At 37.0% G+C, this 57671-nt stretch carries 60 protein-coding genes and 3 pseudogenes (2 of these 63 cut by a window edge); 22 read left to right on the top strand and 41 right to left on the bottom strand.

The features are described from left to right. The 5 genes from ACP3T3_RS08185 to ACP3T3_RS08165 form a co-directional block, all read left to right on the top strand. Window positions 1-636, top strand: the 3' portion of a protein-coding gene (locus ACP3T3_RS08185; RefSeq protein WP_426479409.1) for an urease accessory protein UreD. The gene continues 150 nt to the left of window position 1, outside the view; only the last 636 of its 786 coding nucleotides appear in the window; the start codon falls outside the window, past its left edge; its stop codon occupies window positions 634-636. Window positions 637-784: 148 nt separating this feature from the next. Beyond that, entirely contained in the window at window positions 785-1486 is a 702-nt protein-coding gene (locus ACP3T3_RS08180; RefSeq protein WP_105703727.1) for a hypothetical protein, read from the top strand. Between the two features lie 183 nt (window positions 1487-1669). Beyond that, window positions 1670-2557, top strand: a complete 888-nt coding sequence (locus ACP3T3_RS08175) for an urea transporter (protein WP_426479408.1) — start codon at window positions 1670-1672, stop codon at window positions 2555-2557. 118 nt (window positions 2558-2675) lie between these two features. Continuing rightward, window positions 2676-4922 carry a TonB-dependent receptor gene (locus ACP3T3_RS08170; RefSeq protein ID WP_426479407.1) on the top strand — a complete coding sequence of 749 codons (2247 nt, stop codon included), beginning with the start codon at window positions 2676-2678 and terminating at the stop codon, window positions 4920-4922. A gap of 192 nt (window positions 4923-5114) precedes the next feature. Further along, a complete protein-coding gene (locus tag ACP3T3_RS08165; protein ID WP_426479406.1) occupies window positions 5115-6005 on the top strand; it encodes a helix-turn-helix domain-containing protein in 891 nt (296 codons plus the stop codon). A 124-nt stretch (window positions 6006-6129) separates the two neighbouring features. Here the strand turns inward: ACP3T3_RS08165 and ACP3T3_RS08160 are convergent, their stop codons facing one another. Together ACP3T3_RS08160 and ACP3T3_RS08155 are read right to left on the bottom strand one after the other, a co-directional pair. Beyond that, window positions 6130-7236, bottom strand: coding sequence for a DNA topoisomerase IB (locus tag ACP3T3_RS08160; RefSeq protein WP_426479405.1), 1107 nt, complete (start codon window positions 7234-7236; stop codon window positions 6130-6132). Window positions 7237-7432: 196 nt separating this feature from the next. Beyond that, window positions 7433-7870: a DUF6526 family protein gene (locus ACP3T3_RS08155; RefSeq protein ID WP_426479404.1), complete on the bottom strand. Its 438-nt coding sequence runs from the start codon at window positions 7868-7870 to the stop codon at window positions 7433-7435. Between the two features lie 352 nt (window positions 7871-8222). On the opposite strand from ACP3T3_RS08155, the gene ACP3T3_RS08150 reads away from it, so the two are divergent. From ACP3T3_RS08150 to ACP3T3_RS08135, 4 genes are all read left to right on the top strand, one after another. After that, the gene (locus tag ACP3T3_RS08150; protein ID WP_426479403.1) at window positions 8223-9992 is read left to right on the top strand and encodes an aminopeptidase P family protein; all 1770 of its coding nucleotides are present in this window, start codon (window positions 8223-8225) and stop codon (window positions 9990-9992) included. Between the two features lie 572 nt (window positions 9993-10564). Next, on the top strand, window positions 10565-11131 hold the full coding sequence (locus ACP3T3_RS08145; RefSeq protein ID WP_426479953.1) for a Crp/Fnr family transcriptional regulator: 567 nt from the start codon (window positions 10565-10567) through the stop codon (window positions 11129-11131). 53 nt (window positions 11132-11184) lie between these two features. After that, the gene (locus tag ACP3T3_RS08140) at window positions 11185-12207 is read left to right on the top strand and encodes a saccharopine dehydrogenase (RefSeq protein ID WP_426479402.1); all 1023 of its coding nucleotides are present in this window, start codon (window positions 11185-11187) and stop codon (window positions 12205-12207) included. Then, entirely contained in the window at window positions 12204-12782 is a 579-nt protein-coding gene (locus tag ACP3T3_RS08135; RefSeq protein WP_426479401.1) for an NAD(P)H-dependent oxidoreductase, read from the top strand. Before ACP3T3_RS08140 ends, ACP3T3_RS08135 begins: the two co-directional genes overlap by 4 nt. A 96-nt stretch (window positions 12783-12878) precedes the next feature. Here the strand turns inward: ACP3T3_RS08135 and ACP3T3_RS08130 are convergent, their stop codons facing one another. The 3 genes from ACP3T3_RS08130 to ACP3T3_RS08120 form a co-directional block, all read right to left on the bottom strand. Beyond that, window positions 12879-13601 (bottom strand): siderophore-interacting protein, encoded by a 723-nt coding sequence (locus ACP3T3_RS08130; RefSeq protein ID WP_426479400.1) that lies wholly within the window; start codon window positions 13599-13601, stop codon window positions 12879-12881. An 89-nt stretch (window positions 13602-13690) separates the two neighbouring features. Next, window positions 13691-14554, bottom strand: coding sequence for a helix-turn-helix domain-containing protein (locus ACP3T3_RS08125; protein ID WP_426479399.1), 864 nt, complete (start codon window positions 14552-14554; stop codon window positions 13691-13693). A 174-nt stretch (window positions 14555-14728) separates the two neighbouring features. Then, entirely contained in the window at window positions 14729-15364 is a 636-nt protein-coding gene (locus tag ACP3T3_RS08120) for a LysE family translocator (protein ID WP_426479398.1), read from the bottom strand. A gap of 205 nt (window positions 15365-15569) precedes the next feature. Here ACP3T3_RS08120 and ACP3T3_RS08115 point away from each other — a divergent pair, with 205 nt between their 5' ends. The 4 genes from ACP3T3_RS08115 to ACP3T3_RS08100 all read left to right on the top strand — a co-directional run bounded on the left by ACP3T3_RS08115 (window position 15570) and on the right by ACP3T3_RS08100 (window position 18322). Continuing rightward, entirely contained in the window at window positions 15570-16283 is a 714-nt protein-coding gene (locus tag ACP3T3_RS08115; protein ID WP_426479397.1) for a hypothetical protein, read from the top strand. Continuing rightward, window positions 16270-16914 (top strand): hypothetical protein, encoded by a 645-nt coding sequence (locus ACP3T3_RS08110; RefSeq protein WP_426479396.1) that lies wholly within the window; start codon window positions 16270-16272, stop codon window positions 16912-16914. Before ACP3T3_RS08115 ends, ACP3T3_RS08110 begins: the two co-directional genes overlap by 14 nt. 149 nt (window positions 16915-17063) lie before the next feature. Beyond that, a complete protein-coding gene (locus tag ACP3T3_RS08105) occupies window positions 17064-17633 on the top strand; it encodes a sensor histidine kinase (protein WP_426479395.1) in 570 nt (189 codons plus the stop codon). Between the two features lie 8 nt (window positions 17634-17641). Beyond that, window positions 17642-18322 (top strand): response regulator, encoded by a 681-nt coding sequence (locus ACP3T3_RS08100; RefSeq protein ID WP_426479394.1) that lies wholly within the window; start codon window positions 17642-17644, stop codon window positions 18320-18322. Window positions 18323-18390: 68 nt separating this feature from the next. Here ACP3T3_RS08100 and ACP3T3_RS08095 read toward each other — a convergent pair whose 3' ends face one another. The 11 genes from ACP3T3_RS08095 to ACP3T3_RS08045 all read right to left on the bottom strand — a co-directional run bounded on the left by ACP3T3_RS08095 (window position 18391) and on the right by ACP3T3_RS08045 (window position 22952). Then, entirely contained in the window at window positions 18391-18654 is a 264-nt protein-coding gene (locus ACP3T3_RS08095; protein WP_047378387.1) for a RebB family R body protein, read from the bottom strand. Between the two features lie 84 nt (window positions 18655-18738). Beyond that, window positions 18739-18996, bottom strand: a complete 258-nt coding sequence (locus ACP3T3_RS08090) for a RebB family R body protein (RefSeq protein WP_103232200.1) — start codon at window positions 18994-18996, stop codon at window positions 18739-18741. Window positions 18997-19082: 86 nt separating this feature from the next. Further along, window positions 19083-19340: a RebB family R body protein gene (locus ACP3T3_RS08085; protein WP_047378385.1), complete on the bottom strand. Its 258-nt coding sequence runs from the start codon at window positions 19338-19340 to the stop codon at window positions 19083-19085. Between the two features lie 81 nt (window positions 19341-19421). Next, entirely contained in the window at window positions 19422-19679 is a 258-nt protein-coding gene (locus ACP3T3_RS08080) for a RebB family R body protein (RefSeq protein ID WP_426479393.1), read from the bottom strand. A gap of 84 nt (window positions 19680-19763) precedes the next feature. Next, window positions 19764-20021, bottom strand: a complete 258-nt coding sequence (locus tag ACP3T3_RS08075; protein ID WP_047378383.1) for a RebB family R body protein — start codon at window positions 20019-20021, stop codon at window positions 19764-19766. A gap of 461 nt (window positions 20022-20482) precedes the next feature. Next, complete coding sequence (locus ACP3T3_RS08070; protein ID WP_426479392.1) at window positions 20483-20710, bottom strand: hypothetical protein; 228 nt, start codon at window positions 20708-20710, stop codon at window positions 20483-20485. Window positions 20711-20732: 22 nt separating this feature from the next. After that, entirely contained in the window at window positions 20733-21116 is a 384-nt protein-coding gene (locus ACP3T3_RS08065) for a hypothetical protein (protein ID WP_426479391.1), read from the bottom strand. A gap of 33 nt (window positions 21117-21149) precedes the next feature. Then, entirely contained in the window at window positions 21150-21980 is an 831-nt protein-coding gene (locus ACP3T3_RS08060) for a hypothetical protein (protein ID WP_426479390.1), read from the bottom strand. Then, window positions 21977-22165, bottom strand: coding sequence for a hypothetical protein (locus tag ACP3T3_RS08055; RefSeq protein WP_426479389.1), 189 nt, complete (start codon window positions 22163-22165; stop codon window positions 21977-21979). Before ACP3T3_RS08055 ends, ACP3T3_RS08060 begins: the two co-directional genes overlap by 4 nt. Window positions 22166-22203: 38 nt before the next feature. Then, a complete protein-coding gene (locus ACP3T3_RS08050; RefSeq protein ID WP_426479388.1) occupies window positions 22204-22719 on the bottom strand; it encodes a hypothetical protein in 516 nt (171 codons plus the stop codon). Window positions 22720-22736: 17 nt separating this feature from the next. After that, a complete protein-coding gene (locus tag ACP3T3_RS08045; protein ID WP_047433885.1) occupies window positions 22737-22952 on the bottom strand; it encodes a RebB family R body protein in 216 nt (71 codons plus the stop codon). A 449-nt stretch (window positions 22953-23401) separates the two neighbouring features. On the opposite strand from ACP3T3_RS08045, the gene ACP3T3_RS08040 reads away from it, so the two are divergent. Beyond that, the gene (locus tag ACP3T3_RS08040; RefSeq protein ID WP_426479387.1) at window positions 23402-24835 is read left to right on the top strand and encodes a hypothetical protein; all 1434 of its coding nucleotides are present in this window, start codon (window positions 23402-23404) and stop codon (window positions 24833-24835) included. Between the two features lie 83 nt (window positions 24836-24918). Here ACP3T3_RS08040 and ACP3T3_RS08035 read toward each other — a convergent pair whose 3' ends face one another. Continuing rightward, a complete protein-coding gene (locus tag ACP3T3_RS08035) occupies window positions 24919-25797 on the bottom strand; it encodes a CPBP family glutamic-type intramembrane protease (protein WP_426479386.1) in 879 nt (292 codons plus the stop codon). A 178-nt stretch (window positions 25798-25975) separates the two neighbouring features. On the opposite strand from ACP3T3_RS08035, the gene ACP3T3_RS08030 reads away from it, so the two are divergent. From ACP3T3_RS08030 to ACP3T3_RS08020, 3 genes are all read left to right on the top strand, one after another. Continuing rightward, window positions 25976-26548, top strand: a complete 573-nt coding sequence (locus ACP3T3_RS08030) for a helix-turn-helix domain-containing protein (RefSeq protein ID WP_426479385.1) — start codon at window positions 25976-25978, stop codon at window positions 26546-26548. A gap of 87 nt (window positions 26549-26635) precedes the next feature. Further along, window positions 26636-28123: a serine hydrolase gene (locus ACP3T3_RS08025; RefSeq protein ID WP_426479384.1), complete on the top strand. Its 1488-nt coding sequence runs from the start codon at window positions 26636-26638 to the stop codon at window positions 28121-28123. A gap of 111 nt (window positions 28124-28234) precedes the next feature. Then, a complete protein-coding gene (locus ACP3T3_RS08020; protein WP_426479383.1) occupies window positions 28235-28663 on the top strand; it encodes a DUF3592 domain-containing protein in 429 nt (142 codons plus the stop codon). A gap of 7 nt (window positions 28664-28670) precedes the next feature. Here ACP3T3_RS08020 and ACP3T3_RS08015 read toward each other — a convergent pair whose 3' ends face one another. The 21 genes and pseudogenes from ACP3T3_RS08015 to ACP3T3_RS07915 form a co-directional block, all read right to left on the bottom strand. Continuing rightward, the gene (locus tag ACP3T3_RS08015; RefSeq protein ID WP_426479382.1) at window positions 28671-29216 is read right to left on the bottom strand and encodes a hypothetical protein; all 546 of its coding nucleotides are present in this window, start codon (window positions 29214-29216) and stop codon (window positions 28671-28673) included. 138 nt (window positions 29217-29354) lie between these two features. Continuing rightward, entirely contained in the window at window positions 29355-30491 is a 1137-nt protein-coding gene (locus tag ACP3T3_RS08010) for a 1-acyl-sn-glycerol-3-phosphate acyltransferase (RefSeq protein ID WP_426479381.1), read from the bottom strand. Window positions 30492-30938: 447 nt separating this feature from the next. Then, a complete protein-coding gene (locus ACP3T3_RS08005) occupies window positions 30939-31133 on the bottom strand; it encodes a hypothetical protein (RefSeq protein ID WP_426479380.1) in 195 nt (64 codons plus the stop codon). Between the two features lie 452 nt (window positions 31134-31585). After that, window positions 31586-31936, bottom strand: coding sequence for a hypothetical protein (locus tag ACP3T3_RS08000; protein WP_426479379.1), 351 nt, complete (start codon window positions 31934-31936; stop codon window positions 31586-31588). Continuing rightward, window positions 31937-32458 (bottom strand): hypothetical protein, encoded by a 522-nt coding sequence (locus ACP3T3_RS07995; RefSeq protein ID WP_426479378.1) that lies wholly within the window; start codon window positions 32456-32458, stop codon window positions 31937-31939. Between the two features lie 35 nt (window positions 32459-32493). Then, the gene (locus ACP3T3_RS07990) at window positions 32494-32793 is read right to left on the bottom strand and encodes a hypothetical protein (RefSeq protein ID WP_426479377.1); all 300 of its coding nucleotides are present in this window, start codon (window positions 32791-32793) and stop codon (window positions 32494-32496) included. Window positions 32794-32840: 47 nt separating this feature from the next. Then, on the bottom strand, window positions 32841-33062 hold the full coding sequence (locus tag ACP3T3_RS07985; RefSeq protein ID WP_426479376.1) for a hypothetical protein: 222 nt from the start codon (window positions 33060-33062) through the stop codon (window positions 32841-32843). Between the two features lie 2 nt (window positions 33063-33064). After that, complete coding sequence (locus ACP3T3_RS07980; RefSeq protein ID WP_426479375.1) at window positions 33065-33430, bottom strand: hypothetical protein; 366 nt, start codon at window positions 33428-33430, stop codon at window positions 33065-33067. A gap of 316 nt (window positions 33431-33746) precedes the next feature. After that, entirely contained in the window at window positions 33747-34292 is a 546-nt protein-coding gene (locus tag ACP3T3_RS07975) for a hypothetical protein (RefSeq protein WP_426479374.1), read from the bottom strand. 3 nt (window positions 34293-34295) lie between these two features. Beyond that, window positions 34296-35075, bottom strand: coding sequence for a hypothetical protein (locus ACP3T3_RS07970; RefSeq protein ID WP_426479373.1), 780 nt, complete (start codon window positions 35073-35075; stop codon window positions 34296-34298). Window positions 35076-35191: 116 nt separating this feature from the next. After that, on the bottom strand, window positions 35192-35368 hold the full coding sequence (locus ACP3T3_RS07965; protein WP_426479372.1) for a hypothetical protein: 177 nt from the start codon (window positions 35366-35368) through the stop codon (window positions 35192-35194). A gap of 40 nt (window positions 35369-35408) precedes the next feature. Next, on the bottom strand, window positions 35409-35912 hold the full coding sequence (locus ACP3T3_RS07960; RefSeq protein WP_426479371.1) for a hypothetical protein: 504 nt from the start codon (window positions 35910-35912) through the stop codon (window positions 35409-35411). A gap of 45 nt (window positions 35913-35957) precedes the next feature. After that, on the bottom strand, window positions 35958-36383 hold the full coding sequence (locus ACP3T3_RS07955; protein WP_426479370.1) for a hypothetical protein: 426 nt from the start codon (window positions 36381-36383) through the stop codon (window positions 35958-35960). Window positions 36384-36390: 7 nt separating this feature from the next. Then, window positions 36391-37428, bottom strand: a pseudogene (locus ACP3T3_RS07950) (RHS repeat-associated core domain-containing protein); the annotation flags it as partial. A 190-nt stretch (window positions 37429-37618) separates the two neighbouring features. Next, entirely contained in the window at window positions 37619-37909 is a 291-nt protein-coding gene (locus tag ACP3T3_RS07945; RefSeq protein ID WP_426479369.1) for a hypothetical protein, read from the bottom strand. 858 nt (window positions 37910-38767) lie between these two features. Continuing rightward, window positions 38768-38973: pseudogene (locus ACP3T3_RS07940) on the bottom strand (RHS repeat-associated core domain-containing protein); the annotation flags it as partial. A 236-nt stretch (window positions 38974-39209) separates the two neighbouring features. Continuing rightward, complete coding sequence (locus tag ACP3T3_RS07935; RefSeq protein ID WP_426479368.1) at window positions 39210-39542, bottom strand: hypothetical protein; 333 nt, start codon at window positions 39540-39542, stop codon at window positions 39210-39212. Between the two features lie 6 nt (window positions 39543-39548). Continuing rightward, on the bottom strand, window positions 39549-43253 hold the full coding sequence (locus ACP3T3_RS07930) for a DUF6443 domain-containing protein (RefSeq protein ID WP_426479367.1): 3705 nt from the start codon (window positions 43251-43253) through the stop codon (window positions 39549-39551). A 3-nt stretch (window positions 43254-43256) separates the two neighbouring features. Further along, on the bottom strand, window positions 43257-46049 hold the full coding sequence (locus tag ACP3T3_RS07925; protein ID WP_426479366.1) for a hypothetical protein: 2793 nt from the start codon (window positions 46047-46049) through the stop codon (window positions 43257-43259). Window positions 46050-46053: 4 nt separating this feature from the next. Beyond that, window positions 46054-47673, bottom strand: a complete 1620-nt coding sequence (locus ACP3T3_RS07920; RefSeq protein WP_426479365.1) for a T9SS type A sorting domain-containing protein — start codon at window positions 47671-47673, stop codon at window positions 46054-46056. 1288 nt (window positions 47674-48961) lie between these two features. Continuing rightward, window positions 48962-49477 carry a hypothetical protein gene (locus ACP3T3_RS07915; protein ID WP_426479364.1) on the bottom strand — a complete coding sequence of 172 codons (516 nt, stop codon included), beginning with the start codon at window positions 49475-49477 and terminating at the stop codon, window positions 48962-48964. A gap of 135 nt (window positions 49478-49612) precedes the next feature. Between ACP3T3_RS07915 and ACP3T3_RS07910 the strand changes: the two are divergent. The 5 genes and pseudogenes from ACP3T3_RS07910 to ACP3T3_RS07890 all read left to right on the top strand — a co-directional run bounded on the left by ACP3T3_RS07910 (window position 49613) and on the right by ACP3T3_RS07890 (window position 55417). Continuing rightward, a pseudogene (locus ACP3T3_RS07910) lies at window positions 49613-49974 on the top strand (XRE family transcriptional regulator). Window positions 49975-50410: 436 nt separating this feature from the next. After that, window positions 50411-52384: a hypothetical protein gene (locus ACP3T3_RS07905; RefSeq protein ID WP_426479363.1), complete on the top strand. Its 1974-nt coding sequence runs from the start codon at window positions 50411-50413 to the stop codon at window positions 52382-52384. 2 nt (window positions 52385-52386) lie between these two features. After that, window positions 52387-53085, top strand: a complete 699-nt coding sequence (locus ACP3T3_RS07900) for a hypothetical protein (protein WP_426479362.1) — start codon at window positions 52387-52389, stop codon at window positions 53083-53085. Then, entirely contained in the window at window positions 53085-54122 is a 1038-nt protein-coding gene (locus ACP3T3_RS07895; RefSeq protein ID WP_426479361.1) for a hypothetical protein, read from the top strand. Before ACP3T3_RS07900 ends, ACP3T3_RS07895 begins: the two co-directional genes overlap by 1 nt. Continuing rightward, window positions 54119-55417 (top strand): DNA methyltransferase, encoded by a 1299-nt coding sequence (locus ACP3T3_RS07890; protein WP_426479360.1) that lies wholly within the window; start codon window positions 54119-54121, stop codon window positions 55415-55417. The genes ACP3T3_RS07895 and ACP3T3_RS07890 overlap by 4 nt, the downstream gene beginning before the upstream one ends. A 118-nt stretch (window positions 55418-55535) precedes the next feature. On the opposite strand, the gene ACP3T3_RS07885 is transcribed toward ACP3T3_RS07890, so the two are convergent. From ACP3T3_RS07885 to ACP3T3_RS07875, 3 genes are all read right to left on the bottom strand, one after another. After that, a complete protein-coding gene (locus tag ACP3T3_RS07885; RefSeq protein WP_426479952.1) occupies window positions 55536-56495 on the bottom strand; it encodes a Fic family protein in 960 nt (319 codons plus the stop codon). Between the two features lie 76 nt (window positions 56496-56571). Beyond that, window positions 56572-57123 carry a hypothetical protein gene (locus ACP3T3_RS07880; protein ID WP_426479359.1) on the bottom strand — a complete coding sequence of 184 codons (552 nt, stop codon included), beginning with the start codon at window positions 57121-57123 and terminating at the stop codon, window positions 56572-56574. Beyond that, a protein-coding gene (locus ACP3T3_RS07875) for a phthiocerol/phthiodiolone dimycocerosyl transferase family protein (RefSeq protein WP_426479358.1) crosses the window boundary here: on the bottom strand, window positions 57120-57671 show its end. Its footprint extends 702 nt past the window's final position; the window shows 552 of its 1254 coding nt (coding positions 703-1254); the start codon falls outside the window, past its right edge — the gene reads right to left on this strand; its stop codon occupies window positions 57120-57122. The genes ACP3T3_RS07880 and ACP3T3_RS07875 overlap by 4 nt, the downstream gene beginning before the upstream one ends.

Genomic DNA, 57671 nt, shown 5'->3' with positions numbered 1-57671 from the left:
GGAATTCTGGATGGAGACCATTACCATTTGGATGTTACCCTTGAAAAAGGATCTGCCCTTCAGCTGCAGTCACAATCCTACCAGAGGCTTTTCAATATGAAGGATAAGGCGCTTCAGGAGCTCAATGTCTCTATGGAAGATGAAACTTCCTTTGCCTATGTTCCTCACCCTATCGTTCCCCATGAAGATTCCAACTTTAAGAGTAAAGCCAATATTCATATCGGGGAAAACAGTCAGATCATCATCAGTGAGATCATTACCTGCGGAAGAAAACATTATGGAGAGGTTTTTAAATTAAAACGCTTTCAGAATGTGATGGAAATCTATCATAACAACAAACTGGTGGTGAAAGATAATGTCCTGATTCAGCCTGACATGATCCCAATCAGCAGCATCGGAAACCTGGAACAGTATACCCATCAGGGAACCCTGATTTTCTACAGTACAAAGGAAAATGTAGATAAAAAAGGATTGATAGAAGAGATCGTTGAGGCTGCAACGCAACATCATGAAGAAATGGAAGTAGGAGTTTCCGCCATGGAAGACAATGGTTTTGTAGTAAGAGCTTTAGGACACGGAGGTGAAACGATGTACAACTTCTTCCTGCATATTCAGGAAATTCTTTGGTCTTTTTAGAATAAAAATTAAAATGATTCTTTATTTAAATTTAAGTTACACAGAGAAAATATTCAATAGAGGCGGGCTTTAGCCCGCAATACTAAAAGATACGCTTCCATTGGCTTTAGCCAAAACTTAATAGAGAACAACAATAGATAAATAGAAAATGGATAGTACAGTTTGGGCGCTCCTTTTGAGTGCCGTTTCAATAAGTTTTATACATACAGCATCAGGACCGGATCATTATCTGCCTTTTATTGTGATCTCAAAATCCAAAAAATGGAGCGGAATGAAAACAGCTATATTAACGGTTGTCTGCGGATTTGGGCATGTGTTCAGTTCCTTGATCTTAGGTTTTATCGGGGTTTTTCTTGGATGGCAGCTGAATAAAATCTCCTGGTTTCAGGATATCAGAGGAAATTTTTCAGGATGGGCACTGCTGATCTTTGGGGGAGTTTACCTTGTATACGGCCTTATTCAGGCAATCAGAAACAAACCGCATAAGCATTTTGATGTAATGGGTGATGATGTGTATGTATACGAACATAATCACAGCGAAGTGGTAATGCCTCAAAAAAGAATAAAAGTAACGCCGCTTGTGCTTTTCATGATTTTTGTAATGGGACCGAGTGAACCTTTGATTCCTTTATTATTTTATTCAGGAGTGAAGCATTCCATGTCTGAAATTGCAGTACTGGTAACTTCATTCACTATAACTACAGTGCTGACAATGCTCGGAATGGTACTTCTGGGACGTTACGGATATTCAACATTATTCAATACCGAAAAACTGGAAAGATATATGGGCGTGGTAAGCGGAGCGGTAGTAACCGTTTGCGGTGTCGGAATGGTCTTTCTTGGATGGTAAACGGGTTCGGGGTGTGAGTGGTAGAGTTTGAGGATAAGAGAGTTTGAGAGTTGAATTGTTTAAGGTTTAAAGTTTCAAGCTCAAGGTTGTTATCCTTTCACTGATAATTGACTCTGCCTCCAATGTCTATCATCTATCCGTCTTTTATCTTAATATCCACAATCATTAATACATTAAAAAACTATGGACGAATTTTTCAAAAAACTACCTTTTATAGACAATGTTTTAAAAGGAATCGGGCAGATCATGCTTCAGGAAAACAGATGGACAGGACTTCTGTTCCTTGTAGGAATTTTTATGGGAAGCTGGCAGTGCGGAATTGCAGTCTTGCTTTCAACAGCCGCCGGAACTTTTACAGCAATGAAGCTTAAATATGACAAATCTGAAATCAATGCCGGACTTTACGGTTTCAGTGCTGCCCTTGTGGGTGTAGCATTGGCATTTCTTTTCGATACTACCGTATTGATCTGGATTTTAATATTATTGGGAGGAGCATTGGCCGCTGTTGTTCAGCATTTCTTTATCCGGAAGAAAATTCCGGTGTTTACTTTTCCTTTTATCATTATTACATGGATATTGGTATTTGCACTGCATCATTTTACCCATATTCCGCCCTCTGCGATGCTAAGCAGTGAAGTGGTTCCCACAGAATATGATGATTTTCTTACCTGTACCAATGGTTTTGGAGAGGTGATATTCCAGGGAGGAGTCCTTTCAGGAATTATTTTCTTCCTGGCTGTTTTCATCAGTTCTCCGGTAGCCGCTTTATACGGACTGGCTGCCTCTATTTTGGGTGCAGGACTTTCACAGCTGAATGGGGAGCCTATCAAAGAAATCCACATGGGATTATTTGGTTTTAATGCGGTACTTTCAGCCATCGTTTTTTCAGGTGTAAAAAAAACAGACGGTTTATGGGTACTGATCGCAGTTCTTATCACTATTGCTATTGATGATTTTTTAATAGACAATCACTGTCTGGATATGGTAGGCGGCGTATTTACTTTTCCATTTGTAGCCGGAACGTGGATGACGCTTTTAATTCAAAAAATATTTCTTAAAGCGAAAGCGTAGCTTTTGAGTTTGAGAGTTGAAGGGTTTGAGAGTTGTGGAACTTTAAGAGTGAGAATTTTTTCCAGTCTCTCATCTCTTCGTCTATTATCTCTTATCTAATTTATAATTTAACTAAAAAATGAAAATAACGAAAATAGCAGCTGTATTTCTGGTCATGGCTTTCAGTGGAAAAATGATGGCGCAGGAAGCAGAAAAACAGCTGCTGATAAAAGATGCAGATGACAAATTTCCTATTGCTGATGCTTTGGTAAAATACGACCACGGAAACAGCCATACCCATACAGGAACAGACGGCACATTTGCCATTCCTGTAAAATCCCTTCCTGATACTCTTATGATCAGCCGTTCGGGATACGATGAGGTAAAATGGGTGGTAACCAATGATGAAGATAAAAATAAAGTTATTTTTTTACAGCATAAGCCCTTTCAGATTTCTGAAGTAGCCATCAATCACAGCTCGTTTTTATCAGCCATTACAAAGGTTGATCTGAACAAATTTCCGGTCAGCTCAGCACAGGATCTGTTGAGAAAAGTTCCGGGGCTGTTTATTGCACAGCATGCCGGAGGAGGAAAAGCAGAACAGCTTTTTTTAAGAGGATTTGATGCCGACCATGGGACCGATGTAAGTGTGAATGTAGATGGAATGCCGGTGAATATCGTCTCTCATGCCCATGGCCAGGGATATTCAGACTTACATTTTGTGATTCCTGAAACCGTTAATAATATTGATTTCGGAAAAGGAGCCTATTATATGGATCGTGGGGACTTTAACACCGCAGGATATGTGGATTTTCAGACATACAATGGGCTAAAAAACAGTATGGTTAAGCTGGAAGGAGGTTCGTTCAATTCAAAAAGAGTCTTGGGAATGTTCAATATTCTGCATGATGATCTGGGACGAAAAAATGCGTATATAGCAGCAGAATACAACTATACAGACGGCCCTTTCGATGTAAAACAGAATTTTAACAGAGTCAATATTTTTGGAAAATACAATCAATGGCTTACTGATAACGACTATTTCAACATCCAGTTCTCAACCTTCAACTCTTCATGGAATGCTTCCGGACAGATTCCGGAACGTGCCGTAGACGAAGGAATCATTGGCAGATGGGGAAGTATAGACCCTACAGAAGGCGGAAAAACTTCCAGAACAAATCTGCAGATGAACTTCAGGCATATTATTTCTCCTTCCGAGCAGATTGATGCCATGGCTTTCTATTCAAGATACAATTTCAACCTGTATTCTGACTTCACCTTTAATTTAAAAGATAAAGATCATGGAGACGAAATTCAGCAGACCGACGGAAGAAATATGTATGGAGCCGAAGTAAAATATACAAAGACTTTTTCCTTTGCCAACAGCTCTTTAAACTGGACTTCAGGAATTGGATTAAGAAATGATGATATCAACACGTTACAGCTTAACCATGTCTATCACAGAGACATGCTGATTGACAGATTATCAGATGTGACGGGAACGGAAACGAATCTTCATGCCTATTCAGGTCTTATATGGAAAATAGGAAAATGGACCATTAATCCTGCTTTGAGGGTGGATCATTTTATTTTTAATATGCACAATCTGCTGGATGTGGAACAACTGCCATCCGGACAATCAAAAGAAGCAACAAGACTGAGTCCGAAATTGAATTTCTCCTACGCTCAGAATGACAATGTAATGTGGTTCCTGAAAACAGGGATGGGCTTTCACTCCAATGATCTGAGAGTAGTAGTCCCCAATAAAAATGAAAATACCCTTCCATACTCTATTGGCGCGGATTTCGGGGTACGATTACACCCGTTCAAATCCTTGATCATTACTCCGGCATTATGGTATATGGATCTTCAGCAGGAATTTGTGTATGTAGGAGATGATGCAGTGGTAGAGCCTTCCGGCAAATCAAGACGCTTTGGAGCAGATCTTGGAGTTCGCTTCCAGCCGTTGGAAAACTTTTATCTGAATGCAGATATCAATTATTCCCACGCAAGATTTACCGAAGAACAGAAAGGACAGGACTATGTTCCGCTGGCTCCGGTAGTCACCAGTACAGGATCTGTAAACTGGGATTTCCTGAATGGCTTTTCTTTAGGAATTCAATATAGATACCTTGGTGCGAGACCGGCTGTAGAGGATAACAGCATCAGAACCAAAACCTATTTTGTAAATGATCTTATGCTTTCCTATAATCGTCAGAAATGGGGAGCAAATGTTCAGCTGAATAACCTTTTCAACGTAAAATGGAATGAAGCCCAGTTTGCCACAGAAACGCAGTTAAAAGGAGAAGCAGAACCTGTTACAGATCTTACGTATACACCGGGAAGTCCTTTTGGAGTGAGAGTAGGTGTGTATTATAAGTTCTAAGTAGGAGAGTAAGAGAGTAAAAGGGTGAGAGAGTGGGAGAGTTTGAGAGTATAAGGGTTGGAGAGCGTAAATTATTTGTTTCGGATACGTGTTTCGGGGTTTTACTATTTACACTTTAGCTTTTTCACTCTTTCGCTTGCCTCCTTTGCTTTAAAATATTTTGTATAACTTTAAATAATCATTACACCGGATATGGAAGTGCTATCCAATTTTCAATATAAAAAACTTTTTCTTCCGAATATTACGGACAGGATATTAGCCAACAATGCTGATATACAGCTGTATCGGATAGAAAATTATCTTAAAGGCATTCTGATGCCGGTGATCCCGTACCGTACAACGTTTAATTTTATTATTTTCGTTACCAATGGTCATATCAGACAATATCTTGAAAATAAAGAATACCATGCTGAAAAAGGCGGGGTGATCTTTATCAAACAAGGAACAATCACTGCTACTGTTGAATTATCTGATGATATTGAAGGATTCTTCCTGGCTTATGAAAACAATATCCTATCCGAACAGGAACTGCCCAAGCATAAAAGCAGTATTTTCTTCATGACTCCCTTCCTGAATCTTGACAGCCTGACCTACGGAACGATTACCCAGCTTCTCCCGATCATGGAACAGGAATTATGGCTGAACAACCTTAATATCAATGATGTGGTGGTTACAATGCTTCATCTTATTCTGATCAAAATGCTGAGCACAGACTCTGATACCCATCACAAATCTGCAACGCGTCCGATGGAGCTGTCTCTTCAGTTCCGGGATCTTTTGTTTAAATATCATGTGGTGGAAAAAAGGGTAGCATTTTATGCCGATAAGCTGTCTGTAACGGAAAGCTATCTTAATAAATGTGTGAAGGGCGTGACCCAAAAATCTCCGAAACAATGGATCAATGAGATTGATATCAATTACAGTAAGGCATTGCTTCATTCCAGTAAAGATATTGCAGAAATAGCTTATGAGCTGAATTTTCACACTGCTTCCCATTTTACCCAGCTTTTTAAAAAAATTGCAGGCGTTACTCCAAAAGAATACAGAACGCAGTTTTTGAATAATAGCAGAATTTCTGTGTAATGATAGGCGGAGGTGAGATGCCGGAAGTATGGTAGTATCTTAATCAAAATAAGTTGAGAATTCAAAAAGTTGTTTTAGGAATTTCAGAACTTCCATCTCCCAGCTTCCATTCTTCCATCTTCTCCTACATTCTCTCGTTTTCCAGAATTTTCAGAACCAGTCTTTCTTCTTTCGTAAGGTCAGCTTTTCCGTCATTTTCTTCGATGACTTCCAGTTCGTCAAGGTATTTTTTGATGGTATTGTTTTCGTAGAGATTAATGACTAAAGGATGAACGTAATATTTCCTGCAGACAGCGGATGTATTCCCCAGGTTTTCTGCAACAATTTCCAGGGCTTCTTTTACTTTCTTTTTATACTGAGTGTCATTTTCTGCATACCCGATTTCTTTAAAAGCAATCAGGGCGCTTACTGTTCCGGACCATGTCCTGAAATCCTTAGCGGTAAAATCTTCGCCGCTGATCTCTTTTATGTACTCATTCACCATCCCGGAATCCACAGAATGGCGGTTTCCATCATCATCCAGATACTGAAAAAGCTCTTTACCCGGAATATCCTTACATTTCTGAACCAGCCTTGACAGCCTTTTACTTCTAAGATCAACGTGATGCATAACGCCTTTCTTTCCTTTAAAAGAAAAGGTAATCTTTTGCCCTTTTACTTGTACATGCTTCCCTTTTAAGGTGGTCAGACCAAAAGAGCCGTATAGTTTTTCGTAGATATTATTGCCGATACGGATGTTGGTTCTTTGCATAAGGCTTACAATTAAAGCCAGTATTTTCCGTTTTTCAAAATTTCTCAGCGCAAGATCCTGTTCTACCTGAAGCCTGATGTTCGGTAATGCATACCCGAACTGAAGCATCCTGTAAAATTTTGTATGATTTCTTAAAGCACTCCAAAGAGGATGATAGCGATATTGTTTTCTTTTCTTAACATCAAAGCCTGTTGCCTGAAGATGTCCGTTTTCCAGCGCACAGATCCATACATTTTCCCAGGCTGGAGGAATCACCAGTTTATTGATCCTTGTAATTTCTTCCTTATCCTTTATTTTTTCACCGTCTTTATAATAGGAATATTTCTTTCCTGTTTTTTTACGGGTAATTCCGGCGGATTCTGCATCGGTGGTATATACGAGATGTACCGCCTTTGCAGAAGCTTCCGGGTCCTTCATGATTTTAACAATTTTTGAAGGTTTCAGGTGAGAAATTATTTCCAAATCTGTATTCTTCTCCATAAAGCATGGTTAAGAGTTTTTACCCCTCGAAAAAATCAGTAAAAGAATTCCTACTATTACACAGACTAGGAGAATTCCCCACCACATTCCGGCCTTAAAAATTGTTTCTACCGCTTCACAACTTGTTAGTGTCAACAAACTTAATATCGTAATACTGTATAAGCTTAATTTTTTCATAGCTGTATATTTTTTGGTGTTAGATTCTTAAATTATCGGCTTTCCAGTTTTTTATAGACCTTTTAATTTCGTCTCCTGAGATATTTTCATGCAAAGCCCTGTATAAAAGCTCTTTGAATTCATCATCATAGGTGAATCTCAGTGCAGCAATCTGATCGAATGTCAATTTTTCAGCCGTTTCATCAGATCTTACATTGAAGATTTCAAAATAACGCTGCTTAAATTCAAGGACCACCATTCTGTTTTGAAGTCCCAGAGCATAATGCTGACGTGTCATAAATGCTAAATAAAAAAGCAGAAAAATCACAATAGAAAACAGGATCCAGATCAATTGATTTCCCGGGTCATCCCAGATTTTATACAATCCAAAAATCTCCAATAGGATGAGTGCAGGAAGATAAATAAAATGATGTGGCGGATAAAATTTCCTGTGGTTATTGTAGTTTTGCTGTTTCATAAGGTAGAATGAAGCAATAATCTTTCCAAAATTTATTATTTTGATAATAAAATTGACATTTGTGGTATGTAAGATGTGTTTATTTTTCCTTTTTTGTGTTTATATTTTCTACTGTAAATTTATATTTTTCCTATTTCAATATTTGGAATATTCTTAAAACAGAATGGAAACAGGCGGAGACTTTAAGAACCTTATAGAATCTTCTATAGATGTGAAATAATATAAAAATTCCGGTTATGGATCTTTTGCAAGAAGATTCCATTAAAATAAGGATTATTAAGCAAAATAGCCGGTAGATTTACTCTTCCGACTTTAAATTTTTCGTAACTTTCGGTGGTTAAAAAAGAAAAGAATGACTTCAAAGGAAAAAGTTGCTGCACTTCGTGAAGAAATGCAGAAAAATAATGTTGATGCATTTATCGTATATTCTGCAGACCCGCATATGAGCGAATACCTTCCCGAAGAATGGCAGGAGAGAGCTTGGCTGTCGGGTTTCTTAGGTTCTGCCGGTTTTGTGGTGATTACCAAAGACAAAGCCGGACTTTGGACAGACGGAAGATACTTTACTCAGGCCGCCATTGAGCTGGAAGGCTCCGGAATCGACCTTTTCAAAGATGGTATGGAAGGTACCCCTAATTATATCGACTGGATTATTTCAGAAATTCCCGCAGGTGGTAAAGTGGCAGTAAATGCTCTGGCAGCTTCTCATGCCAATTGGGAACTGCTTTCTCAGAAATTTAATTCAAAAAATATCAGCCTGGCAGATGTTCCGCTTTTAAAAGAAGTTTGGAAAGAGAGAGGAACGCCGTCTGCTAATCCTATTTTTGTACATCCGGTAGAAAGAGCCGGTAAATCTGTTTCCGATAAAATTGCTGCCATCCGTCAGAAAATGGAAGATCAGGAAGCTACGGTACACATCATATCCAGTCTGGATGATATGGCATGGACACTGAACCTCAGAGGAAGTGATGTAGACAGTAACCCTGTATTCCTTGGATATATTGTGATCACTAAAAATGATGCTGTCCTCTTCACAGGATTAGAGAAAATGGAAGTGGAAGCAAGAAAACAAATGGATGATTCCTTTGTGAAAATGATGCCTTACGAAGAATTCTACAATTACCTGAAGACCTTCAAAAATGAAAAAATACTGGTTTCTCCAAACAGCAACCAACAGATTTTTGAAACCTTAAAAACAGATAACGAATTCATTAAAGCTCCGGTCCCCGGTAACCTGATGAAAGCCCAGAAAAATGAAGCCGAGCTGGAAGGTTTCAGAAAAGTAATGGTAAGAGATGGAGTGGCTATGGTGAAATTCCTTTATTGGTTAACGCACAATGCAGGAAAAGAAGCCATGAATGAATATTCTATCGGTCAGAAACTGAGAGGATTCCGTGCAGAAGGTGAAAACTTTGTGGGAGAAAGCTTCGGATCCATCGTAGGATATAAAGATAATGGTGCTATCATGCACTATTCGGCTAAAAAAGAAGGAAGCAAAGAAGTAACCAACGAGGCTACAATCCTTGTAGATTCGGGAGGTCAGTACCTTGAAGGAACTACAGATATTACAAGAACCTTTGCATTAGGAACACCTTCAGAAGAGTTTAAAAGAAACTCAACATTGGTATTACAGGGACTGATCCGTCTGTCTATGGTAAAATTCCCGAAAGGAACAAAAGGTGTACACCTTGATGCCATTGCAAGACTTCCGTTATGGATGGAAGGTAAAGATTTCAACCACGGAACAGGACACGGCGTAGGAAGCTTTATGAATGTACATGAAGGGCCGCAAAACATCAGAAAAGACCTTAACCCTCAGGAGCTTCTTCCGGGAATGGTATGTTCAAACGAACCCGGATACTATCTTGAAGGACATTACGGTATCCGTCACGAAAACCTGATCGCTGTAAAAGAAGCAGAAAAAACAATTCACGGAACATTCTATGAATTTGAAACATTGACCTTCTGCCCGTTCTTCAAAGATACTGTGGTAAAAGAAATCCTTTCTGAAAGCGAGATCGCATGGCTGAATGATTATCATAAAACGTGTGAAGAAAAGCTGGCTCCTTATCTGGAAGGAGAAGTTAAAGAATGGTTCCTTCAATTGGTGAGCCCTCTTTAATAAAAATTCAAAGGTAAAAGTAAATGATAATCATAACTTTAAACCTTGAACTTTAAATATTAAACTGAATATTGTTAGATAAACCAAAGTCCTGTAAGGTATTTCCTGCAGGGCTTTTCTTTTTTATACAACCGTATTTTTACGGATATAATTACAGGGATTTTACTGATTGATAAAAACCGGCGCTGCTTTATATTTGTATCAACAAACATCATTCATATCTTCATAAATAACTCAAGTAAATTCAAAACGGTAATCATCTCGTCCTGAGATGATTTTTTTTGTTTTCAAGTGAAATCAGCCAGATCTATTTGAGTTAAAAATATTCAATTTGATTGATATAAAAACGCAAAGAATCTATTAGAGCATCTTATTCTTAAGGGGCTTCGACAAAGTCGCTGATGAAGCTATATGATATGTATGAGCTTAGAAAGAATCAATGAAATTGATTCCGTCTTTGCCCTCTTTACATTAAAACTCTGCAAAAATTAAAACTTTGCGTTGATAAACAACATAGCCTCCATCTTTTTATCTATTTTCGTAGTTCATTAGAATACCTTACTTTAAAAATGCTGATACAAGACTATTTTCGAAGCTTTAATCTGTTTTCCGAGAACGAAATTGAAGCGTTTCTGCCACTTTTCGAAATCCGGAAGCTGAATAAAAACGACTATTTTGTACAGGAGGGAGAACGATGCAGGGAAGTCGCATTTATCAACTCCGGAATTTTCCGCTCTTTCTATACTTCCGGTGACGGGAAAGATATGACGTATTGCTTCAGGTTTCCCAATCATATGATTGCGGCCTATTCATCATTTATTTCAGAATGTCCCAGTAAAGAAAGTATGCAGGCTATTACCAATGCAGAGCTTATTATTCTTCAAAAAGAAGCGGTGGATGGGCTGGTTCAGAATAGTCTTAACTGGACGAAGTTTTTAAGAATTATTGCAGAACAGGAATATCTTGAGCTCGAAACCCGTTTTTTTCAGCTTCAAAGAGACAGCGCAGCCCAGCGGTATGAAACATTATTAAAAAACCATCCTGATTATATTCAGAACATTCCCCTGCAGTATCTGGCTTCTTATCTGGGGATTACACAACGCCACCTGAGCCGCATCAGAAAAGAAATTTCTTTTTAGACATTTGTCCTGCATATTGAAACAGGAGCGCTCTACTTTTGTCAAAAAAAGTTATGGAGCAAAATATTTTAATTATTGGAGGAAACGGATTGGTAGGGAAGACAATTTCCCGTATCCTGAAATCAAGAAATCCTCATCTTACTGTTTTTATTGGAGGGCGAAAAGGAGGAAAAACGGACAAAGACCTGCGGATTGATGTTACAGATCCTTCCTCTTTTAAAGTTATTTCTGATAAAAAAATAAACCTCATCATTCTTTCTGTAAATGATAAAGAAGATCATGTACTTCGTTTTGCTATTGATCATCAAATAGATTATCTGGATATCACGAAACCTACTCCGGCTTTGGTAAAAGCATATGATATGGCAGCCCAATCTGATGTGAACAGCAGAGTTGTCTTCAGTTCAGGCTGGATGGGCGGAATTGTACCTGGGCTGGTTAATACGCTTTCCGGCTCAAATGATATTGAAGAAGTAAAAGTTTTTGTTTATTATTCTGTGAAAGATCTGGCAGGCGAGAGCTCGGCCCACTTTATGGCGGAAAATGTAGCGGTTCCTTTTAATCATTATCAAGATGATAAACCCGTTTCCGTAAGACACTTTTTAAATACAGAAACCTATAATTTCTATTTTGGAATAGGAGAGAGGAGCGCTTATAATTTTGATGTGCCTGATCTCTATATTCTTAATAAGGTGGAAAGAATTCCCGGTGTAAGTGTGAAAATGACATATAATTCAAAATTCATTACATGGCTTCTGGGTGCTTTTCAATATTTGAGAATCTATCATATTTTATCTTTAAAAGAAAGGAAAATGATTTTTGGATCCAGCGGTAATGGAGATCAGGCTGTGTTTGAAATTGTGGTAAAAGATAAAACAGGTCAAAAAAAGCTGAGTTTAAGAAGTATGAAAGGGCAGGCGGAACTGACTGCTTTATCGGCCGTTCTGCATACCGAAGAACTGCTGAGAAATCCCCACGAAAACAATGTGTATTTCAGTCATCAGCTGCATGAGCCTTTATCGTTAATGTCGCAGCTTCATGCCTATGATTCCATCAATATCAATATCACACAATGAAAAAAATAGCCATTATCAACGGCCATCCCAATAAAGATTCTTTTAATTTTGGAGTTGCAGAAGCTTACCGGTTAGGAGCCGCGGAAACGGGAGCAGAAGTCAGGGAAATTGTCATCAGAGATTTAAATTTCAATCCCAATTTACAGTTTGGATACCAGAAAAGAATGGAACTTGAACCGGATTTGTTGAAAGCCTGGGAAATAATCCAGTGGGCAGATCACCTCGTTTGGGTGCACCCGGTTTGGTGGGGAGGATTTCCAGCCTTAATGAAAGGGTTCATAGACCGTCTTTTTCTACCGGGAATGGCTTATAAATACCGTGAAAATTCTGTATGGTGGGATAAACTGTTAAAAGGAAAGACCGCCCGTATTCTTACGACATTAGACCAGCCGGGATGGTACTACCGTTTATTTTTTGGCAGACCCAGCGTTAATCAGCTTAGAAAATCCATCCTGGAATACTGTGGAGTAAAGCCTGTAAAGGTGACTTATATCGGGATCATCCGGAATTCTGAAGATGAGCAGCGGGTTCAATGGCTGAGAAAAGTGAAGCAAATGGGAAAGAAACAAAAGTAGTCCAACAACATATCATGATAACTTTATCCGGCAATAATTGATTTTTATTGTCAGATAAAGTATCATTATTAAAGTGAAAATACTTCTGTTTTAATTTCACAATCCCTTTTTCCCCTCAATCCAGTATGCCTGTGATTTTATACACTTGGGTGAAACTCCTCTTGCCTTAAGGAATTTTCTGATCAAAGACATTCTTCCTCCGTTTCCTGTGAGATAAAAAATGACTTCATCATCATAGATGGTTTCTTTTTCTTCTCTCAGGAAATCATTCAATGCTTCGATCATTCTCATGGTATTATTTTTAGGACTGTGATATCCAAATAAGTTAAGCTTTTCAAGAGCAGACACTTCTTCCAGCTCATGAAGGCAGATGAATAGGGAATTGCTTTCCTCTACCGCTTCTTTGATGGACAGTGAACTTCCCAATGAGGTTTCATCACCTACCGAAAAGTGAATTTTTGCAGTGGCGACATAGAACTGTTTTCCTCTTGGCATTAAAAGTTTGATAGAATCTCCCTGAGTCAGCCGGGCTGCAAAATTGCTTCCGGCAGCAGACGCGTCATGAAGATGAAATAAAATATCAAAAGTCCCGGCATTCCTGTTGAAGTTGAAAGGTGAATAATTCCGGAAATCCCTGTCATTGATCCTTATTCCTATGGCGTAGCCAGGTTCATAGGGAACATCCTGTAAATCTGTTGCAAAACGTATAAGGCGCAGGCTATCGGTGATTTTTTCTATATGGATAACGGTACAGTCTTTAAATTTAGAGGACCATACATTTTCTACAGTGTCGTTGATCCATTTTGGTAAGCTCGGCATAAGTCATTTTTTATTGCAAAGGACGTTGCAAAATCAGAAAATACCGATAGCGGTTTCGGGGAATTAATTGGACTATTCGTGGATGGTGTCTATTGGTGAAGATTCCGGAATTCTGATGGGGACAGGTTTTCCAGTTTGGAAAACAAACGGCTGAAGTAGGTGTGGTCGCTATATCCCAGTTCATAAGCAACTTCTTTTACACTCAGATTGGTAAAAACGAGTAACCTTTTGGCTTCAATTAAAATTTCCTGATGAATCCAGTGCTGTGCCGGTTTTCCTGTTGCTTCACGAACGGTTTCCGTTAAATATCCGCGTGTGATATTTAAAATTTCCGCATATTCGGATGGACTTTTCAAGGTTTTAAAATTTTTTCGAACCAGAGTCCTGAATGCTCTTGACAGTTGTAAAGCCCTGCTCTCGTTAGAAACAGGAGCTCTGTTTTTTTGTGAATAAATCAGGGTAAGCATTCCCAGGAATGCATTGAGCAAAGACTGAATAATCAGAAAGCCTTCCTTGGAGGAAAGCATTGCAGGAGTATAGCAGTCATGAAGCATACCTGCTGTCATATTGATCTTTTTGACCAGGCTTTTATCTATAGCCAGGGGCTGTATTTCGACCAGGGATTCATCAAAAAAAGAACGTACGGCATCAGGAACAAGTTCTGCTTTAACAGCGACAAACCATCCGCAGACTTCTTTCATTAAAAGTCCCTGATGTACCTGCCCCGGCAATACACAGAAAATAGTGGAGTCTTTGGCTTCAATTGTTTTAAAATCGACCATCATTCTTACATGACCGCTTTCCATACAGGTGAAAATATAATGGCTGTCCCGGTGTATTCCTTTGTCCAAAAGGATATCCTCTGCACCTTCAGTCCGCTTATCCATTCTTTTGATATGGAACTGATGATGGGTAATACCATTTAAATCATACGTGGGAATTGTCTGTTTCATCTTTAAGCTTGTTGTGATGAGGATAATACGCAACAGTAAAATTACGTATTTTCACGGTTTTACATCCGGAATATTAATCTCAAATTCGCGGTGCATAACCATGATGCTTTCTTCGAGTCAGATTTTATATGAATATACACCGCAATTCGGAACAGAAGAAACCTGTTCCGGATTTTATTTTGCTTTTGAAAATGCCATTTTTATCGCTAAATAGGTTAACACGCTGGTCATAAACCATTTCTGAACTTTTATCCATACCGGATTATTAGAAAAGAATAACGCAACTCTTGCAGCTGTTAATACAATGATAAAGTTGATGCTGAAGCTGATCAGAACCTGAATGATCCCAAGTTCAAGGCTTTGGGTGAATATGGAACCGTACTCAGGTTTGATGAACTGAGGAAAGAAAGACAAGTAGAATACAGCCACTTTCGGATTCAATACATTGGTTAAAAAACCAATGGTGAAAAGCTTTTTGGGACTGTCGTGAGCCGCATTTTTGTCAACGTCAAAAATATTTCTGCTTTTCGGTTTTATAGCCTGATACGCCAGATATAAAAGATAAACCGTTCCCAATGTTTTAAGAACGGTATAGGCGAGTGGAACAGCCAGTAAGACGGCTGTAAGACCAAAGGAAACCATGACGATATGGAATAAAAATCCGCATACGACTCCGGCTAATGAAATAAACCCGGACTTTTTCCCCTGTGTAATGGATTTTGAAATCAGATAAATCATATTGGGGCCAGGGCTGATGACTAAAATGAGTGCAGCCAGAATGAAAAATATAAGCTCGTTGAATGGAATCATGACAGTACTTATTTAAATGAGACGGTTTCCGGTGCAAAGATATGGGGTATTTCTGGTTTAATTTTATCAGAAACAGAAGAAAAATTCATTTTTATTCAATTAAATTTTATTTTCCACCTGAATGTGATTTAAAAAGAAATACCAGTCTGTTTTTTTTGTAAATTTCAACACATAAAATAATTATCATTCACAAATAAATATTATCATGACTACTGAAAACATCTTTGAAGCTATTAGAAAATGGAAAAATCTTATTGATTCTTACAAAAACGGAATTGATAGGAATGGAGCCGAAATTTTGAATTATTTGAATCAGGGAACTCACTTCAGCGTTTCAGGTGAAGACATTGAACAATGGAAAAGAAATCTGGAAACCGCAGACCCGAAAATGATTCATGCATATGTGGGCATTCATGAAGGGCAGCTGAAATTTTTCCTGATTGATTCTAAAAGTGATAAAGATGGCAACTTCAGTACCATTCTTATCAAAGATTTTTTACGTGATTTTAGTGAATCAAAAATAGAAAGCAGCAATGATATTGTGGTTGAGGTTCCTCCCATTACTGCAGAATCTGCCATTAACCGAAACTTCAGATGGAATATGTTTGGTACTTCATGGCTGCAGTCTCAGAAAACAGAAGATATCTTTCAGTTGATTTCCATACCGTTTTCAGATTATGAAAATATGGGAATTACAGAAACGCAGACATGTACCAGTTTCTTTGGACTTACAGATGATCTGGAAAAAAAAGATCCGGATTTCCCTTATCATATTGAAATTATTACCGTGAAAAGCCTTGCCATCAATCATATGAGTGAGACCGCAGAAAATTATTCTACTCCAAGACCTCCTTTCACCATTATTGATACTCTTAATGATTATCAACTTCTGAAGCAAAGCACCCGTGTTTTCGTATAACAGTTTATCCCTGTATCTGCAGATTATTATTAATCTCGTTTTATGTACAGGGCTGATTATATTAGTAAAAGAAGGGATAAAATCAAAAATTCCTGTGATTGTGCTTCTTTCAGGAGAATTCATGCTGGAGCTGTCTGATTTGACCGGACGGCTCATGAAATTAAATACATTCAATATCTACAATTATACATTGAGCCAGTTTTTTGGTTTGATAATTCTTACGGTGATCTATGGCAATTACTATATCCAGCTTTCCCGTGAGGTAAAAGGGATGATCTATTGTTACGCAATATTAACCCTGGTTACGAATGTGCTGTATGTACAAAATGATATGCAGGTTACCTTTTATTCCAATATTATCACCAGCATTATTATTTGTAGTTATGCGGCTTCCTATTTTATGAAAATCATCAGGGAAGGCAGGACAGATAGAGATATGTTTATTGTGAACATCATTGTTTTCCTGTTTTTTTCTATTGAATGTCTCATATCCACTACTTTTAATTTTTTAATCAGCAACCACCTGAATTGGGTAGCCCCTATCTGGCTTTTCAGAGGCATCCTGCTATTGTCTTTTTATATTTCTTTTATTAATCTGGGATGTGGCGTTGGGAAAATCAGGATCAGATAGTTATATGGATATGGATCGGTATTGGACTATTTTCTTTAACAACTTTATTCATTACATTATTGGTTACTAGTTATTTAAAAAACATCAGGAAAAACAAACAGAAAGTCTCCCGGCTGGTCCGGAATTCAAAAAATGAACATTGGGAGCATATGCTGCTTTTACAGGAACAGGATAGGGAACGCCTGGCAGAAGAACTTCATGATAATATCATTTCACAGCTGAATCTTATCCGTCTGAATCTTAATGATAAAAATCCTGAAGAGCTTAATCGTGATTTAAAAAAATCGATGCAGCTGATCCGGGAATTATCCCATAATCTTACCCCACCTGATCTTGATGAGGTTGAACTGGCAGATTTACTGACCGATTATCTTGAACAGGTTAATAAAAATGTAGAGGTAATTTTCCGGCATATCACCATACAAATGCCTATCAGCAGTCCTGTAAAGCTAAATCTTTTCAGGATCGTACAGGAACTGATCACCAATATTCTGAAACATGCTGAAGCTACGAGAGTGGACGTATCGTTAAGAATATCCCTGAACTATCTGATGCTGACCATAGAAGATAACGGGCGTGGTTTTATCATAGAAACTCATTCCGGAGGTATTGGGCTGAGGAATATTCAGTCAAGAGCACAAAAAATTAAAGCCATTTATAAACTTAAAACCCAGCCTGAAAAAGGCACCAAATTCATTGCCTGTATGGCAATACAATAAAAATAAACATGGAACACTCAAAAATTAAAATCGGAATTGTAGATGATGATCTGCTGTTTGTGCAGCTTTTGAAAAATTATATTGAAAATAGTGGCGACTATCAGGTTGTCCTTACTTCTACAGGCGGACATCAGTTTCTCACGGAGCAGGATTCTATTACTTTAGATATTCTGATTCTGGATCTGAGAATGACGAATGGTGACGGCCTTGAAGTAATGGCTGAACTCGGCAAAAAAGAAACAGAAACAAAAATTATTGTTCTTTCCAGCTTTTACCGCCGTTCATTCATGGGGCAGATGCTGAAAATGGGAGCCCATGCCTTTTTGTCCAAAGAAATTGAACTGGAGGAACTGTTGGCAGTTATTAAAACCGTTCACCATACCGGACATTATTTTTCCAATGATCAGATTGATGTCATGAGAACCCAGCTTTCCAATAAACTCCCGGAATTTCATGCTTTTTCCAGGAATGAACTTACCGAGAGAGAAATAGATGTTTTAAGACTGGTCTGCCAGCAGCTGAGCACCAAGGAAATTGCAGATTCTCTTTTCATTTCACCTAAAACGGTAGAAACACATAAGACCAATCTTATGATTAAAACCGGAGTGAAAAATATGGCGGGACTTGTTATTTACGCTGTACAAAACAAGGTGATAGACCCTAATGAAATTGTATTATTTGATAAATAGTTTCTACCCAAAAAAGAATCAGGGAGCACATGACTGTACTCCCTGATAACAAGAAATCTAAAAACACACTATAATTTAGGATTCAATACTTTAGCAATAGAAACTGCATCTGCTACAGTATCCAGGCTATAGATCTGCAGAATACCCTGAGTGGTAGCTGCCTGACCCAGAATGTTTTGCTGGTTTTGTGCATTCACTGCATTTTCAAACATGATTCCTGTAGAATGTGCAGCAGATTGATAGACGTTACTTAAAGCCATTGCAGGAGATTCTGCTACTACTTTTACGTTCGATTGCGTTACTGCGTCTGTGATTTGTTCGTTTACTGGCATAATGATTATTGTTTATTGGGTTAAAGGTTAACCGGATTTTCCGGTGGTTTGGATAATAGTTTTAAAGAGGTCCGCAAAAGTGGATTACGGATTAAGGATTTTCGCCATAGAAACAGCATCTGCAATGGTATCCAGACTGTAGATCTGTGCGATACCCTGTGTAGTAGCTGCCTGAGTGACAACATTCTGTTGGTTTTGTGCGCTCACTGCATTTTCAAACATAATTCCTGTGGAATGTGCTGCTGTCTGATATACATTGCTTAAAGCTACTGCAGGAGATTCTGCAACTACCTTTACGTTCGACTGTGTTACTGCGTCTGTGATTTGTTCGTTTACTGGCATAATGATTATTGTTTATTTGGGTTTAAAAAACAACCGGATTTTCCGGTTGTTCGGATTAAGGAATGTAAGCTGTTCGCAAAAATGGATTACGGATTAAGGATTTTCGCCATAGAAACAGCATCAGCAATGGTATCCAGACTGTAGATCTGAGTGATACCCTGTGTAGTAGCTGCTTGGGAGACAATATTCTGTTGGTTTTGTGTATTCACTGCATTTTCAAACATGATTCCTGTAGAATGTGCAGCAGATTGATACACGTTAGCTAAAGCCATTGCAGGAGATTCTGCTACTACTTTTACGTTGGATTGTGTTACTGCGTCTGTGATTTTTTCGTTTACTGGCATAATGATTATTGTTTATTTGGGTTAAAATAACCGGGTGTTCCGGCTTTAAAATGGGTTGTATTCTGCGGTATGCAAAATGGATTAAGGTTTAAGAATTTTAGCAATTGAGATGGCATCCGCTATGGTATCTTTGCTGTAGATTTGAGTGATACCCTGCGTAGTCGCTGCTTGTGTCACGATGTTGTGCTGATTTTGGTTGTTCATCGCATTTTCAAACATAATTCCTGTAGAATGTGCAGCTGTTTGATATACGTTAGCTAAAGCCATTGCAGGCGATTCTGCTACTACTTTTACGTTCGACTGCGTTACTGCATCTGTGATTTGTTCGTTAACTGGCATAATGATTATTGTTTATTAAGGTTAAAAAACGACCGGATTATCCGGCTGAGAGAATGACTTTTTTCTCAAAAAAGTTTTAAAAAATTACGGCTTAAGAATCTTAGCGATAGAAACCGCATCTGCTACCGTATCCAGGCTGTAGATCTGCAGAATACCCTGAGTGGTTGCTGCCTGACCTAAAATGTTCTGCTGGTTTTGTGCATTCACTGCATTTTCAAACATAATTCCTGTAGAATGTGCAGCAGATTGATACACGTTGGCAAGAGCCATTGCAGGAGATTCTCCTACTACTTTCACGTTAGATTGCGTTACTGCGTCTGTGATTTGTTCATTAACTGGCATAATTGTAATTGTTTTTTTGAGATCTGATCTCGGTTAATAATTATTTAAGGTAAACTAGTTTTATGTTGTATTTTTTAAACTCACCACAGATCCTCCAGATGAATAGATTTCAAAGGCATTGGTATTGACAGGTTATGAATAAATTAGACTTGAAGGGTGGCTCTGAATACAATGGTTGAAACCCTATCTGTAAAATCTGCGCGAGTTTAAAGCATATTTTTTTGGTAAAAGGATGCGGTTTCTATTTTTAATATCTGTCTTAAAAATAAATTCCTGCTGCAGGTATGCCGGCAATGTCGGATTCCTTTGGGCTATATGGATTCTGAATAATTGCTTTTGTACATGGACGGCATCTGAAAGAAAGTGCAAAATAAATGTTGACCTGATTGTATTATATTGAGGGCACCAGCTTTCATCTTTGCAGGGAAATAAACCGCATCCGTAGTTTTTAGAGACTTGGGTTAAAAACGTTCTTTTTTAAATGTCTCGAGTTGCCTGAGCTTTATATTTTTTGGACTCATCTTTTTTAAACCCATGACATAGTTGCTGATGCCGGTCATCGTATTCCGTTGTTGATTCAATGCAGAATTGATCTGCATTTGTCCGGTAGAATGGGCACTTACCTGTGTGGAAATAGCCTGAGGCACAGCGGTAGACATTCCTGTAATGATTACATCAATTTCGTTCATATTAATTTTTGCTTTTATGGTTCTATGGTCGGATATTGCCGAACCTGGCATTCAGCTTATTCATTCGGTCCATGATCTTGAGCTCTTTCTCCTTTACCTTTGCTGATGAGGCTTCCTGAAGCTTTTTCAGCTGTTCTTCATAGTTCATCACAGGAGTTTCAGGGGGATATGTTGCTGCAGGCTGTGTTTGTACAGATTCCTGCTGTTTTACAGCTTCTTCCAGCTTTTCCAGGAGAGGAGCAAGTGACTTCATCGTCTCTTTAACAGCTTTTTCTTTGATATAGTTCACGATTTCATCTTCATGTCTTAACACAAAAGGCATGATTTCTTTTTCTACCATTTCTGGTTCTGTTACAGGCACCGGAGGTTTTGGTGCGGGAGCTTTCTTACGGATTCTTCTGCGCATAAGTTATTTTTATGAGGTAAGAACATATATTTATTACAGCAGATAATTGATAAATGCAGCTGCAGATTTCCAGTCGCGGTTGAGATCTTTAACCACGTTATATCCCGTAATCTCCAAAGCAATACAAGCGGAAATAGCACTGGCAGACAGCATTTCCTTTAGCTGATGTGGAGGAAGAGTAAGGATATAATCATCCGGAATGATAAGCGATTTGCTGCCGGATGGAGGTGTTTCATTCACAACAATACTCAGGATTTCCTGAAAATAATGAGCAATCAGCTTGGAAGCCTGAAATTCCAGTTCCCTTTTCAATGCGACTATTTCATCCTGAGTGACCAGTTCAGAAATGGCACTTACATCCACATCATGTACAGAATATTGGGCTTCCCCGGTGTCTGACGGAGTAATCGTAATATCTGTCTTCAGCGTCCATTTCGATTTTTCAAGATTAATTGTAAGAAGTTTTGAGTCATAATCCGGGACGGCAATTTCGTTCAGAGAGGTAAGAGGCAGGATTCTTACATTACAGTAAAAAACTTTTGGATCATCCAGCTTGACCATGATCACGGCAATTCCCGTGGATTTATCTTTAGGTTCCACTACAAAAGACTGAAAGTGATTGTATCTTTTTCCTCCTCTGTTGAGGCAGTTCACCAGTCTTATCGAGGGCTGAATATTAATATCAGAGGTCTGAAGATTAAATACAAAACGTTCCGAATTGTGTTCCGTCTTTTTAGGTTCTGCACTTTTGGTGTCCAGATAATTGATTTCACTGTTTTTGATCAGATACAATCTTTCATTTAAATCATTTAAACTTTCCAGATTTAAAATTTTGGCGGGTTTGGTTACTGAGGAATAATTCATCTCTTATTTATTTTAATTTTTTCAATGAGTTGGACGATTATTGTTTTTCTCTTTGGGTGTACTTCAGATTCTCCTGAAGGGATTACTGCTTCTTTAATCTCTGGTTTTACGAGTGGCTGTGCCAGTTTTACTGACTTTAATACTAATTTTCCCCCATGGTCAGCCGTGATAAAGCTCTTTCTCATACCTTCGTTTTCTGATGAGACTTCTTCCGGAACCGGATCTACTCGTTTTTTTTTTCAGGATCTTCAGTCTCAGGAATTACTTCCGTATAGGATGGGGGAGAAGGAGGTACTTCTGAGACAGGAAGCGTGTTGACATTATAAATAGTATTGGAAATCTTAGCTTTTACTTCAGCATATTCACTTACCATTTTGAATAAGTCTTTCATCATTTCATTGCCTTTTCCTGCATCCTGGCCCTGAAGATTCTCCGCCATCTGAACAGAGATTTCTTTACTTCCCGGAGCGGGTCCGAAAGTCGTTCCATAGGTTAGTAAATTATTGGCCAGTCTGCTTAATGCGATAAGACCTACCTGCTCGAATCCTTTTAAAAAAGACTGTAAATCCTGAACCATCATTCCTGTAGATTGTTCTATCATCACTTTCGTTACTCCGGTCATTGGGGAAGCCTTAGGTGGGGCCAGTACCTCACTGTTCACAAATACTACAGCTTTCTCCGCCGGAGTGGTAGCATTGGCTGCCTGGGATTGTTGGGTTTCACTGTTGTTTTCACTCATGATGGGAAGGTTTTAGATTATCCTTTTAAAATTTTAATGGCATCTGCAACAATCGCAGGGTTGAGCTGGTTCAAGTTCTGCTGGTTTGTCACAGAATTCTGAATGGAAATTCCACTGGCATGCGTGGCCATCTGGTAAAGCATACTCATAGCCTGTGCGGGAGACTCACCAAGTACGGTAACGTTAGTCTGCGTTACTGCATCTGTAGTCTGGGTGTTTACTGTATCTGCCATATTCTGGTTTTAATGGGTTACTATTGTTTTTATTTTCAAAGACTTTTCTTTCAACTCAACCTTTATGTTATTTTTTGATTAAGTCTTCACTGTGAGATTGTTGATCTCTTTTGTCTGATACAAATTTCATCAAACGAAATAAATCTTCATTAAGGGAAAAAACGGAATTTTAAAAAATAAGGGAATTCTCCTATGAGTGAAATTTTGAAACAATGAATCGAATTTTAAAAATGATAACCCCAAAAACAATTCTATAGGTTTAACTTGATAAACACTCAAACACTCAAACACTCAAACACTCAAACACCCAAACACTCGAATCCCGAATGTATCATCCGTAAATACGGGTAAACCCCTAGTTTCTGAAAATGGGTAAATCCCCTCTATACCAGCCACTGCTTTACCTGGAAATTTGTCTGATAACCTATTCTAACCTTTAAAATCATTATATGAATAATCAGAACAATACAAATCCGGAAGCGGTAATTCCCATTATAATTGTGCAGCCGGGCTATGCAACAGGAGATATGTTTGCTATCGCTGCAACATTGATCAACAATCAACAATACCGTGTATTGATATCTACAACAATGGATGAATATGGAAATGTGAGAGATCCGTATGACAACAGCCAATCCATTATAGAATTCTACAAGAGCTCAGGGATAGAAGAACGAAGAATACTTACTCATAATGTGAATGAAGTGAGAGCTCCCGGGCTGGCAAGTCAATTGAAAAAAAGAGTTTTCAACCTTTTACAGCCCTATGGCATATCGAGAAAAGTAATACTCGAAAATTATTATAAACCCGTGGGAGAGGGAACCCAGTACATCGCCAAAAATTTCTCTGAGGAAATGAGAAATCAGCTAAGAATTGCATGGGACATCAACGGAAGCCAGGATGATGCAATAAAAATATGGCTGGAAGAACAAGGCATACCCACAAGTGGAAATAATCTACTGATTTTATGGTCCCGTTTCAGCGGAAAGGGGGGTGATATTCATATAGAACATGACACCAGTTATTGGGGAATCAAGCAGATTGTACACAGAGTGGCCGACATGTTTGATGCCGTTATCATTACCGGAGACAAAGGATATGTGAAAGAAAGAGCAAAGAAATATGATGAAACGGCAAATGAAATTAATGCACACTATCAATCCAGAAAAGTATTCAACATTACAGAATTCTGGAAAGGAAACTCTCCCGCGCTGAAAGCATGGGGAGGAAACACCCGTATGGGGCAGTTTAAGCTTTATGAATATTTTGATACACACTTTAAGAATGTAAAACATCTTGGCTTCAGAAGCGGTAATCTGGAAGTAATGGCTATGCTGGAATATCAGGTGCGGTATATGGAAGAAAAGGGAAGTGAAAGTGGAGACAGAATGACAAGCTGGTTTGAAACGGGAAGTGGTGAAACAGCACTAAGGGGTACAGCAACCGGATATGAAAGACTTGTATTGGCAGAACCTCCTACAAGATCCGGTAAATTTATTCAGTATCAGATTCAGGAAATAAACAGAGAAACTCAGGACAGCATTCAAAGATTGAAAGATAGTTATGAGAGATCAGGCGATCTGGATGTAGAAAAACTTGAAAAAGAAATAAAAGCAATAGAGGATGAGGGTGAGACTAAAAAGAAAAGATATGCAGGCCCTGAAATGGCTCCTTCCCGTAAAGATCAAATTCCTCCGACTCCCATTCCTAAAAAAGGCAAAGAAAGTTTTTCAGAAGGGTTTAGCGAACATGATATGAATACTATTCTCAGCTATTTACAACCTTCAGACTGGATAGAAAGAGAAACAGTTTATCAACGGATTATCGGGCAACGAAATAAAAGTTATGAAAGACTATTGGAAAGCTCTGAAAAAACAGGTTAAATAAACATATGATACTCCAAAAAACAGCATTCTGAGATAATTCAGAATTCTGTTTTTTTGTTTAATTAAAGTATAAAAAAGCTTTAAACCTTACTTTCATCTTCCGGCAATTCTTTTCTTTTTCTCCAGAAGAAATAAGCAACAACAGCTGTCGCGATAGGTAAAGCGATCCCAAACTCATCAATATAATAATTCGTATTCCCCGTATCTACAGTAAGCGGTGTAAAAATAGACTGGATAAACAAGTTATGACTGGCATGTAAGATAGCACCTGTCCATAAACTTCCGGATTTTAACCTGAGCCATGTAAAGATGAAACAAGATGCAAATATCATCATCGTAAAGCATAAAAGAGCCAGCCATTTGGGACCTCCGGTATTGTAATTGGAAAAAAGTAAAAGAGGATAATGATAGATAGACCATATGACGCCCATCCAAAGAGAAGTCACTGTATAAGAGTTGATTTTAGCCAATTGCGGAGTAAGAAGACCGCGCCAGCCTATTTCCTCACCCAACGCAGATCCTACAGAGCGTACCATCCCAAAGCTGCCCATCAGAATTATATACAGAATGATCGTCAGACCATCAGGAAGATTCCAGCCCATTCCTTTGCCAGCTTCTGCTACAAATTCATGATTATAAAAACCTCCGGCTCCACTGATCCAGATGATGAGGTAAGGAATCAAACTGTAAAGAAGAGGAATGCAGTAAGCCATCATCTGATATTTCGTCAATCCCCATTTCCAGCCGAGGGAAGAAATAGGAATTTTCCGGATACGGCAGGTAAGAAGTGCAGCAATAGCGGGACACCACATGACAATAGTGGCATAAGAGATTATTCCGCCCCCGAGTTTTCCGGTAACGATGCACATATAATAAACCGGAAGGCAGAAAAGCAGGGTAAGACTCAGGTAAGTGGCAATATTCTTCCTGATTTCGGATTTGGAGATGGTATTTTCCATAAACTGGTCTGGTGTTGAAGTTTATAAACTGTTGAAAAATAGAATATTAAAAATACACTTATTTTTTATACAAAGAATTATTTTGATCTCTTCCTGAATTTTAAAAAGTGCTCTTTTGTTTTTTAATAATGGAAAACTGTAAATTAGCCAAAACATTTTTTTTCGAATACCTTAAACAATGTCCAAGCTAAAAGCCATAAGAGAACAAAAAAATCTGACTCAGGAAGAATTATCAGAAAAATCAAAGATTTCTGTAAGAACCATTCAAAGGATAGAAGCCGGGACAGAACCGAAAGGATATACCCTAAAAGCCCTGGCGCAGAGTTTGGAAATAGAAGAATTTGAATTGCTGCAAGATCCACCACAGGTAATTTCAGAAAATGATGAGGCTGAAATAAGTGCTGAAGAAAGGGAAATGCCAATTAATTATTCTTATATCAAGATCATTAATCTTTCATCACTCATCTTTACCCTTTTACCCCCTTTAAATATCTTTGTTCCGCTAATCCTGATGCATAGCATGAAGCAGAGGAACAGTCTGGCAAGACAGATTATTTCAGTTCAGATGATCTGGACGGTGATGGCCCCTATCACATTTATGCTCGGCATCTTTTTAAAGCTCGGAAAACAGTTTACCCTGATCCTTATGATCCTTATTGTCCTTTCCAATGTATTTATCATCCTCCGCAATGCAGCCGAGATAGACCGGAATAAAAAATTGTTTTTCAGGTTGAAATTCAGCATGCTATAAAGCCTGTCAGGGCTTTGTCGGGTTTTTGTCGGGTTCATTTTTAATAAAAAATCTGATGGAATGATAATCTTTGTCAAAAAAATAATAATGACAAAGTCTTCACAGATTATCCTTTCATTTTGCTCCCTATTCTTTAGCATAGCACAGGCACAAATCAAAAATACAGATCCGCTTTACAAAACCATTATGTCCAAAGACAGTCTGTTTTTTTCTGCAGGCTACAATACCTGCAATGTTGGAAAGATGGAAAGCATGTTAAGTGATACATTTGAATTTTATCACGATAAAGGTGGTTTTGAGAATAAAGAAAAATTCATCATTGATTTTAAAAACGGATTGTGCAAATCTCCGGAAACCTATCAGTTAAAAAGAATTCTGGTGGAGAAAAGTACTGAGATTTATCCCATGTATAAAGATGGAAAAATATATGCTGCCATTCAGAATGGAGATCATCTGTTTTATGAAAAAGCAGGAGATCAGGCTGAGAAATTAGTCGGGGAAGCAAAGTTTACCCACCTTTGGATACTGGAAAATGCAGAGTGGAAACTTAAGAATTCATTGAGTTTTAACCACCATCCGAAGCAAACCACTGATAGCGAAACCATGTTTGATAACGATCAGTCGATGCAAAGCTGGCTTAAAGAAAATAATATTCCTGTCCTGGGATTAGGAATTATCGAAGGGGGAAAGCTACAGCAGGTAAAAGTTTTTGGAGATACTAAAAAAGGAGTTTCTGCTCCACTTAATGCTTATTTTAATGTAGCCTCTCTCACCAAACCTGTTACTGCAATGGTAGCCATGCGTTTGGTGAGTCTTGGAAAATGGAAGCTGGATGAACCTTTAGATACTTACTGGACAGATCCTGACATCATCAATGATCTGAGACACCAAAAACTGACAACAAGGATTATTCTGAGCCATCAAACCGGCTTTCCCAACTGGAGATGGATGAATACGGATAAAAAACTGAACTTTCAGTTTGATCCCGGTACAAAATACCAATACTCAGGAGAAGGTTTTGAATATTTACGAAAAGCACTGGAAAAAAAGTTCGGAAAAACCCTTGATAAACTTGCCACAGAATTAATTTTTAAACCTTTCAAAATGAGCAATACAAATTATATCTGGGATCAGAACCTGGATGAGTCAAGATTTGTAACGGGTTACAATGAAAAAGGAGTTGCTTATCCAATAGAGAAAATTAAAACAGCTAATGCTGCCGATGATCTGCATACTACGGTAGAAGATTACGGAAATTTTATGGTCAGCATTATGAAAGGAGAAGGCCTGAAGCCTGAAATATTCCGGGAGATGACCAAAAAACAGGTGAAGGTTAAAGAAAATAAATATTTTGGGCTGGGTCTTGAAATCTACGACCTGGGCAATGGCGAATATGCATTATCCCATGGCGGGGCAGATCAGGGAACAAGATGTATTGCTTTAGTAGTGCCGGAATCCGGGAAAGGGATTATTATTTTCACTAATGTTGATGACGGTTATAAAGTATATGAAAAGCTGGTGCTTTATTATCTGGGCAAAGAAGGGCAGAAAATAGTTGATATAGAAAGTAAATAAAAACAGACTTTTTCAGGCTTTAATGATGAAATGATAAATCTTTGTATATTTAGGGCATCAATCTGGAAATAAATGAGATAGTCGAAAGATCTCTTTTCAGGATGAAAGGTTATGAACGGAAATAAAAACAAAACGATGTGGCAATATTATATCATCCTTGGAGCAGGAGTAATTCTGTTTGTGGCAGCATTGCTGAGCCTTAAAAACACCCTTTTTTTCTTAAAAAATGCAGAAAAAGCAACAGCTACCGTTACCTCTCTACGGGTGTTTGAATCGGACGGAGAAGTATTTAGTCCTCTCTTTACTTTCCGTACCCGGAATAATATTGAATATACCTATGAACTGCCGGAAGGTACCAATCCTTCAGCCTGGGCAGTAGGGGAGACGGAGACCGTTATTTATGATCCGGATGATCCTTCTTCTGTAACCTTATATACTTATTTCAGAATTTTTGCCTGGCCTTTAATACTGATCTCAATAGCGCTGCCATTACTGGTTGTTGGCGGAGGCTATTTTATTGCGGAGCAGTTTTTGAAATAATTGAATTTTATTTTACCTTTTCCAGAAGATATAACTTAGCGCCGGAAAATGCGAATTTGGGCATCAGATTACCTTCCAGAACCATTGTTTTACTGTTGACATCAATCACAGAAATATAATTGCCGGAATTGTACTCTATATAATTCTCCTTTTCTTTTGTGGAAGGATTCTTCCCGAATTCCATAGAATATTTCACCCAATCTTCATCCTGTGAACTGCAGTGTACCGGTTTGAATTTAGACTTTTTAGCCTTGAAAATCATCTGGTCAAAGCCTTCCGTACACTCTGAAGTAAATGAGGCATCCGGATTCTGATCTTTAGAAAAATCCTCAAAAGATCCATGATAAACTCCTGCTACTTTCCAGGTTCCGTCCAGGCGGTCTTCATCAATTTTTCCTTTTGCCTTGCTTACGGCCCAGCTGATCCCGTTAACGGTTCCTTTCACAGCCTTATACCCTAAGTTTACAGCTCCGGATACTACTTTTGTCGCGGTTCTTACCACGCATGAGTTGAGAACCAATACAGCAGAAGCGATACATAGTATTTTTTTCATTTTGTCAGATTTTTCACATACGAATATACTCTTTCTGGAAAAAAAATCATCTGTTTTCTAAAAATAACTAATGAATTTTAAGTCAATTTAAGTCAATCCCGGAAATTTACGGTTGAAAAGGCTGGCAAGAATTTACCCTTAAAAACCTTCTTCAGCTTTCAGCTTATTGACCAGCGGATTGGCATACATAGTCAGGAAACACTCCCTGGAAACCGGATCAGAAGGATCAATACGCATTTCAAGTCTGCGGACAAATAACTGTTTTTCCTGTTCCGTATATTCGGAAGCATATGTATTGGTATGGTGAAGCAGATCGTAAGCGATGTATTTGGTAGGCCAAAGCTTATAATTGCAGATAATGGAACGGTCTATCACCTGTGCAATGGCCTGCAGCTGTTTGTTTTTATTGTCAAGGGTGGCTGCTATTTCATCCAGTTCTGTATCTATGTTATCTCCGGCATGCAGGTGAATACGTTTCTTTTGTCCCAGAATTCCGCTGAGGATGTTGGTGAAATCTTCATTTTTACCTTTAATGTATTCCTCATCCCTGTGCTGGGCAAGGAGCTGGGGCATCTTTAGGGAATCCGTAGGATCGTACTCGTAGGAAATGGAAACCGGAACGATCTTTAATGTTTTAAAATAATCCGTCAGCGACTGTCCTCCGGCTGCCATAGCAAGCATTTTCAAAACCCCTTGCTGGGTAGAATCGTTGCCGTCTTTGGTGCGGCCTTCACGCTGGGCAATCCATACCGAACGGTTTTCCTGATGCAGCTGTTCTTTGATGTATTCAGACATCGTCTGTGAGCTTGTGAGCTGTTCACGAAGCGGCAGGCCTCTTTGTACCAGAAAATTCCGGTTCAGTTTTGCCAGTACGTTCAGGAAATTTTTGCGGACAAGATTATCTCCGATGGCGGAAGCAGTCATAATATAACCGCCTTCCAGCAAAACCAGATTAAGCAGTGAAGTGTCCAGGACAATATCCCTGTGGTTCGAGATGAAAAGGTAAGGCGTATTTTTATCCAGCTTATCAAAACCGGAAGTTGTTAAGCCGTCAGAGCTTTTTGCCAGGATCTGGCGAACAGCATACGCCACAAACTGATGCTGAAAATCACTGATGGAATGAACATTTTTAAACTGTTCCAGCCAAACCTGCTCATCTGTATCAGGAAAAGTAAAATTCATCAGTGCTTTCATCATGGGATCACGGGCTATGCTCTGTAATCTCTCATTCACTTCCTGATCATAGAAATACCGGATTTCATCAAACTTCGACATGCGGTTAGGTAAAAATTAAACTTTTTGCAAAAGAACGAAAATTTATTGGGGGATAGGGTATAATGGGTGTTAAAGTATTATGAGGGGCGTAGGAGTTCGGAAATATTGTTCTTGATTAAGTGTTTTTTTGTTTCAGCCGGTACGGGAATTCAATAGGAACGGGTTTTGGCTGTTGTAATAAGAAAATATAGAAAATGTATTTATATTTATCAACTGTTTGAAAACAGGGAAGGCTACAAAAATAGGGAAGTTTACCCCGGCTATCCACAATATCATTTTAAGTGAGATTTTTATTCTTATTTTTAAAATTAGAGTACTGAAAATCAATACTCTAATTTATTGCCAACATGTTGGGAACATTATCCAGCTTTAACTCACCAAAACATCTGATATACTACCATGTAAAAGTGTTAATTTCCAACGCTACATCTGTTGTTTACGATATTGTCATTTATCTAAGTGGTTAATTATTAAACTAATAACAATAGCTATAGGTATCAAAAATAAACCAGCCATATTATTTTTGGCTCCTTCTTTTTCTATATTAACGTTATATGCTTCAGACATTTTTTTTGAATTAAATTTATATACAAAAATCCATCTTATAAAAAAACCAAATCCTCCAAATACAAAATCTATCATGATATTACTATTTTGGTCCTAATTGATATATACCTTTTTTAACTGCGGTTTTCATTCCTGTATTAACTCCCCAATTGCCGACAGGATTCCCTACTACCTAATTGAATGAATGGTGTAAGTCTAAAACCGATGCCCTTGTTATTACTAGCCGGAATAGATATTTTAAATTTTCCTTTTCATTTGCATATGATAAATATTCTGTTTCTTTACCAACACATCTGAAACACCTGATATGATCTTCAATATTTTAGAAAGCCTATTTTTCTCTTTTCTTCTGTGCCGGCTATCCACAATAGCATTTTAAATTGATCTTTCTATTCACATTTTAAAAATTAGAGTATTGAAAATCAATACTCTAATTTATTACCAACATGTTTGGAATATTACCATAGGATGGCATATTATACTTAAAGGCCCAAAAGTAAGCTCTTCATTAACAAAGGATATTATTTTTATTTATTGATATCTCGCCATAATATTCCTAATATTTTAGTCTCTTTGTCATTGATAAATATGGTGAAATCCTTTTTGTTATAATCAAAGTTGCTAATAATTACTTTTTTACTATTAAATAGATTAAGATTATTTAATAAATCGTCATACCCTTGAATTTTTAAACTTTCATTTACAGTATTATTAATTTCATTTCTTACAGTATATATATAATTTGCCTTATTTTTATCAATAAGAATATATTCAAGTTTATCTATGGACTTTAAATAATTATATATAGTTGCATATAAATAATTATCACTTTGCTTTTTAAATAAATTTAATATTTTTTGAAAATTGCTTGTTTCCATTTATTTACTTTTTACTATTATTGGTATTGCTCCTATTACTATTCCAGGAATTAATATCTCTTGCTCGTTATATTTGTCAGGACTAGGTACAATCTCATGAACATAAAAAGATTTTTTTAAAATCACACCACCGCCATTTTTATTTGCGAATTTTGCAGCTACATTTTCGTTTGTAGTCCAAGATGTGAAAATACTCTCCGTATCTCCCCAATTATGTAATTTAGGATCACTATGCCCACCAAGTGGAACAGCTCTGCCTTGTAAAGCATTTTTATAATCATAGTGTCCTATGCATACTCCTCGATACAATGTAATCATTTCTTCTGGCTCTGATTCATCAGCCGTTGTTGTAACAGGAATATCAATAGCACCCGTAATTGGTTTAGAATTTGCAGAAAAGCCACTATCTCCATTAAGCACTAAAGGTAAACTCCATAAGCCTGCTCTTGTAATACCTAATACAACAGCATCTAAGCTTGCTGAAGAAAGTATTCCTCTAAATGTTACACTTACTATTTCCAAAGCAGGAATTCTGGAAATGACAGCCCCAGGTACAATCATACTAATTCCTGCCCCTTATCTCTGCTAAATAATTTTCTAAGAAAAATACCTGTGCCCTTCCAAAAGCTAGAATTAGATCTTTCAGAACCTCCTCCATCATTAGTAAGAGAATTTATAGCAGATAAGCGATAATTTAAAGCTCTTCCCTGGCCATTCATCACTCCTCCCCAGTTATTGGTGAAGGTTCCATTATTGTTATTGGTCCAGGTGGTGCCGGATGCTGAACTGCTGATCTCATCCATAAAAGCCTGCGAAAGCATTCCATTGGGATCAATCTTCAATACAGGATTATTCATCACATAGGCATAAGGACTGGTAGACTGATAGGATTCTGAAAGGGCATCTATCCCGTTCCATCTATATTCTTGCTAAATTCAACAAAATCTTTTTCTGTCAAATGGTATTTATTTTTATATAAATTTATGTATTCAAATATTGAAAAGAAGAAATCTCTATACTGATCTATACTGAGTCTAGAGAGATTTTCTGGATTAAATTCAATATATAATTTTTCTAAAATTTTCTTATGATAATATCTCTTTCTTCCATATAATTTCTTTACCATTTTTATAAACCATTACCTTTCGTGACATTTCTTTTCATTTTACCTTTAAAATCCTCAAAGTTAGAATCCCAAAAAAATGGTGGATGATAAGTATATAAAATAGCTAATTCATCCATAAAAAATCTTACTCGTTCGCCACAATTATCTTCATAACCATCATCTTCATAATTATATACAAAATTATTTGCAAATTCCTTAAAATCTAAGGATGTCAAAAGATATTTATCTTTGTATAAATTTATATATTCAAACATTGAAATAATAAAATCTCTATATTCATCCAAAGTCATTTTGGAGATATTTTCTGGTCTTAGCTCAATTTCTAATTTTTCTTGAATTTGTTTTATAATTACGTCTCTTTCTTTCATATAATTTATTTTACAGGTTGCCAAGCTGGGGCAGTGGTTTGAATTAATGCTCTAAATGTTCCTACATTCATAGGAATTGCAGGTCGTATTTGTCCATAAAAAGGATTTGAATTATTTGGGACAGGCGTTCCAATCAAGCCATAAGATACTAATGAGCTTGCTGATATTCTAAATAGAATTTGTTTTTTATGAGCCTATTTTCTCTTTTCTTCTGTGCCGGCTATCAATATCATTTTAATTGAGATTTTTATTCTTATTTTTAAAATTAGAGTATTGAAAATCAATACTCTAATTTATTACCAACATGTTTGGAACATTACCGGATTTTAAGCTGTATATAATCTTTTATTAATTCGTTATCACCAACGACTAAATATTTTTCAATATAAAAGTTATCCTTATCAAATTGAAAATATAGATCAACTAATCTGTAGCAAGAAATAATAAACCAACTTGATTCTTCTTTATTTAAGTTTGAGATTAGAACATCAAAACTTTTTTCAAAGAAAAGTTGTTCGTGTTTTTTTAAAAAAGAATTATTTGTGTATAGAAAGTCTATGTAACTATATATATAATATTCTTCCTTATTTTTAATAAGATCATCAATTATTTGTAAATACAATGAAAATATAAGATTTCCAACTTTTTTCACAATATCTAACTCTTTCTGAGAAATATCAAATATGTTATATAAATCTACAATATATTGTAGCCTATCATATTCTTTTGAATTATCAACAACGAAATCTGATAATTCAGTAAAAAAATTATTAGAATTATTTAATAATATTTTTTTATAATTTTCAATTTGATCATCATCATCATCATCAATTGCTGAAATAAATAAATTAAAATTTTGCATGTTTTATTTTTTTATTGAAATAATTTGTGGTAATCCTATAATGGTTGAATTAAAAATTGCTGTGTTTCGGCCATAAAAGGAAAAGTTATAATCACCATCTTCTCTCTTTTTAATAGGTAGCCCTAATTGCTCACTTTGTCTCATTGTTGTTCCTCTGGCGGGAAGAGAAATATTTTTAAACATTTCATAAGTGCCTCTTGGGACAGTATATTGAACAATAATATCATATTGATCAGAATATCCAAAGCTGAAACTTGCTTTTTGTGCATATTCTAATCTTCGTGTTACGTATGGTCCTTCTCCCATCTCCATTCCTGAATCATTTAATCGTTGTGTTAAATATCCACCTGCTGTACTGTACTCATTATATGACATTGCTCTATAAAAATATTCAAATTCTGGACCTGACTCATCAGCCGTTGTAGTAACAGGAATATCAATAGCACCCGTAATTGGTTTAGAATTTGCAGAAAAGCCACTATCTCCATTAAGCATTAAGGGTAAACTCCATAAGCCTATTCTTGCATAGGTAGCTATTTCTGCTACAGTTGAGCCAAATTCTACTAGAGGAGCGAGACCTTCAAATGTAGCAGCTCCGACAGTGAGAACACCTGCAACAGCATGTTTACTTTTACCGAATAGCCTTCCAATGAAATTACCTATTGTCTTAAAAATACCGGGTTTAGGCCCCTCCTTAGGTCCGCTACCACCACCTTGTCCTTCATTGCCCAAGGCTTTTGTTTCTATCATTGCTCCACCTTCATTACGGTAGAATAACGGCATATTTCTTTCATCTGAACTTAAACCGGTTCTAAACATGAAATCTGCTACAGCACTCCCTGTACTATATCCTCCCTGCAGGTTATCTACGGTAAGCCTTCCATCCGGGTCTATAAATCTTATCGGGTTGTTGTTCCCATAATGGTAAGGGGTAAACCTTCTGGACACTTCTGCCAATGGGTCAATAACTCCCCATCTTGCCAGATCCGGCTGTACATTCTTGCTCCGTAATCAAACATACCTGTTTCCTGAAGCTCTTTCCCATTGTATTTTAAAATTAGAGTATTGAAAACCAATACTCTAATTTATTATCAACATGTTTGAAACATTACTCAATTATTTACCCTGTCTAATATCTTCCATCCTTTTTTTATATCTTATATTCTCTAATGAATCTTTTATTTTTTGTTGTTCAATATATTCCCTTGAATATGGCCCAGTATGATTACTTTTAGCTCTTTCAAATAATAGATAATAAGAAAATATCATATTAATAATAACCAGTATAATTATACTCCAAACTATAATACCACCTATTTTATTTTTTTCTTTAGAGAGTTGGTCAAATTCCAGATTATATTTTTTCCAAGTATTATTATAATCTATAGTTATATAAGATGTGAGTAAAAAAAAGACAGCAATTCCGATATAAACTCCTTTTGTAAAATTGATACTTTTGTCAATAAAAATATTATAATAGTTTAATAGACTAATAGTAAACCAAATACCTAAAGTACCTAAAAATATACTTGCTGTAAAATTTTCAGGGAAAATAGAGCCCTTTGAATGTTTATATATTTTATAAAAAAAATAATAATATGCTTTTTCTATTTTATTCATAATTATATAAATAAAGTATTCAATTTCAATATTCTACTATGTTTTTTAATACAATTTAAGAATATATTTTTGCAAATAATAAGCTGATCCAAAAAAATTAATAGTAATAAAAGCAATAATTGCCCAAACAATAATTGCTCCTTTTTTATTTTTATCTTTTGGCAATTTATCAAATTCTGCGTTATATTTTTGCCACACATCTGTACGGATAAATGCAAAATAGTTCAATATAAAAAGTAATACTATAGGAATCAATACTATAGGATTTGTGATGGTAAGGTTCAGTTTAATATTCTTGATTATAGAATAATAAATCAATCCTGAAGCAAGAAGCCATATTTCTAAAGTTCCTATTACAATACCTGTTTTAAAGTCAGTCCAAAATGCACCTCCAACCATTTCAGAAGTATATTCTATTGATTTATAAATTTTATAAAAAAAGTAATAATACGCTTTTTTAATTTTTTCCATAATTATTTTATTTTGGTTCATGAGCTCCAAAAAGGTTAATTCTATAGGGTCCCGCCTGATTAAACCCCTCATCTAGTTTTCTTTGAGCAATATTCCCATCATCAAACATAGCAGGCCAGCCTCCAGGATAAAAACTATCTATCCCAAAATATACAGTACTTAGAGAAGCTCCGATGGATCCTCCCCAGTTACCTGCGGCACCAAATCCTGTATTTATAAGAGCTTTTCCAACCGAAACATCTCCATTTATTATGCCTATTGCATCAGCCGTAACACCTATGTAAAAAGAAGCATGACCGATAAATTTTGCCGTTCTTGCAATATTAGAAACAGGTTTTGTTGCATCAGTCATTGCCATCTTACCAAATTGGCTTAAGTTTCTGCCTGTTAATTGATAATTTCCAGATATTCCTCTCCTAATACCTTGTGAATACATGTTATGAGAGTCAATAACTCCTGCAGTACCACTCAAAACTCCTGCAGTACCAAAAAACCAGTTTCCTTTTCCTGCAAGACTGTACCAATTATTTGATGCATTCTCACCAAGTTTCATCATATGCGCAATCATTTCCTGAGCTGTATTGGCATCTCCTAAAGCACCTCCTGTCCACCAGCTCATATATCCATTATGGCTTTTCAGTGAAAAATCTCCTCCATTTTGTGTAGCTAACACCAGGTCTCTGTAAGCCTGGGTATTCCCAAAAGTTTCTCCGCCACCTCCTGTCCATGGTTTTTCCATTTCTGGAGACCAGTTGGGATTGGTAGAATTAGGACTTGCTGCATATTTCCTTGATGGCCACCACCATGCAGACTCTGAGGAAGTATTAATTTGTAGTCCTTCCGCCGGCGACATGGCCCGTCTTCCATCCGGGTCTATAAAGCTTATCGGATTATTAAAAGCATAATTATATGGGGTAAATCTTCTGGAGGTTTCTGCCAATGGGTCTATGACACCCCATCTTCCGATATCTGACATATACATCCTGGCGCCATAATCATTCCAGCCGGTTTCCTTTTGTAATTCTTTACCGTTATACTGATAATTATAGGCAGGATTTCCAGTTAAAAAGGTATAGCCCTGATGCTTTAAACCAAAAGGATAATAATTGTTTTCTTCAAGAACTTCTGCGCTGCTATTGGTGTTTTTACGTTAAATTCAAAAATTAGAGTATTGAAAATCAATACTCTAATTTATCACCAATATGTTTGGAACATTACCGCTTGGTGTAACATTATCAATCTTTTATGATTTCTTGTACATAATCATCAGATTTATAAAAATCACTTAATTTTTGCCCACAGAAAGGGCAGTTATTTATGAATAAACTCTTTGTTTTTTCATCATTAATTGTATGAATATAACCTGATGTCATAACAAATCCTTTATCCAACATGTTTGGATTAATAAGCTTTAATTTACTGTACAGAGGTTCTGTAAATTTTACAATTCTAAAATTAAGACCAAATCCATTCTGCACACTATATGCACCTTCCAATCTTTCACAACAAAATTTTTTATTATTCATATTATTTTAAGTTTAAGGATAAGGTTTTGCCAATTTATTGACAGCATTAACTACATCTTTTCCTATAAATTTATATTCAGTAGAAATTACATTTGAACCTTGGTTAATTCCTTTATAGACATCAAGTTGCCCAGTATATCTTAATTGATATATTCCTGAGTTACTAATTTCATATTGCATCAATTGGCCACCATTTTTTATGTAAGTTGAAGCAACTGCAGCATCATCAGTTAGGAATAATAGTGAACTTCCACTTTCTGATCCTGTTGTTCCTCTAAATAATGTAACAAGTGGATCAAATTCATCAGTTGAAGAAAATATTTTAGATATACTACTACCTGTCTCTTCTGCTGCCGCTACTGCATTAGTTGCTTTTGCAAGTCTGCCATATCCACCAAACATATTGTATCCACCGCTACCAAAGTCCTGCATTATTTCTATGTGGGAACTATTCATAAGTCTAAAAGATCTGTCCAGACTAGATTCTCCTTCATTATAAGAAGGGTTATCACGACGTGCGCGATATTCAGCCATAGGATTGTAATTTGCATTTTGTATCAACCCAAATAGCCTACTCCCACTAGAACTATAATCTTCGGCGGTTATTTTTTCAGCAGGACCAACATTTACTTTATTTCTATTCCAACCAAATAACCTTCCAATGAAATTACCTATTGTCTTAAAAATACCGGGTTTAGGCCCCTCCTTAGGTCCGCTACCACCACCTTGTCCTTCATTGCCCAAGGCTTTTGTTTCTATCATTGCTCCACCTTCATTACGGTAGAATAACGGCATATTTCTTTCATCTGAACTTAAACCGGTTCTAAACATGAAATCTGCTACAGCACTTCCTGTACTATATCCTCCCTGCAGGTTATCTACGGTAAGCCTTCCATCCGGGTCTATAAATCTTATCGGGTTGTTGTTCCCATAATGGTAAGGGGTAAACCTTCTGGACACTTCTGCCAATGGGTCAATAACTCCCCATCTTCCCAGATCCGGCATGTACATTCTTGCTCCGTAATCAAACATACCTGTTCCTGAAGCTCTTTCCCATTATATTTATTTGTAAATAATCACTTCCGGATTAGCTACCAACACATCTGAAACACCTGGTATGATCTTCAATATTTTAAATGACCTATTTTCTCTTTTCTACTGTTCTGGCTATCAGCAATATCATTTTAAGTGAGATTTTTATTCTTATTTTTAAAATTAGAGTATTGATTTTCAATACTCTAATTTATTACCAACATGTTGGGAACATTACCGCTATTGCACAGAAAGATAAGGTAATCTATTAATTATCGTAAAAAATAATACCTAGAATAATACTATAATCATCACTGCTAAAAATGGAGCAACTTCTCTTATCTCCATCTATATAGGATAATCTTATATTATTTAACTCTGTATTTTTCATTCGCTTCACTACCTCACCCAAGCCTTCAAAATGGTTACCTTGATAAATACTTAAGTCTAATCTATCATTATAAATCTCATACAGATGTTCTTTCGTTTGAACAAATGAATCAAGAGTAATTGAATTAGATCTTAATTTCTTTAAATAAGAAACTATTTGATCTAAATAGTTTCTTATATCATACAATTCATTTATTATAGTATCATTCATAATTCATTATTTTATGTATGGAGTCCAAGTTCCGGTATTCCATGGTTTAATTGTTTGTGCACCAAACACAGGACCAAATACTTGTACTTCTCCTTCATTATGTCTATCAAAAAATGATAATCTAGACATTGGAAAAGTTTGTTTCAAAATTATTCCACCTGGTCCTCTTCTAGATGCAGAATAATTTGCTACATTTATACTTGTGGTCCAAGAAGTGAACATACTGTTATTATCACCTCTATTATGTTGAAGTGCTGTTGCTGGCCCTCCCCAAGGGGTAGCACTTCCCATATATGCATTAATTAGATCTGGATGCTTTCCATGGACACCTCTATATAATGTAATCATTTCTTCTGGCTCTGATTCATCAGCCGTTGTTGTAACAGGAATATCAATAGCACCCGTAATTGGTTTAGAATTTGCAGAAAAGCCACTATCTCCATTAAGCATTAAAGGTAAACTCCATAAGCCTATTCTTGCATAGGTAGCTATTTCTGCTACAGTTGAGCCAAATTCTACTGGAGGAGCGAGACCTTCAAATGTAGCAGCTCCGACAGTGAGAACACCTGCAACAGCATGTTTACTTTTACCGAATAGCCTTCCAATGAAATTACCTATTGTCTTAAAAATACCGGGTTTAGGCCCCTCCTTAGGTCCGCTACCACCACCTTGTCCTTCATTGCCCAAGGCTTTTGTTTCTATCATTGCTCCACCTTCATTACGGTAGAATAACGGCATATTTCTTTCATCTGAACTTAAACCGGTTCTAAACATGAAATCTGCTACAGCACTTCCTGTACTATATCCTCCCTGCAGGTTATCTACGGTAAGCCTTCCATCCGGGTCTATAAATCTTATCGGGTTGTTGTTCCCATAATGGTAAGGGGTAAACCTTCTGGACACTTCTGCCAATGGGTCAATAACTCCCCATCTTCCCAGATCCGGCATGTACATTCTTGCTCCGTAATCAAACATCCCTGTTTCCTGAAGCTCTTTCCCATTATATTTATACGAGTAATAATTTCCAAAACCGGATATACTTGACATTCCTGCAATATGATTGAGACCAAACGGATAATAATTGTTGGTATCTGTAACTTCAAGAGCTCCTTCGCTGTTTTTTGCAAAACTTATCCTGACATTTCCCAGGTGATCTCTGTACTGGTAAATATAGCGGTTTTCTGTGAAACTGTATGCTCCTTCTGAGGTAGGGACAAAATCTAAATTCCACACTCCTTGTCCTGGAAGTTCAATGCCGGAAATTCCTTTATATGCCTGCTGTTCATATGCATTTCCGGTTCTGCATGTTAAACATATTCCGCCTCCTTCAGAATAGCTGTATTGGAAACCATCCAGATAATCTATTATACTGGTACTTGTTGACCCACGCAGTGGAGTCGTGGAAAACGTTTTTCTAAGCTTGGTTCCATCTGCACGGTAAAGATAATTTATAGTACTGCTGGCAGTTCCTCCCAACGGACTTGTCTGGTAAATGGTATAATTATCAGAAAGATTCAGGTAGTTATATCCAATAGACTGTATACCCTTATCCAGCATGTCTTTCATATTTCCGTTCAGGTCATAGGCAATGGCATTATTTCCTCCTTCATAGCCGGTATCATTCAGTGAGCTTTCTATGACTTTATTCAGGCGGTTTCCTGTATACTGATAGGTAAGATCATCCACAAGGGTAGATGTAGTTCCTGATACCGGAAAAGCATTTCTTCTCAGCGTGGCGATATTTCCGTTGAGGTCGTAGGTCAGATTCTCATTATAATTGTTGTTATAAGGATTGGTTGCATTCGGTTCTGTATAGATTGCATCTTTCAGTCTGTTAAGGACATCATAGGAATAAGAATACCTTTTTAAAACGTTTTCAGATGAATTCTTCCAGTCGATTTCTGCAATATTTCCATTAAACTTCCCGGGAGCAATATTGGTATAAGCAGGATTCTGGTATTTTATTTCATAGCCAAAAAGCTTCCCGTTCAGGTTTGCCGGATCATTGATTTTTGTGATCCATCCTCTGATGTTATACGTGTAATCAACAGTCTGAAGGGGAGAAGCCGCGGAAGTTCCGCCTACTTTTTTGGACTGCAGCTGTGAAAGCTCATTATACTTATTCTGAGTTAAGATCTCCGGAGTATTGCTGTCTACCTGATGGGTATGGGTAAGCAGTCTGTTTTGATTGTCATAGGTGAAAATTTCAGTGATCACCCTTTCCGTATCCGTGCTTAGTCTTTTATGATAGGTTTTCACCTGAAGAGGAACCCCAGCAAAATCAAGTTCAGATTCTGTTCTCGTATAACCTCCAAGATGGTTAATTGAATATCCGCCGACAGCTCTTCCTTTAGCATCGTAATAATTATAGTTTTTCGTCCAGTTGTCGTCCTCTATATTTTTTACCAGGCTCATTACCGGTAAAGTTTTAGTACTTACATTTCCCGTAAGGTTATCTGATAGAACAGGTTTCCCGAAAATTGCTGACGGAAATGCAGGATTAAAACTGTATCCGGGGTAAGTATCATAATAATTAACACTTGAGACCTGGGTAACAGCGGTAGGAGTGGAGAGATTAGTATAATATACGGGCATGCCGTTTATGGTGAGTTCCGCTGTAGCGGTTCTGGTTTCATATAAATTTGCATTGGCATTGGCACTGTTTTGTATCGATGCCCTGCCGGCAGAATTATTTGTGATTCCAGTGTAAACGATTCTTCCAAACTGGTCATATTTGGTAAAAAGCCATTGCCCTTTTCCTTTAAGGACTGAATCCTGGCTTAGAATAAGCTGATTAGCTTGATTATAAACCATATATTCCCATCCTTTCCCGGGAACTTTCTTTTCTACCAGCCTGCCCTTATTATCATACTTATACTGATAACAGAGATTATCTAGAATCTGCTGCGTTACCACATTGTTATTGGAGGTAATCTGAGCCTCTGCTTTCGGGGAAATGACATAGATAAGCTGCCCATAATCGTTGTAAAGATAGTAGGTGTCCGCATTTTCTGTAGCACTGATGACTTTTCTGACCAGAATGCTTTGCCCCAATCCATTGGTAAATTCAATGGTCTTATTACCGTCTTCATCCGTTCCTGAATTTTTCACCAATACCTTTTCATTATAAAAAGAAACGGCAGGAACAGATGAAATAGTAGTCGCGCTGACCCATGAGTTGGTAAAGGAAAACTTCTTTACCTTATCTGAATTTTTGTTGATTTCATAAGTTGCTTTTCGGGTATGCCCGGAGTTCATGGCCCATTCACTTCCGGGGCTTGCGGTTTCCAGAACTCTTGCCAAAGGAGAAGCTTCCAGTTTTTGTTCGGAATACGCATTGGGAACACCGTAATAAGCATTGGCTGTGGCTTCAGAAACATTCTGTATCCCAAGGTTGGAAGTGGGCATTGGAACCTGCAAAATACTTCTGGTCTGTCTTCCCAGCTGATCATAAGTAACCGGCATTACAATATCCTGACCTAAAGGAGTAGATTTTACCTGAATGGTTTGCTTAGGTCTCCCCAAACCGTCAAAATAGTGTATGGTTTCTGATTTCTTACTGCCATTTTCAGATAAAGAAACTTTGCTGTAGACATAGTTCTCTGTCGTGGTTTGTGCAAAAGCAGACAGAGAAAGAGCCAAAGCGAAAACTGAAACATATTTTTTAATCTTCAGTCTTCCTGCATGGATGATGTTTATATTGTTTTTCATCGTTTAGTTTTTGTTGTTGTACTGGTATTCTTTCACCGTAATTCCTTCATTGTTGATGACTTTCTGAAGCCTGCCAAAAGAGTCATACTGATATTTTGCCGTCATTCCGGTTGGAGAAATTGTAGTGGTCATTCCAACCAGCGGATCATAGGTATAAGCTGTGATTACGAAATTTTTAAGAGCAGCATCTTTTCTGAAGGTGTTCAGTGCATTGATCAGGGCGGTTTCTTTTACCGCCTCATTCGCCGGAACAGCATCTGCATCTTCATTGGATGCATTAACAATCGCTGTAATGAGTGCCGCCGGAATATCCGATAGTTTTGCTCCTTCTATCTTAGCAATCGGCATGGTTTTGTTGTAGCCCCAGATTACAGTAGTGGGAATTCCTCCTGTAGCCGCATCCGCAGGATTTGGAAATACTCTGTACTGCACAAGATTCCCTTTGTCATCATAAATATCATTCACAGCATTTTTAAAAGACTGGGTAAGATCATCAGGTAAAAAACCTATGACAGAAGTTGGATATAAATGTGTAGTATCATCATACCGGGTTTCTGTTTTAGAAAGCGTAATCCCATTTTTTTTGGATTCAGTAGTAATAACCCTGTCTCTTACCCCTGCTGCAAATAAACGGATAGCCGCCTGCTTTGGGTATTTATAATTTTCTTCCAGAATATCTCCTTCGGGAGTAATCGTCTTTTTACCAGTAATATTAAGGTTTATGGTTTCTCGTGTAGATTCTATAGTTGAAGAAATAGCATCCTGCCCAACAAAAGAGCTCGTTTTATTGGTTTGCTTCGTCACAATAGAGTTTTCTACCGGAAAACCTGAATTGGAATTATCATCAAGAGAGTATGGGAATCCTGTTGGAGTTAATTCGTATATGTTTTCTTCTTTTGCCACCATAGTATTGCTGGCATCAAAAACTTCTTTTTTATCCAAAATACCATTAATCAATATATTATAGTGAGAGAAATTATTTGAAGGGTTTTGGTTATCAGGATGATCCATTAAAGTTTTAAAATAATACCTGGCATATCCTTTATTCTGGCCAATAGTTTCTTTCACATTTTTATAGACAACCGTATGGTCTTTAAGCCAGATCCCAGAACCACTTGTTTTAGAATTATCATCAAACTGCTGATAAGAATAATAACGGGTTTCAGAATCTACTGGAACTCCATTTTCAAGAAATTCTATTTTTTTGATTCTGAATCCACCCGTTGTAGTATAGTTGGGAAGCGGAATAGATCTGTACCTGATTCTCTTGATGGTAACAGTACCTCCGCCGCCTGTTCCCGAGACTTTGAAGGTATTCGTTCCCGGCATAAATTTTTTATTCCAGTCGCTTCCTATCACTCCGGAGGTAAGTTCAACAGCCAGATTAGGAATTGTCCCGGGTTCCCATACCGGAGAATCTGTGTAATAGGCCCCAACATTCAGACAGTATACCAAGTAGCTTGCTCCCTGAGAATCATCCGGGTTTGACGGAAGATTGAAGGTATAAGTATCTGTAAAATGGGTATCAAAATTAAAGGTTCCTATATCTTCCAATATTTGGGCATCATGATCCATATATTCATGTGGAGCGACATACTGTTCATCAGAATTAGACAATGGGTCAAATATATGGGTCTTTTTAACTTCGTACTGATTGGGTTCAAATTCATAGCGGGTCTGTCCTCCTGTAGGATATTTGATGGTGCTGAGAAGGCCTACTTTCATGTATCTTTCACTTCCAGGGCCATTAAGACACAAGCAGTCAAGTCCTGACCAGTTATTTTCTGAAGAAGGCAGTTCAATATACTCAAAACTGGTTTTTTCAAATTGGGAAGAAGTTCCATATTTTTGGATAGAACTCAGTTTTCTTTTTTCATTAAAAATCAATTCTCCCAGATCCAGAGGGCAAGTAGAAGGAGCAGGATCAGTATACATAAAAACACCTCCTTCATTTTGCAGGGTATATTTCTGGATCACTTTTCCTGCTTTATTTTTCAAGGCTACAGTGTGCAGCTGATAGGGGTCTGAAAACTTTTTTCTAAGAGTTTCGTCAAGATTATAGCTGAATTGTATAGAACCGAAATCAGGTGAAGTCACTTTACTAACCTTTAAACTTTTCATAGGAAGAGTTTCAAGACTAGGGACATAACTGTCCTCTATATATTCGAATAGTAATTGTTCGACCTGATGAACGTCTTTTATTTTAGTAAGGTAATAAGTCGAAGCATAAGATCTGTAAATTTGAGATTTTTTGAAAATATTCTGGTCTTTATTATTAAAAAAATACGTATTTCCTGATGGGTCAACAACCTTAAAAGTGTCATCATCCATATAGGTGAAATCCAGATTAGTCTCAGTAACAGGAAGCGTATATTTCCCTAATTGCGGATCGTTTTTTAATAAGAATTTTCCATTAAATCCCATAAAGGAATAGTAATAAGTAGTAGAAGGTTCACTTTCGGCTGTAAGACTTTTTGCTCTGTAAATAATACAACTTGTTCCATATAAGGACCAGCCCAATCCGACATCTGAAGCTCTGCTTGTTTTAGCAGAATTATTCGGATGGTAAGATATTCCTACATTGATTCCTATTCCCGGGTTATGGGTAGCCAGCGCAAAGAAAGGAATGTTAATGTCCGGAATCCCAGTAGACAAAGAGATTGGAGCATTGATAAAACTTTGTATCGATGTAGCTGAAGGTGCAGAGGTGAAATTTTCACTTGATGCACCCTGCGAAAATAATAGCCCTGAACAAAACGTAAGCAGGAATACTATAATCTTATATTTTTTTCTCATGATGTTATTTTTTAATTAATTTAGCATTCGCCGTTTTGTTGTTATCCGTTTTTATAGCCACCAGATACGCGCCCTGCACCAAAGCCTGGGTGTTGATCTTAGTCACTTTATTCTTGGTTTTTATACTTTGTAACTGTCTTCCGCTCATATCATACAACAGAATATCGGCCTCTTTAAAGTCAAATCCGATTTCTACATACGCGTAATCAGATACAGGATTCGGGTAGATCTTGATATCGTATTTTTCAATCAGCTGGTCAACCTGTTTGTCGCCCAGCTTTACTATTTTCCAGTTTTCTTTCCCGAGTTCTTCTGCACTGGTTCCGGCAAGGATAATGGAGCCGTCTCTGTTTAGCTTTAAATCAGAAAGTCTTTCTTCTTTCTTTCTGGATTCTCCTTTCACGTGTTTTCTCCACTGCTCATTTCCATTTTGATCCAAATACAGCATCCAGAAGGTTTCATCATCGGTTTCTATTCTTCCTTCAGCCTGGGTATAGCCTCCCAGCAGAACGCCTTTAGACTTCTCGCTTCCATCTTCCATCCTTCCGTTTACTACGCTCATTCCCATCAGGATATCTCTGTTTTTGAAGTTGTAGGATTTTTGCCATTGCTCATCACCTTTTTCATTTAAAGAAATCAGCCAGAGGTCTGTTCCTTCTTCAATTCCAACCGTTTTATTGCCTGATCTTTCTGATCTGGATTCTCCACCAATGATGAAGCCATTTGAAGTTAACGCCAGGGTTCTGATATGATCATCATTCTTACCTCCAAAATTCTTTTCCCATTCAACTTTTCCGGTCTTATCCAGCTTCACAATCCAATAATCGCCTTCACCGAAGTTACTGCTGGCTTTGGAATAAGAGTCGTTCTTCACACTACTTCCAGCCTCCAGCTTCCCGCTTCCTGCCTTTACTTCAGAACTCCTCGAATACATTCCCAGTAACGCTCCGCCATCTTTCGTTGGAATCATCTTTTCCACTTCATCCAACCCTTTTCCGCCTAAAATTAATTGGGAGAGTTCTTTTCCGTCTTTGTCCAATCTGGTAATTAAGACATCTTTGGAGCCGTAACCTTTCATTTTGGAATCCTGAGCGGAGACGAAGGATCCGGCAACAAAAAATCCCAGATCTGTCGTTTGAATCACTGCTCTGGCTTCTTCATCGGAAGAGCTGCCTAATGTTTTCTGCCATAATTCATCCCCAAATTCATTGATCCTGATCAACCAAAAATCAGCTCCTCCGTTGGAGTCGTCTTTTTTATCCAGCCCTTTTCCAGAATACGTGGTTCCGGCCAGAAGAAATCCGCCATCCTGGGTGGTAACAGTTGCTGATAAATAATCATGGTTTTGTCCTGAGAAATATTTTTCCCAGACTTTTTCACCCTGCTGGTTTAATTTGACCAGGTGAAAATCGTAACCGTTGTTTTGTTTGCTTCCCGCCTCCGGCTTCCCGCTTGCTGACTGTATAGAACTTCCAGTGATCAGATACTGCTGATCGATGGTTGTGGTGACCTGGCTGAGAAAATCCTGGGTAGAGGATTGGATGTCTTTCTGCCATACCACTTCCTGGGCAGATGTGCCCAGAACAGCGCCTAAGGTGAGCGCTCCGAGATAAAGGTTTTTCATTCCCGTATTTTTTAAGTTAACATTGTTATTATAATAAATTATGGTGAAGCCGGTTCTCTTTTACCTATGATGTTCTGAGAATCAGCATCCTTTATATTCAAAACTATTCAAAATAATATTCTTGGGGTACAAAAAATATTGTATTTCATGTGCATAAAACCGGTCTGATGTGTACATATGAAAAGGATTTTAAATATGTAAAAAGCAGCTGAAGAATATCCACCGGATGAATGTAATTGAATAAAAATTTCATAGTTATTGTTTTTTAGCCGTTATAACCTGGTTATAAAAATCCGGCAAATTTAACGTTTTTTAACATACTTGTACACATATGATTTTGATGTTATACAAAAATAGCTTCTGGCAGCGACAGAACGTGTCGTATTATTTAAAAGCATACAGACTTTTTTATGATGATTCATCTTTAAAAAATAAATTATTTGAAGCAGTAATATTATTAAAGATCTTAATCTTCTGCTTACGGGAAAGCGTAAATTTTGTTTAAAGCCACTATAAATATTGCTCAGAAATGCGCCCAGGCCCTTCGAAAGTCCCTCCAACCCCTTCAGCAAGCCTCTGCAGGGACTTTATGAACGGTCTCCACCCCCTTCATGAAGGGGCTTTACCCCCTTGGGTAAGGGGGGGAGAGGGGGTTGTGCAAGGGGCTCCAGATACTTATATAAGGGGGTAGAGACCTTTATCCAAAGGGGTAGAGGCGGTTACTATACTATCTGGAGAGGGTTGATGAAGGGTATAAGCAGAGTTAAATATTATTTTAAGAAACATCATCACTCTCCATCTGGCTTCATCAGTGGCACAGCCACCAATCATAAATTCGGATCAATAAAACTTTTGCGTTTAAAAAATATCCTGTTTCTACAGATAACATGACTTATTATTTTAGGCGGCTATATGCAATTTTGCACGATTCTCATTGACTACATCGAATCTTTGATTTCTGACGAAGGGAATTTCATGTAAAGCTTAGATTCTTCATTTACTGCGTTATATCAGAATGAAAGGGTCATAATAAGATAGCAGGTTAATGTAAAACTGTATAGAATTACCTTATTTTATTTTTAATCGCAAAGGCGCAAGAAAATCAAAGATTTTCAGCAAGTAAATATACCGGGATATAAGAATTTTACCGGAGATAAAATCCTTGCGTTTTAAAAAACGTTCTTATAATAAGATCTTGTGTCTTTGCGATTTCCAACCAAACATTGGCAGACAGCTCACCATAAAAAGCACGTTTTCACATGCTCTTCGATTCAATTATTTCTCAAGGTTATTCTTCTGGCTGATTCCCATTATTGGCAGAGGGTGGGGGAACATGGGTCTGCTGGGTTGTCTGTCCCGCTACAAAAAACTGCTTCATTCCTTCGTAGATCACATTGGTGCCCGGTACATTTTCTTCGGAAAGATATCTGATGCTCCGGTAGAAGCTGATGGCGTTGTGATAGTTATCGTGATCCAGCAATACCTTGGTATCGGAAAGCTGCTCCACCAGGGAATCTAACAGCTGCAGCCTTTGCTCTATCTGCTCTCTGGCTGTATAATCTCTGTCGAATTCTGCCTTATCGAGGAAATTCGGAACATGTTGAACATTTTGTTCCATATAGGTTTTGGCTTTATTGACGAAGAGTTTGTTCTGTTCTGCAATTCTTCCGTACTGCTGTCTCTGGTCCGGAGTAAGGTTGATGGTTTTCCCTGTAAGGACAGTCTGTATGTCCTGAATTGCTTTGTCGATCGTTTGTAAATCGCTTTCTGAAAAGCTTACACTGATTAAATTGTCTAGTGCCATGCTATTGTGTTTTTTGGGTTTGTATGATCAAATATAGCGAGTGTAAAGCATAGAAAAATAGGCTGTTGTAAGATTTTTAGCGCATGTTCATTAGAAAATAAAAACAACATAATAGAGTTTATTTTTTCTTGGTTTTTGAAGAAAAAAAGAGTGTGTAATGAAGGAAATGATGAAATGGGAGAGGAGAAGAAAGTTTCTCTGCTGGAACAGAAAGAAATTATTGAAGATCCTTTGCTGAAAAGAATTTCTGAAGTATTGAAAATTCCGGTGGAAGCGTTTCAGAATTTTAACGATGAACAAGCGATCAATATCATTTCAAATACTTTCCACGATTTAAAGATAACTCGGTTGCTTCTGCAATGAACTATAATTGTATATTTAACCCAATAGATAAAATTGTAGAGTTGTATGATGAAAAGATTACCCTTTATGAAAGGATGCTGAAGGAGAAGGATGAGATGATGGGGAGGTTTGAGAGGTTGATTGAGAAGGGATAACTTAATAAAATGTAAAAAGGTTTAGCACAGGCTGAACCTTTTTATTTTATCGTTTAATAAGGAGAACTTCTTTATGTATTTCAATAATTTTATATGTTAATAAACTTTTATTCATATTTAAATAATCTAACTACACTCAGTATAGGGTAACTTTACTTATATTAATTAAAAAGATATGATTATTTTACGGATTTCCGTAAAAATACGGACAGCTAATACATGTTTATTTTTATATATTAGCGTTTCTAAAATAAAAACCATCTTATTGAAAAATAATGCCCATCCAGATAATGGATTACGGCAATAAGATAGGAGAAGTTTACTTGGTCAACTACTGATGAATTTCTGTGAAGATTAAGGCATCTGTCCGAGTATAGTCCTCCTTTTTTAGTAGGATTGAATTATTGTTGTAAATTACGTAATCTTAATTTAACAAATGTCTGCAAGCTCTACTTTTATAAAACTACCTGCTCTCAGAAGCATTGAGGTAGAAAACTATCATCTTTTTTCAAAAAATTGGAAATATGATGTGCATTCAGGGATGAATCTTTTTGTAGGAACTAATGGTCTTGGAAAAACTACCACAACTGCTTTGATAATATATGGTATGGTTGGTCCAGATTCAGAGATTCCTATGGATTATTTCGAAAATAGAGGAGGTACTAATGATGACAATGCCAAACCTATGATTAAACTTGTTTTCACTGTAGGGGAGCATGAATTTGAAATCCATCGGATGATAACTGAGTATACAGTTTTATATTTACGAGTTGATGATTATCAATACAACTCTGAAAAGTGTGATAATATTGAAGATGTATACGAGGGACTTTTAAAAGAATACACCGGCATAGGTTCTTTATCAGATATAACTTTTTTACTCCAAAAATTTCTGATCAGACAAGAGGAAGGTAATTATCTTATATGGGATAATAGAGGCGGTGATCAATCCAAGCTAATAAGAATTTTGATCAATCAAGCTGGATTTCAGGCAGAATACGAAAGCCTTGCAAAAGATGTTAAAGATTTAGACACAAAGGTCAGAGGGAAAACAGATATTAAAGCCCAGTTTGAAAAACAGATTGATGAACTTATCCGACTTAGAAATGAGGAATTGGGTAAACGAAAGGATTATGACCAAAAGATAAATATAGAATACGGCTTAAACAAACTTAAGGCTGAATCTGATAAAAATATTGAGCTCCGTGATAAAAATCTAGAGAATATTCAGTATTTGACTGATAAGATTCGGGAAATTGATGGAAATATAGAAGTTATTTCGGCAGCATATGAACAATATACAGATAAGGTAAGACAATTTGAGTCACAACTATTTAAACATATATATTCGGATGAATCTGTACTTACGTCAATACATAAGCTTAAACACTATGGGATATGTATATACTGCAATAAAAGCCCTAAATCGGAAAAAGTAAAAGAGATAGTTAGAAGCTTAGAAATAAAGAATGAATGCCCTGTATGTGAGTCTTCATTGGATTTGGTGCATCCGGATTTGGACAATTCAAATGTTTTAGCTCAATTGGAGGAAGCACAAAGTAAATTAAAAGGTGCTACGGAAGAGGTTAGGCCACTACAAAGTAAAAAAAATGTTTTAACCAAGGAACTTGATGATATGTGGGCAGCGCAAAGAAAAATTGATAAGGATATTAATGTACTTGCTATCCAAATATATGATCAAAAAATTCAACTTTCCAAACTACATAAGAATCCTGAGGAGCAGATCACGGAATACGATACCCAAATACAAGGCCTTGAACTACAAGTTATAAATTATGAAAAGGAGATTGAGCCGGAAAGGGAAAAGTGGAAAATAGCAAAGGAAAAATTGAACAATAAAAATGAGGAATTGAATGCAGTAATAAATTCGTTCGAGGATAAACTTAATGCAATTTTTGTAAAATATGCCTCCAAATATTTTAAGACTGATTGTGTCCTTACAACCATTGAAGGCAAACCAAAAGAGTCGAAAATCAAGGTGAAATCCTATGTCCCTGAATTTGATGGTCAGACGAGATATGAAATGAAAAACTGTAGTACATCGCAGCGAATTTTTATGGAATATCTTTTTAGAATCTCACTTCTGGAACTGTATCAGCAGGAGAGTAAAAATACTCCGTTTATAATAATGGAAACGACTGAGGGCGCATTTGATATTTCAGGTACTGTGCAGTTGGCTTCAGCTTTCAATGAGTTTAGTAAGGTAAATCTACCGTTTATTCTTATTACAAATTTTAGTAAGGAGGATTTTCTGGTAAAACTATCTGATGGAATTGAAAAATCAAAAAACAGACTTTTAAACTATCTTGATTTTGGAAAGCTTTCAACAACACAAATAAACTCCATGCCAGAATTTAAAAAAGTCCTAAGATCATTAAAATTGGTTTAGTTATGATTTTACAATTGGAGAATTTTCATAATTCAAATGAAATATTATATGTATTGCATTCAATCCATGTGAGCAAAGGTAAATCTGTATCTAAAATTGCTCTTCAAAAACTTTTATATCTTTCCGCTGCTTTAGCGCCTGTGAAGGAAATTATACTGTCGATTATTAGGTTTCAAAGGATTCAAAGAGGGCCTTATTCCAAAGATATTCAAAATATAGTTGATCATTTGGTAGCATATGGACTAGTTGAGATTAAAGATTTTGAAATTATTAAGGATAAAAATGCGATTGCTCTGTATGAAATAGCAGAGGGCGGAATACATGCTGTAGAGAGGCTTTTGCAATATTCGGTTGAAGAGGAAAAATATTGGTGGATCAGTTGTATAAGTAAATTATCATTAATATATTCAGAACTTGATTCTGCTGAAAATGATAACGAATTTGATGGTTTGGACAAAATTGTAAGAATTGTTTACCAAGATTACACTTTTAAGGAAACAAAGGAAAACTCTCATTTTAGAGCACTTATAGATTTTAATGATACCGATAAACCAACTGCACAAACAATTAAGTTTGTTAAAGAATACATTGAGGAAAACAGGGATATGTTCTCGTTTACAAATGAAAGATTTGAAGCTGAATTGATTTTGACAGCTTTCTTTAACCATTTTTACAATAATTATTTAATAGAATATTCATAATGGGTGGGTCTGAAGATGTTCTAGCTTTTTTACATTCAAGTATAATTGCGAAGCTCTATAAAGCTTTTCCGAAAGTTTCCCCATTAGAGAGTAATCTCTTCTGGACTAAACTATTAAAATTAGTACAATCTGACGCATATATAAAAAATGTCGATCTAGGACCGGTAACATTTATTATTGATTTTAATGAAGTAGCATCTGGAGAAACGAATTATTTAGAGCCATCAAACTTAGATGAGCATTTGATTAAACGTGGGTCAAGAAATATATATATAGACATTCATGGAAACAATTTTGTCACAAATCCTTTCAATGGAGTGCAGCTCAGAAATCTTGAGGAAGTCGCAGAATCTTCTCAGGAAAACGATTTTTTATACATTTTTGTCAAGGGCACAGAACTAAAAATAACACATAAACAGATAATACTAAAAGATATTCCCGATTTTTTTAGTTTAAACAAAGTTGGGCATATTAAATCAATGCTGCCAATACATGAATATAGGAAGTTATTGGATAGACATTATAAAACTGAAATTGAGGGTGAGAGAGGGATTGAATATTGGCAGAATAAGTCAAAATATGAGTTAGTAGCTGCACCCGAAAATAAGTTTCGTAAAAAATTGGCAAATTTTTTAGAGAATAATTTGTCAGGAGGTTTTATTGATGAGGAATGTCGGAATAATAATACAAATGATCGTAATGATGTAAGGATTATAACTGTGCCTAATCATGATGTGTATATAATCGAAATAAAATGGGTTGGGAAAAGTAGCGGTAATAATTATGATGGGACAGTGGCTCACGATAAAGCAAACGAAGGCTTGGAGCAATTGAATTTATATATTGAAGCTGAGCCAAGCTGTGTTTCAGGTATATTGTTGATATATGATGCAAGAAAAAATCCTGAAGATTTTAGATGGAATAATGCGACCAATACATGGAAAGAGAATATTTCTAATCCGCCTGTAGTATTGCATTTGGATCCTACATCAAGCTCAGAAAAGGCGAAAGAAATAGTGAAAAGAGAAAAAAAATGATTGAGACAAAAGAGATTGTATACAAAGATTGTAGAGAATTATATAGTGATTTAGTGTCGTTTACTGGGAATAAATACCAGCCATTACATAGATGGTATTCTTTGGTAGAGGGTTATTCCAGTGAATTTGTAAGAAGAATTCTTGGAGAGCAGGAAAAAATGCCAGAAGTTTGTTTTGATCCTTTTATGGGTGTTGGAACAACTGCCTTAACTTGTCAGGATCTGGGGGTAAAATGTTTTGGTATTGAAAATAGTCCTTTTTTCTATGATGTTATACGCGCAAAGCTTCGGACTGATTATGATCCATATGAATTTGCTGTCTTAATTGACGAATTTGAAGCTTATCTTTTTTCGTGTGAGCACAGCCAACCACTTCCTGAAATAGAAACGAAAACACTATTTGAAACTGAAGGAAGAGAAAGATGGATTTTCAATGATCCAGTTCGCGAGGGAATCACGGATATTTTGGAAAAAATGAATAGCCTCCCAGTAAGCTTTAACAAGTATTTTAATTTATTCAAAGTAGCACTTGGAAATCATCTCGTTGGAATCAGTAATGTTTTTAGAAATGGTAAATGTTTGTCGTTTAAGAAAAACTGGCAGTATAATAATATCCAAAGAAAAGAGGTACATAAGCTATTTATAGATTTTTGTCGTAACGTAATACTTATAGACATACGAAGTAAGGCGAATATTTCGGTACGAACCCATAATTATGTAAATGTATTTAGAGGTGACAGTAGAGAGCTTGTCAACAATCTGCCAGATAATACAATAGATATAGTTATAACCTCACCTCCATATTTAAACTCTCGAGATTACACAGATATTTATAGATTAGAACTATGGATGCTAGGATACGTTAGCAAATTTGTTGAGGAGAGAAAATTAAGATCATCCGCGTTAACATCTCATGTGCAGATTGCTGTTGAGGAAAAGGATAGTCCAAATATACCTGAACTAAATGAATTTCTAGATCATCTAAGTACGGTACCAAGCTTGTGGAACAAAAATATTCCAAACATGGTCAAAGGATATTTTTGTGATATGCAGTCAATATTTGAAAATCTTCATCCTAAATTGAAACCAGGTGCTATGTTATATATTAATGTATCAAATTCAGCGTATGGCAATAAAATCTGTGAAGTTGATACAATAATAGCGAAAATTGCTGAGACAAAAGGTTATGAAGCACTTGAAATCAGGACCGCTAGATTCATCAATTCAAGTAAACAGCAGTCAATCGCGAGTAAATTACGTGAAAGTGTTATTGTGCTGAAAAAAAATGTTATTTAGGATTTGAATAGTTCGCAGTTGAAAGATAACATTTATTTTTTGCCTTTGTAAATGATTTTTAAACTTTTAACAAACAATGTTAGCCTAGTAACTGTTATGCTGAAAATAACAGACAGTATTATCCTTTAAACCAATATTCTGTCAACCTCTGTTCTCCGGATTTTAATAAAATGCCCTGTTCAATAGCCCATTTCAGGTCTCTGCTTGCAGTGGGAGCAGAAATACTACTGAAGGTCTGCATATAGTCTTTCCTGCTGAACTTATTTTGTTTTACTTTCTCTTTAAATAAGAAAATTCTGTCTTCTGTATACAATGTTTTATTTTGAGATTGTAAAAGTTCCTCTAGAGATTCGAGAATAATACCGAGCATAAATTCTATAAACGGGGTAGAATTTCCTTTTTTATCAGATTCTGATAAGGTATTATAGTATTCGGCCTGTTTTTGTTTGATGAGAGCTTCTACGGGCAGATATTCAAATACAGGATATTGCTGCATCAGAATCAAGGTCTGCCAGAGTCTGCCCATTCTTCCGTTACCGTCTGTAAAAGGATGTATAAATTCAAACTCATAGTGGAAGACACAGCTTTTAATTAAAATCAGGTCTTTGTCTTTTTTCAGATAAGAGAAGAGGTCTTTCATTAATCCTTTTACCATGGTGCCTCCCGGTGCTACATGTTCTACTTTCGAACCTTTAATGATACCCACATTAGTGGTTCTTAGCTTACCAGGATGAGCAACCAGTCCTTTCATCAGAATGGAATGCGCTTTTTCTAAGTCTTTCAGGTGATAAGGATTCAGCTTATTGATTTCTTCATACATCTGTATTGCATTCTGAACTTCAAGAATATCTTTTTGGGGAGCAATGACTCTTTTATTTTCCAGTAAAGCGGTTATCTGCTCTTCGGTAATTGTGTTCCCTTCAATTCCCAATGAAGACTGGATGGTTTTAATCCTGTTCTTTTTCCTTAATTCAGTGACAGGTTTATACAGATGTGAAGCATTGATTTCTCCTATTTTTTCAGAAATAGAAGCTACTAAAAATAAAATGGTGTCTGTAATGATATAAGGAGGTTTCATATCTTTGATAGTATCATATAATACTATCAAAGATAGAAATTTATATTAAAATCTAGGGATGTATTAAAAAAATAAACTATGTATTTAAGTCAACAGTCACAGCCTGCGTCCTCCTACACATCCACCTCCTCAATCTCCACACCGGCAAATACACAAAAACCACAGAAAGCACTCCTGCCAGTGTTCCCACCACCACAGCCATCGCCGTAGCATCCAGCTTATAATCCTTTGAGAAATTATACTGTCCTATAAAGAGCAGGGATAATACCAATGACCCCGTAATCAAACCATGTAAGATACTTAGCTTGGTCATTAATTTTTTAATATTCAGCTGTTCGTCTACGGTAAACTCTATGGCTTCCTGGCTGGCGGCATCGGTTACCCTTTTGATGATATCAATGGTAAGGACTACCGGAAGGAAAATAGCCATGGGTAGGGTAAGGCGGGCCAGGTTTTGGGTTCCTGAGAAAAAATGGGTGTAACCTAACTCTTTGAAGCTGGCATAGGCGATGATGAAATTAAAAAATACATTCGGAAGGACATAGTAAATCGTACGCTTAATGAGAAAGCGTCTGAGGGTGGTTTTCTTGATAGGTTTTGGCTTTGGAGGCTTTATTTTAAATTTCATAAAGAGGTGGTCAATAGCTCGATGGCTTTATCTTTTATCAGATGGGCTTCTTCTTTGGGAAGAAAATTTTCATTGGACATGAAGGTGAAGTCCATTTGATTGTTGTACGTACTGGTTACCAAAGTGTTTGAGTTCAGCCATGGAAAAGCCACGGTAGGACTAAAAACTGTTTCCAGGCTGAAGTTTTTGTAATCATTCGGGATATTTACCTTTCCCATATTGGATAGGGTCACATCATGGCCGCCTTCGCTGGATTTCAGCATGCTGATCATACGGTTTACAATGGGGTGCATATGTTCTCCCATCCACAGGAGTTCACGGGCTTCCATCTTGTTGATTTTCTCGATAAGATCCTTTTTGATCTGCTTGGCATTGCCCATCACATCCGTGCTGTCTTTTTTCAGCGAAAGCTCTACCGTTGGGGCGAAAGCAAACAGATGATCTTCTTTGATTTCAGGGATAAAATGACGTACATCTACCGGACTGATCACCTTTCCTTTGGCACGGTCTCCCTGAACATCGCGGAAGGCCTGCATTACAGAAGAGCA

The organism is Chryseobacterium sp. CBSDS_008, from assembly GCF_049959325.1.
GTDB lineage: Bacteria > Bacteroidota > Bacteroidia > Flavobacteriales > Weeksellaceae > Chryseobacterium.
This window is presented reverse-complemented; position numbering and strand designations above follow the sequence as displayed.

Bases quoted from the DNA above. Each gene is read 5' to 3' on its own strand.
- ACP3T3_RS08035 (WP_426479386.1), bottom strand. From the start codon at position 25,797: ATGGAAAATACCATCTCCAAATCCGAAATCAGGAAGAATATTGCCACT.
- ACP3T3_RS07975 (WP_426479374.1), bottom strand. From the start codon at position 34,292: ATGCAAAATTTTAATTTATTTATTTCAGCAATTGATGATGATGATGAT.
- ACP3T3_RS07955 (WP_426479370.1), bottom strand. From the start codon at position 36,383: ATGGAAAAAATTAAAAAAGCGTATTATTACTTTTTTTATAAAATTTAT.
- ACP3T3_RS08055 (WP_426479389.1), bottom strand. From the start codon at position 22,165: ATGAGAAAGAGCTTTATCACGGCTGACCATGGGGGAAAATTAGTATTA.
- ACP3T3_RS08135 (WP_426479401.1), top strand. From the start codon at position 12,204: ATGAAAAAAATAGCCATTATCAACGGCCATCCCAATAAAGATTCTTTT.
- ACP3T3_RS08120 (WP_426479398.1), bottom strand. From the start codon at position 15,364: ATGATTCCATTCAACGAGCTTATATTTTTCATTCTGGCTGCACTCATT.
- ACP3T3_RS08050 (WP_426479388.1), bottom strand. From the start codon at position 22,719: ATGAGTGAAAACAACAGTGAAACCCAACAATCCCAGGCAGCCAATGCT.
- ACP3T3_RS07990 (WP_426479377.1), bottom strand. From the start codon at position 32,793: ATGAATAATCCTGTATTGAAGATTGATCCCAATGGAATGCTTTCGCAG.
- ACP3T3_RS08070 (WP_426479392.1), bottom strand. From the start codon at position 20,710: ATGAACGAAATTGATGTAATCATTACAGGAATGTCTACCGCTGTGCCT.
- ACP3T3_RS08040 (WP_426479387.1), top strand. From the start codon at position 23,402: ATGAATAATCAGAACAATACAAATCCGGAAGCGGTAATTCCCATTATA.
- ACP3T3_RS08125 (WP_426479399.1), bottom strand. From the start codon at position 14,554: ATGAAACAGACAATTCCCACGTATGATTTAAATGGTATTACCCATCAT.
- ACP3T3_RS07925 (WP_426479366.1), bottom strand. From the start codon at position 46,049: ATGAGAAAAAAATATAAGATTATAGTATTCCTGCTTACGTTTTGTTCA.
- ACP3T3_RS08170 (WP_426479407.1), top strand. From the start codon at position 2,676: ATGAAAATAACGAAAATAGCAGCTGTATTTCTGGTCATGGCTTTCAGT.
- ACP3T3_RS08160 (WP_426479405.1), bottom strand. From the start codon at position 7,236: ATGGAGAAGAATACAGATTTGGAAATAATTTCTCACCTGAAACCTTCA.
- ACP3T3_RS08060 (WP_426479390.1), bottom strand. From the start codon at position 21,980: ATGAATTATTCCTCAGTAACCAAACCCGCCAAAATTTTAAATCTGGAA.
- ACP3T3_RS08065 (WP_426479391.1), bottom strand. From the start codon at position 21,116: ATGCGCAGAAGAATCCGTAAGAAAGCTCCCGCACCAAAACCTCCGGTG.
- ACP3T3_RS08165 (WP_426479406.1), top strand. From the start codon at position 5,115: ATGGAAGTGCTATCCAATTTTCAATATAAAAAACTTTTTCTTCCGAAT.
- ACP3T3_RS08155 (WP_426479404.1), bottom strand. From the start codon at position 7,870: ATGAAACAGCAAAACTACAATAACCACAGGAAATTTTATCCGCCACAT.
- ACP3T3_RS08000 (WP_426479379.1), bottom strand. From the start codon at position 31,936: ATGGAAACAAGCAATTTTCAAAAAATATTAAATTTATTTAAAAAGCAA.
- ACP3T3_RS07895 (WP_426479361.1), top strand. From the start codon at position 53,085: ATGGGTGGGTCTGAAGATGTTCTAGCTTTTTTACATTCAAGTATAATT.
- ACP3T3_RS08025 (WP_426479384.1), top strand. From the start codon at position 26,636: ATGACAAAGTCTTCACAGATTATCCTTTCATTTTGCTCCCTATTCTTT.
- ACP3T3_RS08100 (WP_426479394.1), top strand. From the start codon at position 17,642: ATGGAACACTCAAAAATTAAAATCGGAATTGTAGATGATGATCTGCTG.
- ACP3T3_RS08085 (WP_047378385.1), bottom strand. From the start codon at position 19,340: ATGCCAGTAAACGAAAAAATCACAGACGCAGTAACACAATCCAACGTA.
- ACP3T3_RS08030 (WP_426479385.1), top strand. From the start codon at position 25,976: ATGTCCAAGCTAAAAGCCATAAGAGAACAAAAAAATCTGACTCAGGAA.
- ACP3T3_RS08140 (WP_426479402.1), top strand. From the start codon at position 11,185: ATGGAGCAAAATATTTTAATTATTGGAGGAAACGGATTGGTAGGGAAG.
- ACP3T3_RS08105 (WP_426479395.1), top strand. From the start codon at position 17,064: ATGCTGCTTTTACAGGAACAGGATAGGGAACGCCTGGCAGAAGAACTT.
- ACP3T3_RS07935 (WP_426479368.1), bottom strand. From the start codon at position 39,542: ATGAATGATACTATAATAAATGAATTGTATGATATAAGAAACTATTTA.
- ACP3T3_RS07945 (WP_426479369.1), bottom strand. From the start codon at position 37,909: ATGAATAATAAAAAATTTTGTTGTGAAAGATTGGAAGGTGCATATAGT.
- ACP3T3_RS07915 (WP_426479364.1), bottom strand. From the start codon at position 49,477: ATGGCACTAGACAATTTAATCAGTGTAAGCTTTTCAGAAAGCGATTTA.
- ACP3T3_RS08020 (WP_426479383.1), top strand. From the start codon at position 28,235: ATGAACGGAAATAAAAACAAAACGATGTGGCAATATTATATCATCCTT.
- ACP3T3_RS07960 (WP_426479371.1), bottom strand. From the start codon at position 35,912: ATGAATAAAATAGAAAAAGCATATTATTATTTTTTTTATAAAATATAT.
- ACP3T3_RS08130 (WP_426479400.1), bottom strand. From the start codon at position 13,601: ATGCCGAGCTTACCAAAATGGATCAACGACACTGTAGAAAATGTATGG.
- ACP3T3_RS08175 (WP_426479408.1), top strand. From the start codon at position 1,670: ATGGACGAATTTTTCAAAAAACTACCTTTTATAGACAATGTTTTAAAA.
- ACP3T3_RS08090 (WP_103232200.1), bottom strand. From the start codon at position 18,996: ATGCCAGTAAACGAACAAATCACAGACGCAGTAACACAGTCGAACGTA.
- ACP3T3_RS08015 (WP_426479382.1), bottom strand. From the start codon at position 29,216: ATGAAAAAAATACTATGTATCGCTTCTGCTGTATTGGTTCTCAACTCA.
- ACP3T3_RS08095 (WP_047378387.1), bottom strand. From the start codon at position 18,654: ATGCCAGTAAACGAACAAATCACAGACGCAGTAACGCAATCGAACGTA.
- ACP3T3_RS08080 (WP_426479393.1), bottom strand. From the start codon at position 19,679: ATGCCAGTTAACGAACAAATCACAGATGCAGTAACGCAGTCGAACGTA.
- ACP3T3_RS07920 (WP_426479365.1), bottom strand. From the start codon at position 47,673: ATGAAAAACCTTTATCTCGGAGCGCTCACCTTAGGCGCTGTTCTGGGC.
- ACP3T3_RS08005 (WP_426479380.1), bottom strand. From the start codon at position 31,133: ATGATAGATTTTGTATTTGGAGGATTTGGTTTTTTTATAAGATGGATT.
- ACP3T3_RS07885 (WP_426479952.1), bottom strand. From the start codon at position 56,495: ATGAAACCTCCTTATATCATTACAGACACCATTTTATTTTTAGTAGCT.
- ACP3T3_RS07930 (WP_426479367.1), bottom strand. From the start codon at position 43,253: ATGAAAAACAATATAAACATCATCCATGCAGGAAGACTGAAGATTAAA.
- ACP3T3_RS07900 (WP_426479362.1), top strand. From the start codon at position 52,387: ATGATTTTACAATTGGAGAATTTTCATAATTCAAATGAAATATTATAT.
- ACP3T3_RS08075 (WP_047378383.1), bottom strand. From the start codon at position 20,021: ATGCCAGTTAATGAACAAATCACAGACGCAGTAACGCAATCTAACGTG.
- ACP3T3_RS07980 (WP_426479375.1), bottom strand. From the start codon at position 33,430: ATGAAAGAAAGAGACGTAATTATAAAACAAATTCAAGAAAAATTAGAA.
- ACP3T3_RS07970 (WP_426479373.1), bottom strand. From the start codon at position 35,075: ATGCCGTTATTCTACCGTAATGAAGGTGGAGCAATGATAGAAACAAAA.
- ACP3T3_RS08150 (WP_426479403.1), top strand. From the start codon at position 8,223: ATGACTTCAAAGGAAAAAGTTGCTGCACTTCGTGAAGAAATGCAGAAA.
- ACP3T3_RS07880 (WP_426479359.1), bottom strand. From the start codon at position 57,123: ATGAAATTTAAAATAAAGCCTCCAAAGCCAAAACCTATCAAGAAAACC.
- ACP3T3_RS07905 (WP_426479363.1), top strand. From the start codon at position 50,411: ATGTCTGCAAGCTCTACTTTTATAAAACTACCTGCTCTCAGAAGCATT.
- ACP3T3_RS08045 (WP_047433885.1), bottom strand. From the start codon at position 22,952: ATGGCAGATACAGTAAACACCCAGACTACAGATGCAGTAACGCAGACT.
- ACP3T3_RS07985 (WP_426479376.1), bottom strand. From the start codon at position 33,062: ATGGTAAAGAAATTATATGGAAGAAAGAGATATTATCATAAGAAAATT.
- ACP3T3_RS07890 (WP_426479360.1), top strand. From the start codon at position 54,119: ATGATTGAGACAAAAGAGATTGTATACAAAGATTGTAGAGAATTATAT.
- ACP3T3_RS08010 (WP_426479381.1), bottom strand. From the start codon at position 30,491: ATGTCGAAGTTTGATGAAATCCGGTATTTCTATGATCAGGAAGTGAAT.
- ACP3T3_RS08115 (WP_426479397.1), top strand. From the start codon at position 15,570: ATGACTACTGAAAACATCTTTGAAGCTATTAGAAAATGGAAAAATCTT.
- ACP3T3_RS08180 (WP_105703727.1), top strand. From the start codon at position 785: ATGGATAGTACAGTTTGGGCGCTCCTTTTGAGTGCCGTTTCAATAAGT.